This is a genomic window from Paenibacillus montanisoli, assembly GCF_003268025.1.
GTDB lineage: Bacteria > Bacillota > Bacilli > Paenibacillales > Paenibacillaceae > Paenibacillus_Z > Paenibacillus_Z montanisoli.
Window position 1 is genome coordinate 863581 of sequence record NZ_QLUW01000002.1, and the last position, 55738, is coordinate 919318.

The window sequence follows — 55738 nt, forward strand, 5'->3', positions numbered from 1 at the left end:
CTGCGCGCGCGGAACAAGAGCGACTTGACGGAGCTGACCGTCTGGCCGAGAATGCTGGCGATCTCCTGATAGTCCAGCTGATCGTATTCTCGCAAGATCAGCGCCGAGCGTTGCTTCTCCGGCAGGCTGTTGATCGCTTCGCGCACCATGGTCATCCGTTCGCTCTGCAGCAAGCGCTGCTCCGGAACGGCATCCGGCGGAGCGATCGGAATAAACCCGACTTCGTCGAAGGATACGCTGCCTGCTTTCTGCTTGCGCAGCTCGCTAAGTACCGTATTTCGTGCAATGGTATACAGCCATGTAGAGAAGGAAGCATCCACTTCCCGGAATGAGTGCAGACTTCGATACGCTTTGTAGAACGTCTCCGAACATAAATCCTCTGCCAGAAGCTCGAGCTTGGCGCTCTTTAACATATGGTAGATGAAGGCAAGGATTTTCCGTTGGTAACGCCGCATCAATTCCGAATATAGCTGTATATTTCCGTCTTTAATTTCGCGTATTAGCTGGGAATCCGTCATCGCGGGCGACCCTCCTTGGCCTTAGGAGTTCTCCCGGTTCGGTACTACATTGTACCTGTGCGAGAGTGAAAAGTTGCGCGATCATAAATAAAAAATCTTAGCATATATGTATCAACACTAAATTCGAGGTATGAAACCAAATTCCTGCTTCTTTCGACATGTTTTACAACCCACTTTTTTACAAGCATTACTGCAATTGTAACATGTAGGCATCCCGTTGTATTTAAAGGTTTTTCAAATTCCATCCTGCCCCGTGCCTGCTCCATTGCTACAGACGATGGAATGCCGCCTAAAGTTACAGATAAGCAAAAAAAAAAAGACCGCCCTATGAGGCGGCCTCGCAAAATATGCGATGGATTGGATAGGAGTGGAGAGAAACCATACTGTACCCTTATTATATGTATACGTTTTCATTCTGTCAATAAGCGTTTTCATTTAGGCTGGACGACTTTAAAAATGAACCGAATAACCGATCTGCCCCAGCTTCTCGACAGCACGGTCCAAGTCCTCTTGCTTGCGGAAACTAAGTCTCAGCACGCCCGGGACGTCTTCTCTGCTCTCGATGATCTGGATGTTGCTCAGGTTGATATTGCTGTTGCCGAGCTCCGTAGCGACATGTCCGATGACGCCTGGATGATCGGGCACGTCGATGTAGCATTCATAGACAGAATGAATCATGCCTTTGCGCCGTTCCGGCAGCTTGCTGCGGAATTGGCCGGATTGCGTGAACGCCCGCTCGATACCCGCGCCGTCTTCGTTCTCCAGCATCTCGATGAAGGCGTTTGTCCCGCCCTGCCATTTGCGCAATAGCTTCAATAGCACTTCGCGGTTATTGACGAGAATGTCGCGCCATACGACCGGGTCGCTGGAGCCGATCCGCGTAATGTCGCGGAAGCCGCCTGCTGCCAGGACGCTGTAAAGCGAGTTGCTATTGTTATAACCGCGGACTAAGTTAACGAGCGCTACCGCAATGATGTGCGGAAGATGGCTGATCGCGCCGACAATTTCGTCATGCTCGTCCGGCCGTACATGCACGATGTGGGCTCTCGTATACGCAAGCAGCTCGGTCAGCCTGTCGATAGCTTCCTTAGGCGTCGATTCATCCGGCGTCAATACATAGAACGCGTTCTCGAATAAATAGAAGGATGCCGCTTCCACGCCCGATCTTTCCGAGCCAGCCATCGGATGACCGCCGATGAACACGGCTTCGCCCAGTTGCACGCGTTTAGCCGATGCTGCTACGGAAGCCTTCGTGCTGCCAACATCCGTGATGATACAGCCCGGCTTCAAGTCGAGCTGGCTGAGATCGTATACATACTGCTCGAGCGACCCGACGGGTACGCATAGAAAAATAAAATCCGCGCCTTCCGCCGCCTCGCGCATAGACGTCGTCGCATGATCGACGACGCCTCTCTCGAGGTACTTGGCTGCGGATGATTCGCGTACGGAATGGCCGACGACCGTGATGCCCGGCTTGCCCTTGAAGCAGAGCGCGAGCGAGCCGCCGATTAGTCCGACGCCGAATATCGCGATTTTTGTCATGAGATTACCCCAATACGGCCGCTTCAGCGAGTACTTCTTCGAGCGCCCGAATGAACGCTTCGTTCTGCTCTCTGCTGCCGACCGTAATCCGAATATGATTCGGGTAGTACGACCAGCGTGCGCGGGAGATAATGCCTTTGCGCAGCAATCCATCGAACACCTGCTGCGAAGGCAGTTTTACATCCACCATGACGAAATTGCCGTGCGCTTCGAAATAGCTTAGTCCGAGGCGGTCGAATTGCTCGCACATGTAAATGATGCCTTCCGCGTTTCGCTCTTTGCAGCTGTTCAAGAATTCAAGGTCCGCAAGCGACGCTTTCGCAGCGGCTTGACCGAAACGGGACGTGTTGAACGGTTCGCGAACCTGATTGATCGTCCGAATGACATCTTCGTGGCCGACGCCATACCCGATGCGAAGAGAAGCGAGTCCGTAAATTTTGGAGAATGTACGGAGCACGATGACATTCTTGAATTCCGGGAGCAGCGTAATGCCATCCGGGTAATCTGCATCCGTGACATACTCGAAGTAAGCCTCGTCGAGAACGACGATGACATTCGAAGGAACTTGACGAATGAATGCTTCCAGCTCTTTTTTGCGAACGATCGTGCCCGTCGGGTTATTCGGGTTGCACACCCAAATGATCTTCGTACGGTCCGTTACTTTAGCCAGCATCGCGGTCAGATCATGCGTGCCGTTGTTCAGCGGCACTTCGATGATCTTAGCGCCTTCGATTTCGCAGTTATGCTTGTACTGCGGGAAGGTTTCGTCCGCCATAATCGTTTCGTCGCCTGGCGTTAAGTAAGCGCGAGCCAGCATGAGAATAACTTCATCGGAACCTGCGCCAAAAATAATTTGTTTCGGCGTCACGCCGAGATATGCGGCTAAGGCGTTCGTCAATTCGACGCTTCCGCCGTCCGGATAAATGCTAATGTTGGCAAGCTCGTTCTGAATCGCCGTCTTCGCTTGCTCGGAGCTGCCGAACGGATTCTCATTGGATGCGAGTTTAATCACTTCTTTCAGGCCAAGCTCTCTCTTCACTTCTTCAATCGGCTTGCCCGGCTGGTACACAGGCAAATGAACGATACTTTGTTTAGGTTGCATGGACAATCACCTCGTAATAGTGGCGTATAGTTTACAATTGCTATTCCAACATTGTCTCACAAGTCGCAGCCATTTAAAAGGCTTTTGCGCGATTTTTCTTTCGCGCTTCTACGCTTTTATGTGTAGAAGCGCATAAAAAATGCAAAAAGCCCTTCGAGCTGCCGGGGCAGCTGAAGGGCTCGTTTTGCAACCGGAACGGTTAGCCTCTGAGCTCCTGCACGAATGCGCGGATTTGATCCAAGCCCTGGCGCTTGGTCTCTGCCGCTTGAAGCAGCTGTACAACCTCTTCGATCTTGCGTACGATCGCGCTTCCGACGATGACGCCGTCCGCTTGCTTGCCGAAGCGTTCGACCTGCTCGCGGCTCGAAATGCCGAAGCCGACCGCGATCGGCGTCGATGTCGCGCCGCGTACCGTGGAGAGAAACTCATCGATCCCTGCATGGAAGTCGGAGCGTACGCCGGTTACGCCGAGCGACGACACGCAGTACACGAACCCGCGGGCTTTGGAAGCGATGCGCTTGACACGGTCGTTGGATGTAGGCGCGACAAGCGGGATCAGGTGAATATCCACTGCTTCCGCCATCGCGCGCAGCTCCACATCCTCTTCAATCGGCAAATCCGGGATAATGAGGCCGCTGATGCCTTTCGCCGTTACAAGCTCGAAGAACCGGTCAAGTCCGTATTGCAAAATCGGATTATAGTAAGAGAACAGAATGAAAGGCAGCTTAACCCCGGCTTGGCGGGCATTTTCCGCCACATGGACAACATCGGCAAGCGTTACCCGGCCGTTGCTCAAGGCGCGCTCGGATGCGCGCTGAATAACGGGACCGTCCGCTAGCGGGTCGGAATACGGTACGCCAAGCTCGACCATGTCCGCGCCTGCCTCTTCCAAAGTTTTAATTATGTCCACCGAAGTATCAAGATCAGGGTCGCCGATCGTCAAGAACGGAATGAGCGCGGTGCGGCCTTCCTCGCGGAGCCGCTGAAACGCTGCATCGATTGCATTAATGGCCATGGTTGCCCTCGCCTCCCAAATACCCCATAATCGCTTGCACGTCTTTGTCGCCGCGTCCCGACAAGCTGACCACGATAATTTGATCGCGGCTGAGCGTCGGAGCGAGCTTCATCACTTGCGCTATGGCATGCGCCGATTCCAGGGCCGGGATGATCCCTTCCGTGCGGGACAGCAGCTGCAGCCCTTCGAGCGCTTCCGCATCCGTAATCGGAACGTAGTCGGCGCGTCCCGAATCCTTCAAGTACGCATGCTCCGGTCCGATGCCCGGATAATCGAGTCCCGCCGAGATCGAATGTGCCGGCTGGACTTGGCCATGCTCGTCCTGCAGCACATAGCTGAGCGAGCCTTGGAATACGCCATGGCGGCCCTTCGTCATCGTCGCTGCGTGCTCCTCCGTATGCACGCCGCGGCCAGCAGCTTCAACGCCGAGCAGCTTCACGCCGTCATCGCCGATGAACGGGTAGAACATGCCGATCGCGTTGCTGCCGCCGCCTACCGCTGCGACCACATAATCCGGCAGCCTGCCGGCATCCTTCAGGATTTGCTCTCTCGATTCATCGCCGATGATGCGCTGGAAGTCGCGGACCATCATCGGATACGGGTGCGGTCCTGTAACGGAACCTAGAATATAGTACGTATCGTCCACGTGGCTCACCCAGTAACGGAGCGTCTCGTTGCAAGCATCCTTCAGCGTTCGCGTTCCCGAAGTAACGGGGACGACCTCCGCGCCGAGCAGCTTCATCCGGAATACGTTCAGCTCCTGGCGCTTCGTGTCCTCCTCGCCCATGAACACTTTGCACTCCATGCCGAGCAGCGCCGCGACCGTAGCCGAAGCGACGCCGTGCTGGCCCGCTCCCGTTTCCGCGATGATCTTCGTCTTGCCCATACGCTTGGCGAGCACGCCTTGGCCGATCGTGTTGTTGATCTTATGTGCGCCGGTATGGTTTAAATCTTCGCGTTTCAAATAGATTTGTGCGCCGCCGAGATGCTCGGACAAACGCTGAGCATGATACAGCGAAGTCGGGCGTCCCGAGTATTTGTTCAATAAATAACGGACTTCCGCAATGAAATCCGGATCCTTCGAGTAATGCTGATAGGCTTCCTCCAGCTCTAGCAGCGCGTTCATGAGCGTCTCAGGCACATAACGTCCGCCGAATTTGCCGAAGCGTCCATTCTGGTCTGGAACTTGATTCATACGCTTCTCACCCTTTCAATAAACAATCGAATTTTGCCGATATCCTTCACGCCGCCGATTTCTACGCCGCTCGACACATCTACGCCGTCCGGCGAATACCGGCCCAGCAGATCCTGCACATTATCCGGGTGCAAGCCGCCTGCGACATACAGCGGAACGCCGATGTCCGCGGCCGCATTCGCGTAATCGTCAATGAGATGCCAGGCGAACGTTTTTCCCGTGCCGCCGCCAGCTGTATCGATGAGAAAACCGTCGACGACGCCTTTATAAGCAGCGAGCCGCTCAGGGCCTTCGGCATGTCCGGGTAAGCCGCCAGCCGGGCCGGATACGGAAAACACTTTCCAAACCCGGACGCCATGGGCTTCTCGTGCATCCGCGCACACTTGCGGCGATTCATCGCCATGCAGCTGTACGACATCCAGAGGTGCAGCCTTCAGCACGGCTTTCAGCTCGTCGCTCGCCGGGTTGACGAAGACGCCAACCGTTTGCGGCCGTGCCGCGCCCTCTTGCGCATCGAGCTTCCGCACTTCCGCGATCAGCGTGCCGGCAAGCTCCGGCGACACCTGCCGCTTGCTTGGCGCGAACACGAAGCCGATCTCATCGAAGGCCAGCCCGTTCATCTGCCGAATCGTCTCGGCATCCCGCAGGCCGCAAATTTTGATTCGGGTTGCCATTACGCTTTCACCGGCCCCATCAAATCGCGCACCGCTTCGCCGACATCCGGCTGGCGCATGAAATGCTCGCCGATCAGGACACCCTTGGCGCCTGCTTGCTTCACGTAGGCTATATCTTCGCGGGAGGCAAGCGCGCTTTCGCTGATGACCGTAACGCCCTCAGGCGCCAAGCCGATCAAACGCTCCGTCGTCCCGATATCGGTGACGAACGTATGCAGGTTCCGGTTGTTGATGCCTACTAGCGTTGCCTTGCCAAGACCGAGCACCGACTCCATCTCTTCTTGATCATGCACTTCGACAAGCACGTCAAGTCCGATCGACTTTGCGATATCATAAAACTCCGACAACTGGGTCGGGCGAAGAATCGCGGCAATGAGCAGGATCGCATCCGCCCCGATGAGGCGGGCCTCATAAATTTGGCGGTAATCCACCGTAAAATCCTTACGCAGCAGCGGTACGTTTACTGCCGCCGATACTGCGGTTAAGTATTCGTTCTTCCCTTGAAAATAATCCTCGTCCGTCAAGACGGATATACAATCCGCGCCGGCTTCTTCATAGATGCGGGCCAACGATACCGGGTCGAAATCCGGCCGGATCAACCCCTTCGATGGCGAAGCCTTCTTCACCTCGGCGATGAGGCCGAGCTCCCGGTTCGGGCTAGTCGCAAGCTTGCGCTCAAAGCCGCGGCATGCCGGCAATTCGGCGATTTGGCGCTCTGCCGCCGCCAATGAGAAGTGTTCCGCAAGATCGTCGGCTTCCTTGCGTTTAGTAGCTATGATTTTATCTAGAAACATGAGTCAACTCTCCTGTCGTTTCGATCAGCTGGCGCAATTTGTTGGCCGCTTTGCCGGAATCGATAATTGCTCTTGCCGTTTCGACGCCATCCTGCAGCGTATCGGCTGCCCCGCCGACGAAGATGCATGCGCCGGCGTTGGCAAGCACGATATCCCGGTATGCGCCGTAGTCTTCGCCATGAAAGATCGACCGGATAATGCGCGCGTTCTCAGCCGCGTCTCCGCCGATGACCTCCGACAGCGAACGAGTCGTCAATCCGAGCTCTTCCGGCGTAATCGTATACGTACGCACGATGCCTCCCTGCAGCTCCGAAACCTGCGTCAGAGACGAGATGCTGATCTCATCCAAGCCGTCATGGCTGCTTACCACCATCGCACGCTTCAAGCCAAGTTCTCCAAGCACAGAGGCGATCGTTTCCGTCTTGTTGCGGTCATAAATCCCGAGCAGCTGGCGATCCGCGCCGGCCGGATTCGTCAACGGACCAAGCATGTTGAAAATGGTCCGGATGCCGATCTCCTTACGCGGGGCTGCCGCATGCTTGAGCGACGGATGATACAGCTGCGCGAACATGAAGCAGATGCCGATTTCATCCAGGCTGCGTGCCGCTTGCTCCGGCGTAAGCGTAATATTCACGCCAAGCGCCTCCAGCGTGTCTGCGCTGCCGGACTTGCCGGACATCGCGCGATTGCCGTGCTTCGCTACGCGAACGCCCGCCGCTGCGGCGATAATGGCCGAAGCCGTCGAAATATTGAATTTATGAATGCCGGAACCGCCTGTGCCGCATGTATCCATCAGGCCGTTGCGCTCGGTATGCACATGGTTGGAGTATGCGCGCATCGCTTCCGCAAAGCCCGTAATTTCATCCTTGGTCTCGCCTTTGATCCGAAGCGCGGTGATGACCGAACCGATTTGGGCGCCGGTAGCTTCGCCGCTCATTATAATTTCCATCACGCCGCGCGCTTCTTCGCGCGTCAAGCTATTCCCGCCGATCAACGTATTCAACGCCCGTGGCATTGTCATGATTTCATTAATAACCGCCATGCCCCTGCTCACCCTTTCGCATCCGCATAGTAATCCATGTTAATCATGCTGTTCCCGCGTTCCGGAGCTGCGAAGATCGCCTCGGCCGCCCGAACGGCTTTAAGCATTGCCATCGCCTTGTTCACGGTTTCCATGTACTCGTTTTCCGGGATGGAATCCCATACGACGCCCGCTCCAGCCTGGACATAGGCTTTGCCGTTCTTGAAGATCAGCGTGCGGATGGTGATGCACGTATTCAGGCTTCCGCCGAAGCCCAAGTAGCCGATTGCGCCGGCGTAGGCCCCGCGCGCTTCGTTCTCAAGCTCCGCGATAATTTCCATCGCGCGCAGCTTCGGCGCGCCGGATACGGTACCTGCTGGCATGCAAGAGACGAATGCATCGAAAAAGTCTTTATCTTCGCGCAATTTGCCCGATACGTTGGACACAATATGCATCACGTGGGAGTAACGCTCGATTTCCATATACGCATCGCAGCGAACGGTGCCGAATTCGGACACGCGCCCGATGTCATTGCGGCCAAGGTCGACTAGCATCAAATGCTCGGCGCGTTCTTTCTCGTCGGCCAGAAGCTCCTTCTCGAGCGCCAAGTCCTGCTCCGGCGTCTTGCCGCGAGGACGGGTTCCGGCGATCGGCCTTGTTTCGACGCGTTCGCCGTCGACCTTCACCAGCGCTTCAGGAGAAGTACCAACGATAACTTCGTCATCCATTTTCAAATAATACATATACGGCGAAGGATTCATCGTACGCAGTACGCGGTATACATGAAGCGGATCGACGTCCGTCTCGATATTGAAGCGCTGTGACAGCACCACTTGGAAAATATCGCCTGAGCGGATGTATTCCTTCGCTTTCTCCACGTTCCCGATAAACTGCTCCTTCGTCAAGTTGGAGGAGACTTCGCCGAGATCCGGATCTGCCGGAATGCTTCCGGCCGCCATCAAAGTGGATGGCAGCGGCTGCTGAAGTCGCTCGATCGTCGCTTCGATCTTCGCAACCGTACGCTCATATGCCGCTTGAATTTGGCTGTCCGTCGCCGCCTTCGGAATATGCACATTGCCGATGACTTGAACTTGCTGCTTGAAGTGGTCGAATACGATGACTTGATCGCAGAACATGAATTGGAGGTCGTTCATGTTCAGATCGTCGATCCGGTGAGCCGGGAGCTTCTCATAATATTGAAGCAGGTCGTAGCCGAAAAATCCGATCGCGCCTCCTGTAAACGGCGGCAGCTCCGGAATCGCCGGACTGCGGAAAGAGCGCAGATGCGCCTTCAGCAGCTCGATCGGCTTCTCGCGCAGCACCTCTTCCCTGCCGTTCTTCTCGATGACCATCTCACCGTTCTTGCCGCGGATCAGCATGAAAGGATCGGTGCCGATGAACGAGTAGCGCGCCCATTTCACGCCGCCCTCCACGCTCTCAAGCAAGAATGCGCGGCGCTCTTGATAGAAATGCTGGAATATACGTATAGGCGTTTCGGTATCCGCCATCACATGTCTAACGATTGGAATAAGATTATAAGTGTCCGCTAGCCGAATCACGTTGTGCAGCTCTTGATTCTTCATCACTGATCTCTCCTCGTCCGATAAAAATAAAAAACTCCTGCCGCAGCAGGAGTGATCAGTCAGAAGATGGAAAATGAGCGTTAATCCGAGGAATGCAAGATTGACCAAGTTGTTTATGGCAAAGCAAGCACCTATTGCGATCCCGTAAGATCCAAAGGTACGGCAAATAAACAACTAATCGTCTACTCTTCTCTCGTCTCAACTTGCAACTAAACTCAGCTCAGCTCTACTCATCTCTTCTAACTACACTAACTACTCGGCTCTGCTATGCTCATCCTTCAAGATATGAAATCACTATACACCAGCGTAAACGAATCCGTCAATCCTTAAATTATGAGCTTATAAAATAATGATGGCTATGCTTTCGACAAGTCCGGACGCAGCGCTTTTGCGCCGCCTAAATAAACATGCTCGATTTCCTTCTGCGACTTGTCCGTGTTTACGGATACCAAGAGACGGATGCACATAGCCAAACTGCCCTTCACGGGCACCTCAACCGCGCACATAAGTGGAACTAACTCCCAGCCTGGCATCACGCGAATGGCCCTTGCCGGGAACGTAGCGTCCAAATCGCCGGTTACGGTAATAAACACGCTGGCAATGTCTTCCGGCTCGATGCCGTTCGACGCAACAATCGTATGAAGCAACTCCCTCGTAGCGCTCAAAATCGGCTGTTCTTCATTGACATCCACCGTAATGGCACCGCGTATGCCTCTTACACTCATCCTATGACGGCCTCCTGTTTCAATTGTTCCACGATCTCCCGAATGAGAGAAGAGGAAACCGATTTATTGATTTCCACGGCGCCGATCGCCGTCGGAACGATAAATACCATCGTGCCTTCCTGGAACTTCTTGTCGTGCATCATCGCGCGCATGATGTCATCCGTATTCAAATGCTCCGGCAGTCGAACCGGCAAGCCGACACGGGACAGCACGCGCTTCGTCACTTGATAGACCTCTTCCGGTGCGCCCAGTCGAACCGCAAGTTTGGCGGCCCCTACCATGCCGATCGAAATCGCTTCGCCATGCAGCAGCTCGCCATAACCGGCAACCGCTTCAAGCGCATGTCCGATCGTATGGCCAAGGTTCAGGATAGCGCGCAGATCGTTCTCGCGCTCATCCTTCGAAACGACGGCAGCCTTCACGCTGCAGCCTTTATAGAGCGCGTATCCGAGCGTATCGGGTTCAAGCGCAGTAAGCTTCTCGGCATTGTCGTCGCACCACTGGACGAAGTCCGCATCCCAGATGAGTCCGTGCTTCACGACCTCGGACAGTCCGGCCTTTACTTCCCGCTCGGGCAGCGTTTGCAGCGTTTTCAAATCGTAAAGCACAAGCTCGGGCTGGTGGAAAGCGCCGATAATGTTCTTGGCAAGCGGGTGGTTGACCGCGACCTTGCCACCGACGCTGCTGTCGTGGGCAAGTATCGTCGTCGGCACCTGCACGAATTTCACGCCGCGCATAAAAGAGGCCGCAACGAAGCCGGCAAGATCGCCGACAACGCCGCCTCCAAGCGCAACGATAGCGGACTTTCGGTCAAGCCCATGCTCAAGCGCAATCCCGATCAGCCGTTCCAGCTCAGCCAGCGATTTGGAGTTTTCCCCTGCCGGCACGATCGCCGTTACGACCGTAAATCCTTCTTCGGTCAGCACCGATGCCAGGCGGTCCAAATGCCGCCGTGCGACATTGGCATCCGTTACAATCATAAGCGGCGATTTTTTGCTGATGCCGCGCTGCGCGAATAGCTTGCCTGCTTCATCCAGCAGGCCTTCTCCGATATAGATCGGATAAGTGCGTTCGCCAAGCTCGACCGTCAGCTCACGATGCCCGCTCATTAGTAGCTCCTCAGCTGATCCAAGTAATTGTTATAGTTCGCTTTAATCTCTTCCATGGAATCGCCGCCGAATTTCTCGAGGAACGCTTTAGCCACTTCCCATGCAACGACGTGCTCCATCACGACGCTCGCAGCAGGTACTGCGCAGCTGTCGGAACGTTCGACTTGCGCGGTGAACGGCTCCTTCGTATCGATATCCACGCTTTGCAGCGGCTTGTACAGCGTTGGAATAGGCTTCATCACGCCGCGGACGACGATTTGCTCGCCATTGGTCATGCCGCCTTCGAAACCGCCAAGGCGGTTCGTCGCTCTATAGTAGCCGCGCTCTTCCGAGTACATGATCTCGTCGTGAACCTGAGAGCCGCGGATTGTGCCTGCTTCGAAACCGATGCCGATTTCACAGCCCTTGAAGGCATTGATCGACATGACGGATTGCGCGATGCGCCCGTCAAGCTTGCGGTCGTACTGTACGTGGCTGCCGAGACCGATTGGCACGCCTTCCACGATACATTCCACGATCCCGCCGATGGAGTCGCCTTCCGCTTTGATTTGATCGATGTATGCGCACATCTTCTCTTCCGTTTCTTTATCGACGACGCGAACCGGCGATTCTTCCGTCAAGCGGATCAGTTCATCGAGCGAAAAGTTATGCTTCGGCGCTTCGATTTCGCCGATGCGGATGACTTGTCCGCCTACCTTGATGCCGAATGCGGCAAGGAACTGGCGGGCTACCGCGCCAACCGCTACGCGTGCCGCGGTTTCTCGGGCGCTGGAGCGCTCAAGCACGTTGCGCAAATCCTTCAGGTTGTATTTCAGGCCGCCGTTCAAATCCGCATGCCCTGGGCGCGGACGGTGAACGCGGCGCTTCTCTTCGTCACTGCCTTCGATCGGCTCGATGTTCATGACTGTCGTCCAGTGCTTCCAGTCGTTATTCTCGACCACGAGCGCAACGGGTGCGCCGGTCGTTTTGCCATGGCGAACTCCTCCGACTATGTTCGCCGTATCTTTCTCGATCTGCATTCTGCGGCCGCGGCCATGACCCTTCTGCCTGCGGTGCAATTGGAAATTCAATTCCTGGAAATCAAGCTGCAAATTGCTTGGCAGCCCTTCAATAATTGCCGTCAACTGTGGACCATGCGTTTCTCCTGCTGTCAAATAACGTAAACTCACAGTAAAGCCCTCCCTCATCCCTTAACACCGCAAACGATAGAACCGTTTATGTATGCCAAAATATCTTTTGCTCATTATAGTACAGCGTTGCCGGTTTGACAAGAAAATGAACGCCTCGGCTCAAGCTGGTAACCAAAGCAAAAAAACTGCCCGAACCTCTCTACAATAGAGGCCCTAAGGCAGTTTCCATGCTTGCGTTCAGTATCCGTTGACGGATTGCTGCCCTCGAAGCCGCTGCGGCTCCGAGTTCAAATGCGGATCATTCATGAGACCGTTCATTTGCCTCGTGTCGATGCCGAGAATTTGGGCGCATTCCTGGACCGTGATAAATCCACGCTTATATGCCGCGATTACTTTCCGTTTGTCCATGCTGCACCTCCTATGCCAACCAAAAAATAGCAATAGCAATAGTATTGGAGAAGATGGACAACGATATACCCGCTAGGCGCGCTTGCGGTAAAAGAATGTTTCGACCGAGTCGAGATCATACTGGCCAGGCGAAAAAATTTGTTCCGTGCTGCCTACGAACAGCAGGCCGCCCGGCCTTAGCGCTTTTGAAAATTTATGGTACAGCGTATGCTTCGCTTCTTCCGTGAAGTAAATCATGACATTGCGGCAGACGATGACGTCGAAGCCGCTTTCGAATCGATCGTGAAGCAAATTGTGCTGCCTAAAGGCAATGTTGCGTTTAAGCTGACTTGCCACGGCAAAATAATCGCCGTCTTGCTTCGTGAAATATTTATTCTTATAAGTGCGGGGCACGTCGCGGACCGAACGGTCCTGATAGACGCCTTGCATGGCCTTCTGCAGTACGATGCTGTCCAAATCGGTGGCCAAGATCGACGTTCGTTCCAGGGCCCCTAGTTCCGAGATGATCATCGACAGCGTATACGGCTCCTCGCCAGTAGAGCAAGCCGCGCTCCATATTTTGACGCGTGCGTTTGTCTTGACGAGCTCCGGCAGAAACTTCTTCTCCATCGCTTCCCATCGGCTCGGATTGCGCCAGAACTCGGACACGTTAATCGTCATCCGGTCAAGAAACTCGTTCATGAGCGTCTTGTCCTTCTCCAGCGCGATCCAATAAGCCGCGAAATTACCGTACCCGTATTTCTCCCTAAGCGTGGTTAAGCGCCGCTTCATCTGAGCTTCTTTGTACTGGGAAAGATCGATTGCCGTTCTATCCTTGACCTTCTGAATGAATAGCGAAAAATCCCTGTCCTCCGTCATGGTTTCCCCCGATGTCGCTGTCAAGTAGCCCTGAGGCAGTCAGGCGAACGTTAAATCCACTGCTGAATCGTTTGATTATAGTCCACCAGTTCGTGCGGAGCGAAGAAAATGCCGATCTCTCTAGCCGCGCTCTCCGGCGAATCCGATCCATGAATAAGGTTGAAATTCGTATGCACCGCGAAATCGGAGCGAATCGTCCCCGGCGCCGCTTCCAGCGCATTGGTCTTGCCGATCATCGCGCGCGTCAGGCCGATGACGTTATCCCCCTGCCAAACCATCGCAAATACCGGACCGGACGTCACAAAGGCTACAAGCGGCGGATAAAAGGGCTTTCCGACGTGCTCCGCGTAGTGACGCTCCGCCAACTCCGGCGTGATCATCATGAATTTCGCTGCAACTAGCTTCAGTCCCTTGCGCTCAAAGCGCGATACGATTTCGCCGATCAAGCCGCGCTGCACGCCATCCGGCTTTACCATTAGAAATGTTCTTTCCATCGTATTCCCTCCTAGACGCTGTTAGTAGTTTCGTTTCCCAACGAAATGCGCAATATCGGTCAAGTTTTTCCTGGCCGGAATGTTGGGCAAGCCGCTGAGCGCTTCGATTGCTTTGTTGATATATCTGGTCGCCAGGGCATCCGCGGTATGAATGCCTGCGCTCTTACGTATGATGTTCAACGCCTTCTTCGTATCCCCTGCACCGTTCGTCTCGCGAATGTGAATGATTTCGGCGAGCAGCGCATCCTTGATGGCCGGCTCCTGCAGGGCGAGCAGCACAGGCAGCGTCATATTGCCTTGCTTGATATCGGAGCCCGGCGGCTTGCCGATTTGCTTCTCCGTGCCGAGCAGGTCCAGCAGGTCGTCGCGGATTTGGAATGCCATCCCGACATTGTAGCCGAACCGGTACAGTCGGTTTGCCGTTTGCCGGTCCGCTCTCGCGGCGAGCGCGCCAAGCTGGCAGCTGATCGCGATCAATAGCGCGGTCTTGCGCCTGATGCGCAGCAGATAATTGCGCACGGTCTGTTCCGTATTGAAGAAATCGCGGATTTGCTCCATCTCGCCGATGCACATTTGCACCATGGCTTTGGACAGAATTTGATGAATTTGCGGGTTTTCCAGCTCGGTTACGATCGTAAGCGCTTTGCCGTATATGTAATCGCCGGTATACATGGCAATCCGGTTATCCCACTTGGATTTGACCGTCAGCTGCCCGCGGCGCGTTTCAGCGTTATCGATGACGTCGTCATGAACGAGTGAAGCCATATGTATGAGTTCGAGCGGCACTGCGACTTTCTCCAGCACATCAAGCGAATACGTGCCGAACTTTCCTGCAAGCAGCACAAAAACAGGACGGATCCGCTTCCCGCCTGCTTTGAGGAGATGCGTCGATGCATCGGTGAGCAGCGCGTGTTCGGAGGTTACGCTGCGCGCCAGCTGGCCTTCAATCGCATCTAAATCGCTTTTCATTTTGGCATAAATATCGAGTAGTTTCATTTGTTCACCTTAAGGGCGGCATGGTCTGTGAAAAATTGCATTTGAACCTCGTGCGGCAATAAGCCCAATTGATGCGCGTAGTCGAAATACAACGTCAAACCCGCCTGCTCGTCCGTTCCGAAATTATAGTGAAGCTCCTTGAAATACCGGCTCCAATAAGCGGCGTCCCCGCCAAGCAGGGCGCAAGCTTTATCGACAAGCGGCTGCAGGTTGCTGAGACTTCTTTCCTTGCTCTCCGTCAAGGCATGGAGGACGGTCGAAACCGCCTCAGGGTCGGCTGCGGCAATTTCCTTGCGGACCGCCACCAACGCGAACGTCATGCCGTAACCCGTCCAATTGCGCCATAACTCGCCTAAATCGATGACCGTGAGTCCGCGTTCCTTGTTGGCCCAGGAAGCATGGATCGCCGTATCTCCGATAAGGAGCGCGGCATCCGCTTCCGCCAGCATCTCATCCAGATTCGGCTCCATCGTGACATAAGACGGCTCCGAATTATAGTAGAGCTTCATTAATATTTTGAGCAAATTAACCGAGGTTGCGGACGTTGCCGTCATCGCAATGCGGCCTTTAAGCACCTCTTCGAGCGGCTTCTTCAAAAAAAGCAGGATCGAATTGACGCGCCCCTTTGCGCTTACCGACAAGTTCGGCAGCAGCAAGTAATCGCTCGCATTTTCCGCGTAAGCATACGAGGACATCGACGTGATATCGACCTCGCCTTGGCGGAGCGCTTTATTGAGCGCGGCAGGCACCCGCTTCTCGATTCGGAATCGTTCCTGCGGAAGCTGCTGCTCGGCATAATGAAAAATCGGCCAAACGTTCGCATAATCAATGCGACCGACTGTAATCGGGCGATTTAACCCCATGCTGTTCATCTCCCCATCTTCTGTACAGATCATGATCCAGCGGAAGCTGATCAAGCACTTTCCCGACTAGAAAATTAACCATATCGTCTATCGTTTGCGGCCCGTAATAGAATGCCGGCATCGCCGGGATCAGCTTCACGCCAAGCTTGGCCAATGTCAGCATGTTCTCCAAATGGATCGCGTGAAGCGGCGTTTCCCGCGGCACGATGATGAGCTTGCGGCCTTCCTTCAGCATAACATCCGCGGCACGCGTCATCAAATCGTCCGAGATGCCGTGCGCAATCGACGCAAGCGTACCCATCGAGCAAGGCATGATGATCATGCCTTCCACCCGGTAGGAGCCGCTGGCGATCGAGGCGCCGATGTCCGCATTCGGATGCAGCGTCAGCCTGCCGGCATCCATCGCCTCCGAAAACACGGCAGCAAGCGCGAGCGGGCGTCTCGTCGTGTCCCAGCCAAGCTCTTCTTTCAACACGCGCCAGCCTGCCTCCGTCACGACAAGATGAACATCCATGCCGCCGCCTAAGAGACATTCGATCAGCCGAATGCCGTAGATGGCGCCGCTGGCACCGGTAATACCGACAACCATGCGCTTACGCACTGCTTCTTGTACGTTTCCTACCATTGGCGAAGCACCACCAAATCCAGCAGCGTTGCGGCGAATAAAACAACGCTAAGCGAGCCGTTCATCGTAAAGAATGCGGTTTGCACGCGGCTCATATCATGCGGCTTGACAAGGATGTGCTCATAGCAGAGCATGCCGACCGAGATGACCGCTCCGAGCAAATACAGCCAGCTGAGCGGCGTTAACCAATATAATGAGATGAATCCGATTGCGGTCAGCACATGAAATCCTCTGGATAGCTGCAGCGCTCCTTCTAATCCGAACCGCGAAGGGATCGAATAGACGCCTTCCTTGCGGTCGAATTCGAAATCCTGGCACGCATAAATGATATCGAAGCCGGCAAGCCAGCATGCAACGGCGGCATAGAGCACCCAAGCGGACAGTCCGAATTCGCCGGTAATCGCGACCCAGCCGCCGAGCGGGGCAAGACCGATCGTTAGCCCCAGTACGACGTGGCAGAGCCATGTAAACCGTTTTGTGTACGAGTAAAGCACGAGCATGAAGACGGCGATCGGCATCAGCTTCATGCAGATCGGATCCAATTGAGACGCCGCTACGAACAGCAGGACAAAGGATACCGCGATAAACAAGACGACCTCGCCTGCCCGCAGCAAGCCTGCAGGGATCGCCCGTTTCGCCGTCCGCGGGTTTTTGGCGTCGATGACGCGGTCGATCAGCCGGTTCAAGCCCATCGCCGCGCTTCGGGCGCCGACCATGGCGAGAATAATCCAGCCGATCTCGCTCCACTCCGGCAGCCGCTTCTCCATGATGACTGCTCCTAGCAGTGCGCCCATGAAAGCAAACGGCAGCGCGAAAATGGTGTGTTCGAACTTAATCATTTCCAAAATAATGCCGACTTTGCGAATCATGCTTGGCCCGTTCCCTTCGTCCCCATGTGTAAGGCCGCGACGCCGCCTGCCAGCGGATAGACGCGAACTTGCTGAAGGCCGATTTCACGGTATTTATCCGCCAGCTGCTTCGAGTCCGGGAATGCTTTAAGCGACTCCGGGAGCCACTTGTACTGCTCGTAACGCTTGGCTACGAGCTTGCCGATCGCAGGCATGACGCGCTCAAAATAGAAATAATAAATCGCTTTGAACGGCTGCCACGTAGGCTTGGACATTTCCAGGCAAACGACTTGCCCGCCCGGCTTCACGACCCGCATCATCTCGCGCAGCACCTGTTCCAAATCCGGCACATTGCGCAGGCCGAATCCGATCGTCGCAAAGTCAAACCGGTTATCCTCGAACGGAAGCGACATCGCATTGCCTTGTACGAGCGAAATTTGACGGTCCAGACCCTCCGCCTGCACTTTCTTCTTCCCGACGTCTAACATGCCTTGGCTAAAATCAAGACCGACAACCTCGCCCGTTCCGCTAGCTTTGGCCAGCGCGATTGTCCAGTCACAGGTGCCGCAGCACAGGTCAATAGCGGTCTGCCCCTGCTTGACATCCATCTTGCGCATCGTAAACTTTCGCCATGCCTTGTGACGGCGAAAGCTGATCAAATCGTTCATTAAATCGTACTTCGGTGCGATGCTCTCGAAGACCGCATGTACATGCTGTTCTTTTGACTTGGATTGCAATGTAGTCACCTTACCTTCTCTCGCCATGAGCCGATGCCGCCGGCACAAACGGTCTCGTGAAAGTCTCTAGAATACCGGACAATTCGCGGACGAGCTTGTCCGAATCCAGCCGCGCTACGGCCGCTTGAACAAGCGAAGCCGATTGCTTCAGCAGATCGGCCAGCTGCAGCCGAATATCGTATTTTGCAATGAGCGCCTGGGCAAACGACGGCTCGGTTTTCTGATCGGATAATTTGCGTTTCTCATCTTCGGTGCCGCTGCTTAATACGTGCCAGTAACCCCAGCTTCCGTCGAACCGGTCCGGCTGCTCGGCGCGGTGCAGCTCGTCCAGCACGACTTCGCACCGGCCGAAGCCTTGAAGCAGGTCGGTCCAGACGCGGACCATTTTCTCATCGAGGCTGTCCGTAAAGGCATGGAACAGTTCCGTCTTTAACTGCACGCACTGGCTGATATACTCCTCGGCCGTCAGCTTCAGCTGCTTCATGCGGAGATACAAGTTTACCTTGAGCCGATTGACCTCGCAGACACCGCCGCTGATCCGGCGAATCATATCGACCTGACCGGCTTGCGAAAGCAGCTGGTAGAAGCGGCTGCTGTAATAGTCGCCCGCCAGCACCTTCAGTTGGCGCGAACGCATCTCGCGCTCCTGCACGCGCGAAGTTTCGGAATCGATGAGGTCATGCGTATCCATGCCCAGCTGCACGAGCGAGACAACCAGCGCATAGAGCTCGCTGTGCAGAAGCGGCGTGCGTTGATTAGCTAAAAAAGCGAAGAGCAGCCTGACTCTCGAATCGGGAAAGTCCGGCAGCTCGGTATGTGCCCCAATCATATCGTATTCAATGTACTTCTTTGCGAGTTCGGGAATTCTATATGGTTTCATGTGGCCTGGCCTCCGGACAGTACAGCGAACGAGTTGCTGCCTAATAATCTAAATAATTATAGCACTATGCGTAGCGTTTCGCTACAACTGGGACACTGACAAACGCAGGCGCTGCCTCCATTTTTCGTCGATAAACGGCTCTGCGGCGCTTAAGTTTGACAGTTCTGTGGACAGCCATGGATCGCTTCGCCGGATATCCACCGCGGCAAGCAGCCTGTTCACCGGCCGCTCTTCCCCGTTCTTAAGCTCGACCGGAGTAACGAACCTGACCAAAACCCGGGTCACATTGTCCGTATGTACGAACGCGAATTCGAGCAGACGCTGCAAATCGGTCATCCATTCCTCTACAGCATTCCCATATTTCGCTGTAGATAAATCGACGGACAACACGGATCCTTTCCATACTACCCGTTTCACGTCCAATTGAAGCTGCAGGCCCAGCATCGAATCGACAATGACGTCTGAGGTAAGGCGTTTGACCGGGACAGGATGAAATACCGAGACGTCGCCTTTCTGCTTCATCCGCGCATCCGTAAGCGGAAGCACGGACAGCAGCACGGCTACAACCAACGTTACTGCACAAGCGTAGAGCAGCCTTCTTCTTTGCGACATCTACCATCCGCCCTTTGCACACAGAATGTCCTTCTATTCTAGTGTACAAACTAAAAAAGCAGGCTATGCCTGCTTTTCGCTGTTAGTCCTCCGTATCGACGGTGCCGTACTTGGTCAGCACGGTCGCTTTGCCGCGAATCTTGATCGCGGACGTATGGTCCGTGAATTGACAGATGAGAATTTCGCCTCGATCCAGCTTCTCGGTATGATGGAATTTCGTATCCTGCCCCCGTGTCAGCCCGATTACCTGAACGCCTTGAGCCTTCGCCTTAATGACGATGTATTCGCCATTCAAGTCTTCCATGTTCGCTCTACCTCCTAATCCGCCGCTTTATCTTTCTTAGATTTTAAAAAACTGCCTCCCGAACCTCGCTCAGGACAGCAGCTCACGTGTGCTATGAAAGTAAATGGTCGGGTGTACCGGATTTGAACTGGCGACCTCTACCACCCCAAGGTAGCGCTCTACCAAGCTGAGCTAACACCCGACAACACCCCGCTTCCCTCATAAACCAAGGGAACTGCAAGAAAAAGTCTACTGGAATTATATGCCCTTGTCAATAGAGACGAGAGCCGGGTAAAGACGAAAAACGTCCGGATGCGGCTAGCACCCGGACGCCATCAACAGCGCTCCGCTGTTTCTTATTTGGAGACAAGATCTTTCAGGGATTTACCTGCTTTGAAAGACGGGATTTTGCTCGCAGGGATGTCGATCTCTTCACCTGTTTGCGGGTTGCGGCCTTTGCGCGCTTCGCGGCTCTTCACCTCGAAGTTGCCGAAGCCTACCAATTGTACTTTATCCCCGCCTTGAAGCGTGTCGGAGATCACATCGAAAACGGCATCAACCGCTTTGGAAGCATCCTTCTTGGAAAGGTCAGTCAATTCGGCTACTTTCGCAATCAGTTCCGTTTTGTTCATTTCTTTCACCTCCCCTGACGGCAGTTCATAAGCACATCATTATCATTCTGTTTTACCGAAACCTGAGAAATTATACCTGCAGGCTCTGGTGCAAAGAAATTCCGATATGTGCAAATCCTGCATACTGATCCATGAACAGATTTATAGTAATACAGGTCGACCTAGAATTTCAAGAGGGCATGCAAGTTTTTCCTAGGTTTGCTCTAGGTTTTTCGTGCTTTATGCTCATAAAACGCCCGGTAAGGAGCAAAAAAAGAGACACGCTGCTTGCGCGTGTCTCTTTTCCGGTTTACAGAATGATAGCGATCAGGCCGCCGGAGCCTTCGTTGATGATCCGGCCAAGCGTCTCCTGCAGCTTGTAGCGGGCGTTGTCCGGCATCATGGCGATCTTGCCTTGAATGCCTTCCCTTACGATCGAGTGCAGCGAACGGCCGAAGATGTCGGACTCCCAAATCTTGATCGGATCGTTCTCGAAATCCTGCATCAGGTAGCGGACGAGCTCCTCGCTTTGCTTCTCCGTGCCGATGATCGGCGCGAATTCGGACTCGACGTCGACCCTGATCATATGGATGGACGGAGCGGTCGCCTTCAGGCGGACGCCGAACCGCGAGCCTTGACGGATGAGCTCCGGTTCGTCGAGCGCCATCTCGGCAAGCGTTGGTGCCGCAATGCCGTAGCCCGTCGTTTTGACCATTTCGAGCGCTTCTGCGAATCGGTCGTATTCCCGCTTCGCGTGCGCGAACTCCTGCATGAGCTGAAGCAGATGGTCTTTGCCGCGAATCTCTACGCCGACGACTTCCATCAAGATTTGATCGTACAATTCATCCGGCGCATAAAGGTCGATTTCCGCTACCCCTTGCCCCATATTCATGCCGCTTAAGCCGGCGCGAGCGATGAATTCGTATTCCATAAACTGCGAGACGACGCGGTCGACGTCGCGCAGACGACGGATATCCTTCACCGTATCGCGTACCGAATTTTCGTAATTGTTGCGCAGCCAGTGATTGTCGTTCAGCACCATGACCCAGCTCGGAAGGTTGACGTTGACTTCGTGCACGGGGAACTCGTAGAGCACCTCGCGCAGAACCGACATCACTTCTTCTTCGCCCATGGTCGCTACGCTGAGCGTAATTACCGGTATATCATACTTGGCCTGAAGCTCGCTGCGAAGCTGAAGGGCCTCGTCGCTCTTCGGCCGTGTGGAGTTCACAATCAGGACGAACGGCTTGCCGACCTCTTTCAGCTCGTTCACAACCCGCTCTTCAGCTTCGATATACGAGCTGCGCGGAATTTCAGCGATTGTACCGTCTGTCGTCACGACGACGCCGAGCGTGGAATGCTCCTGAATGACTTTACGGGTGCCGATTTCGGCCGCTTCCTGGAACGGAATCGGCTCTTCGAACCATGGCGTCGTAATCATCCGCGGACCGTTCTCATCCTCGTAGCCTTTTGCGCCTACGACGGCGTAGCCGACGCAGTCGACGAGTCTGACGTTAACATCAAGCCCTTCGGCCACGCGAAGCTGAACCGCCTGGTTCGGCACGAATTTCGGCTCCGTCGTCATAATCGTTTTTCCCGCTGCGCTCTGCGGCAGTTCGTCGATAGCCCTCACCCGATCGGCATCGTTCGTGATGTTCGGCAGCACAACCGTCTCCATGAACCGCTTGATGAAGGTTGATTTGCCTGTGCGGACCGCACCAACGACGCCGAGGTAAATATCCCCGCCGGTTCGTTCGGCAATGTCCTTGAAAATGTCCACTTTCTCCACTGAATATCCCCTCCCAATCGTATTTCGCCTGTACATGGACGTACCGTTACTGCTGCTTCCCTCCTGCTGTTCGTCGTCAGGGTTCGCCGCTATCCGCCTGCTGACTTGCAAGCAAGCGACGCAACTCGTACATGATTTTGGACTAGTAATAGCTTATTGCGTCTTATACCCGATTATGACGACCTCAGCCATGAAATCTTTCGATTTCGCTCGAGCTTCTCCGCTCCCGGCCTTCCAAGATTGAGATATATGAGAGAAAGACGAAACCTATGCCTGAACGACAAAAAAACTCCTGCCGGCGTTCGGCAGGAGCTTCTTTCTTATGGATGCTGCCCATTAGTTTTGAACGGCTTGCGGTTCGCCGTTCACAAGACGGTATACAGGCGATTTGACTGGGACAAAGTCCGAGGAATCAACAAGCAACGTGCGCAAATCCGTTGATTCGCCGGGCTTTTTGCCGCTTTCCAGCTTGGAAAGCGCCTGCATGATATCCGGGCCGTAATCGATGTACACATGGCCCATGGAATCGATCATCGGCGTTAAGGTGCCGCCGGAGAACACGCTGCGAAGCGTCGGCTCCTTTATGTCCAGCGAGCCGAAATCGATCGCCTTGAACGACGGATAAAGCGAGGCGCCTTCCGGAAGCTTGCCGTCATGCCCATCGGCATAGTTCTTTACGGCGGCTTGAACATCGTTCATTTGTTGATAGAGAACGAGATTCATAAGCTTGACGGTAGGGTCGGTATCTTCGTTAATAACGAGATAATAGTAGCTTCCGCCCTGCTCATAGGCCGTTTCCGGAATCGTGCTCAAATAATTCATCCGCTTCAATTTATCGAAATCCACTTTGAACTTCTCATACAGCGGCGTCGTTTCCGTACTGTTCTGAATCGGCAGCAGCCCCGTATCCTTCTGGAACTGGTCGATGACAGCTTGTACATTCATAATCGCATCTTTCGGCGGCTTCTGATTTTGCCCCAATTGATCCTCGGGATACAGACAGCCGGACAGCAAAGCAGCCATAAGTGCGAGCACTATGGCTGCTGCCGCTTTTTTCAAGCCTTTCATGACACTAACTTCCCCCTACCATAATTCATCGTCTTCCGCTTGGCGCATCATTTGTCTTCTTACCGCTGCGCGAAACGGATCTTCCGGAACTTCGACGACGGCACGGCCGAATACTCTCGCCTGACAAGCGAGCCTGGTCCCTGATCGGTCAAGACCGGCCAGCTTATAGCGCTCATTGTCGTTCAGCGGCGATAGTCCAGGCGAGCTGTGCGGTGTGGTTACTTTGCACATAAGACATGCGGCTTTCCCGTCACACCGTGTACGAATCGGCACACCGGCGCGCCTGGCAGCATCTAGAACTGTCGTGCCGGCACGTACCGTTACACTGCGTCCGGAAGGGAGGAATGTAATTTGCACATTCATGGGGATTCTCCTCGCTTCCTGCTTCCTGCGTTCTATGATTCAATCAGATGCTGTACATATTGCTTCGTCTTCGCCGTCAAGCTGTTTCTGGAAGCGATGATGCGCGCGGCTTCCATGTGCAGTTTAGGCTCTTTACGAATTTGCGAGGCAATCAACCGCGTACGGTCCTCCCGCTCCCGCAGCACATTGAACCATAGCTCATGCGCCAACGGGACGATGCCGACCAGGCAATCGCCGATCGTCATCGGCAGCTGCAGCGGAGATAAAACCTCCGCGACTTCAACTTCATATCGGTCGCCGCCGGCGGACACGATAAACCCGCCGACCAGTTCGACCTGAATGCCTTCGATCAGGTAATGGCTGAGCACCGACCGATAGATCGGGCTCACGCTTTCGTGCTGCTCGTCAACAGCGTAAGGAAGCAGCGCTTTATGAAGCACCGCTGCGTCCGCTTCATCCGCGTAAAGATCCAGGTCACGGGGCGGTCTGCCAAGTTCCAGCCCTCGCAGCAGCAGCCCTGCACTGCCGCCGATCAGCCAGCGTGCCCCTGTAGGGCCCGCCGCGTTAGCAATTCGTTCAAGCGCACGGAAGATCGGTTCGGTTTGATCCATGAGCTCACGTCTTTCCATCAGAAATACGGCCGGTTGACCGCTTTTATCGTTGCAGCGCCTGCGCCTTTCTTGATGACAGCTTGGCAGCCCAAACGGTAGCCTTGTTCCAGCTCGCTCTGCTCCAGACGGTCCCACTCCGCGTCCGTCGCTTCCTCCAGAAATTCCATGCCTTCTTCAACAAGGCAACGGCATCTGGCGCACGTTCCCCTCGAACAGGAGAACGCCCAGTCGATTTCATGCTTCATCGCCATATCCAGCAGCGACATGCCCGACAGCGGATAGACGGTAATGCTTTTCGAACGGCCTTTCAATTCCAGCATCTAATGTTACTTCCTTTCCACTCCACGCCCGGGTTCGTATTATAGGTATAGTTAAGCAATGGAAATCAGGCCGAGGAAGCCGCCGATAACCAGAAACAGAAATGCCGTCATCGACAGAAGCAGACGAAGCACTCCTTTTGTTTTAAATCTCGCCAGCGAAATAAGCACGGCCGCCAGCGCCATTAATCCGATTCCTACGAATGAAACCCACATCTTCATCATTGGATCCATTTTTGAACTCCAACCACCTTGTACACCAATTATTCGTTCTATTATACCACTTGTCACGATTAGTCAGCTACTTTTGCCACGATTCAGCCACAATTGGTGTACGTTTGGGGAAGCGGCTTGAGCAGTATCAAGCGAAAACGTTTGGCGCAAAAAAGAAAAGGACCTCCGCAAAAACGCCGCCGGCCCTTCAGGCCGCAATGCCGGACGCTTTTTGCTTCAGTCCTAACTGTTACTACTTGAGCATCAGCTTCATCAGCATTTCCAGGTTATTGATATTCATGCCGCTTTTCTTGACGGCGCCGACGATGTCATTGATCGTTTTCTCGGATACGGGCACCTTCGCCATGGAAGAGACTTGCAGTATCAGCTTGCGCAGCTCATCCTCGTCCTGCATCGTACCCTCGGTAACGCCGCTGGCAAGCTTCTTGACCGCACCTTCCGTAATCGGCTTGCCCGTCTTTTTATTGACAGCGTTCAGGACTTCTTTCGAAAGATCCTTCTTCCCGCTCAAATGTTTCCCTCCTTCAAGTTTTTACGGAGTAAAAACTCGTTTTGCACGCAACAACGCAGTTGCTGCTAGCATCATATGAAGGAAGGACGGGATTGGTGTAGGCTATGCAACTTCCCCGTTAAATGCCCGCCAGGTCTTCTGTCTCGTGTGTCCGGCCGCGGCCCATCAGCGACTCCACCGCATTGCGCGGCGATTGGCTCTGGAACAGGACCGCAAAGAGCTGCTCGGTAATCGGCATCTCTACCCCGTACAGGCGCGCGAGCTCGCGCGCCGCGCTTGTCGTGCGCACGCCCTCAACGACCATGCCCATCCGGCTCAGCACCTCGTCCAGGGCGATGCCTTCCGCGAGCATGGAGCCTGCGCGCCAGTTGCGGCTGTGCTTGCTCGTGCAAGTCACGACCAAGTCTCCGACACCGGCCAGACCGGCGAACGTGAGCGGATTAGCTCCCATCGCGTTGCCTAGACGGCTAATCTCGGCTAAACCGCGCGTAAGCAGGGCAGCCTTCGCGTTATCGCCGAAGCCCAGGCCGTCCGATAGTCCCGCGCCAAGCGCGATAATGTTTTTAATGGCGCCGGCAACCTCAACGCCGACGACATCCTTATTCGTATATACGCGGAAATATGGCGTAATGAACGAGTCCTGCGCTTGCTCCGCCGCTTCGACGCTTGCCGAAGCGACAACGACGGTTGTCGGAAGCTTGCGGACGACCTCTTCGGCATGGCTTGGACCGGAGAGGACGACCAGCCGCTCCGGCGCGATTTGCAACTCCTCCAGCAGCACCGTCGACATCCGCTTATAGGTAACGGATTCGAAACCCTTCGTCGCATGAATGCATAGCGCATTCGCGCCGATATGAGGCGCCGCCAACCGGGCTACGTCTCTCATCGCGGAGGACGGCGCAACGAAGAGGACAATTTCGGCCCCTGCTACCGCTTGTCCGATATCGGTCGTCGCGGTTAAGTTATGCGGCAATACGGCATCCTTCAGGAAACGGCTGTTTGTATGCCGGGCATTGATTTCCTCGACTTGCTCTTCATTGCGAGCCCATAAAGATACTTCAAATTTGTTGTCGGCAAGTACCGCCGCAAGCGCCGTTCCCCAGCTTCCGGCTACGAGTACCGCTGCTTTCCTTTTCGTCATGTGCGCGCCTCCTACCCTTTTCTGGCTCCAAGCTTGTTCTCTTTTCCTTGAAGCAGTTTTACGATATTGGTCCGGTGACGAACAAAGGCCAGCACGCAAACGACCAGGCTTGCCCATACGTACGTGAATGGCTTATCGCCGATATTCCAAATGAAGATCGGCATTAGCACTGCGAAAATAAGCGATCCCAGCGAGACGAAACGCGTAATCGCGATCGATATGATCGCCACTGCGCCGGCAATCAAAGCCGGCACAAACGCAAGCGTCGCCATGACGCCTACTGTCGTGGCAATGCCTTTCCCGCCTTTAAATCCGAACCATACCGGCCAGTTGTGTCCGGCAATAGCCGCCAAGCCGCACAGCACCGGCCCCCAGTCGCCGCCCGCCACATAAAGGCCCAAGACTACGGCAATGACGCCTTTTGCGATATCGAGCAAGAACACGGCAATGCCCGGCCCTTTGCCCAGCACGCGAAGCGTATTCGTCGCGCCGGCGTTCCCGCTGCCGTAATTGCGGATATCGATGCCTTTTACCCACTTGGCAATCAAGATGCTGAACGATAACGATCCTAGTAAATAGCTGATAAGTACTGCAAGAATGGTCAACACAATCATTTCGCCTCTTTCCACGGATAAAGGAAACTGGTGTCCCGATAAAGAGACACCAGAATCGAACTTCGGGCAGCAGCCATTAGTCTTCGTCGGATTTCTTTCTGGTGAAGATTCGCACAGGCGTTCCTTCGAATTGGAAGGCGGCTCTGATTTTGTTCTCGAGATACCGCTCGTACGAGAAATGCATCAAGTCCGGATCGTTGGCAAACAGGACGATCGTCGGCGGCTTTACCGCAACCTGCGTCACGTAGTTAATCCGCAGACGTCTGCCCTTATCGGACGGCGGGGGATTGATCGCAACGGCATCGGACACCACGTCATTGAGCAGGTGGGTCTGGATGCGCAGCGCGTGCTGCTCCGACACGTGGCAAACGACCGGAAGCAGCTTATGAAGCCTTTGCTTGGTCTTCGCGGAGAGGAAAACGATCGGCGCATAAGTCATAAACAGGAAATGGTCCCTGATCTTCGTTTCGAATTGATGCATCGTCTTATCGTCCTTCTCGACGACATCCCACTTGTTCACGACGAAGATCGAAGCTTTGCCGGCTTCATGCGCATAGCCTGCGATATGCTTGTCTTGTTCGATGATGCCTTCTTCGCCGTTGATAAGCACAAGAACGACATCCGCGCGCTCAATCGCTTTAAGTGCTCGCATAACGCTGTACTTCTCGGTCGATTCGTACACTTTGCCCCGCTTGCGCATGCCTGCGGTATCGATGAGCACATATTTCTGCCCGTCGCGCTCGAACGGCGTATCGATGGCATCGCGGGTCGTGCCCGCTACATTGCTCACGATTACGCGCTCTTCGCCAAGCAGCGCATTGACGAGCGAGGACTTGCCCACGTTCGGACGCCCGATCAGCGCCACGCGGATGACGTCGTCATCATAATGCTCTTCTTCGATTTCCGGGAGCTTCTCAATGGCCGCATCCAGCAAATCGCCGATGCCCATCCCGTGAGCGCCCGAAATCGCGATCGGGTCGCCGAAGCCAAGATTATAAAATTCATAAATATCATCGCGCCGATTTAAATTATCGACTTTATTTACAGCGACGACAATCGGCTTGCGCGAACGCAGCAGCATCTGCGCAACCTCGTCGTCGGCATGGGTCAGCCCGGATTTGGCATCCACCATGAAAATGATGACGTCGGCTTCTTCAACCGCCAGCTCCGCTTGCATGCGGACCGACTTCATGATTTCGTCTTCGCCGTCAATTTCAATGCCTCCGGTATCTACGATACTGAAAGCACGACCATTCCACTCGCCCGAACCGTACAAACGGTCACGGGTCACACCAGGCTTGTCCTCTACAATCGCTAACCGATCCCCGATGATGCGGTTAAAAATCGTAGACTTCCCCACATTAGGCCGCCCTACGATGGCAATAATGGGTTTAGACACATCTTTCACTCCTCAATAATGAACCGGCTGCCTTTGCCGCACATCGTCGCAGCCCCGCGAGATGTGCCGAAAGAACCGACGCAAATAAATTCCATAGTCAAGTAAATAGAGGGGCATGCTCAAATACTCACGCCTTCCATCATAGCAAAAAACAACGGGAATGGCTAACATTTCATTCTTCCCGATGATTGACTAAAATAAAACATCCATTCTTCAAGTCATGCACGCTGGCGTCAAGAATCTTCTCAAGCAGGAACGCCGTCTTTTCCCGCTTTTCCGCATCCGGCTCAATTATGATCGGCGCGCCGCCCGCCACCTTCTCATGCTCCGTTGCAACAATCGCCACAATTTTAGCCATGCTGCTCTCCTTTCCCGCGGTTTACGCTGGCTTCGGTCGGCATTCTAACGGCTGATTCCAGAATCGGCACCTTGCGAACGATCGCCTTCGCCTTCTCCGCATCCTTCTCCTGCGGCAGCAGAAACACCGCCAGCCGGCCGTCCTTCATATCGAGCTTCGCCATAGGTACAAGCGCAGGCTCTCCGTCGTCGCGGTAAACGCCTAGAATCGTGGATAAATCGAACAGAATCGCTTGCCGTTGGCCCAAATTGCTCAAGGTCGCTTTCCCGTTCGGGTTATACGGCCTCAAAATAATACCGAGTCCGCGCTCGGCAATCAGCTTCTGATTCGAAGTCAGCCCCACATTCATAATATAGATATCGCCGACGAATAGATCGGGACCGTCCACCTTGACCTCGGCAATTTCGGCATCGGCAATATGGGAAACCGATTTGCCTGATTTGAGCCTATAAACGAGGAACAGCGTAAGCAGCCCCATGCCGACGCCAAATGGCAGCCCTAGTGCCAGCGATGCAAGACTGGTCAGCAAGGACGATAAAATGACTAGATAATTGCGTCCTTCGAACACCATCGCAATTCCTTCAATATAGGTCGATCCGCGGGGCACGAGCTCCATGCTGTCGATTTTCGACAAGGTTTCACGCTCCATCTTGCGCACGTCCCGAAACTGCTGCGCGGCGAGCGACAGAAACGTGATGGCGGTGAAATCCTTCTTGTACAAGGCAGGAACGGCAACCGCGCCGAGCGCTGCGGCGATCACACCGAGCGAGATATGAATGATCCGGCCATGCGGATACGTCGGGTATTGCCTGTAGTCCGTGCGGAGCATAATGAATCTCGCGCAAACGCCGAACAAGACGCCTAGCATAATTCCGATCAGCACATGATGCGGCTGACCCGCCTTCAACTGCGTCCAAAGTTGTTCCCACATGAGCTATATGCTCCCTCCTCGTTGGCCGGATCGGTCATCTATAAATCGGACCGCCTTCTGCTTCAGCCAATTTTTCGCGTTGCCCGTGATCCGTGCCGCCAACATGGCGATAATGAAGCCGTCCCACCAAGCCGCGGAGCCGATGACCATGAGCTTCGATGCCTCAAGCGGGCTAATCCATTGATTAAACTGCGCGAACACGGCGGCTAGTACGGCGATGACAAACTGGCTGCGGAACCGATCCGCGAGCAGGCCGGCGAACAGACCGGCAAGCAGCGGCCCGTCCCAAACCGGATGCAGCGCGTAGAACACCGGGTCCATGCCGTATATATACCGCACCCACATCCACATGAACCCGGTTAAGAGTGAAGAGAAAAAGACAAAAAACATACTGCCCCATTGGCCGATCAAGGCCAGCTGCAGCAGTGCTACACCGATTGCCAGCGCCGCGCTGCCTGTCAGCACGACATGCTCTCCGATCGATAGTTCAGCGACTTGCAGCAATAACGCGGCCAGCAGAAATAAGCCCAGCACCCGAAACGGAACCCCATCCGCGACCAGCTCTTTCCAGCCTGTCACATAGAGGATGAACGCCATTGACAAGAGCCAGAACGTAACAAATCCATCATTCACAGCGTATCACCTCTTATGGCCTATATTATGCGCTTAAGAGAGTGAACCTAATCCAGCCGGACCTATTAAAGGATTGCCTGCACACATAAAAAAGCCGTTATCCGCGCAGCCTGGCTGCACAAGGATAACGGCCTTGTTGATTGCTATTATTTCAATTTGCTCAGCTTGTCGCCGAAGCGCTCAGCAAGCGTAAAGCTCATGCTTTCGTTGCTCAGGCTTACGTTCGGGTTGTTCAGCTCGACTTTAGGAGCGCGAGGAGCACGCTCGCCGCGATCGCTGCGCTCTCTTTCTTGACGAGGCGCCGGCTCCGGAGCTTCTTCCGTTTCTTTGATGCTGAGGGAGACGCGCTTCTCGGCAGGGTTGAAGTCGAGAATTTTCGCTTTAACTTCTTGGCCTTCCTTCACAACTTCGTTCGGCGTTGCCACGTGACGGTGAGCAAGCTGCGAAATGTGAACAAGTCCTTCAACGCCAGGCGCGATTTCGACGAATGCGCCGAAGCTTACGATACGGCGAACCGTACCCGTCACGATGTCGCCAATTTTAAATTGGTCGCTCGACATTTCCCATGGGCCCGGTTGAGCCGCTTTAATGCTCAGGCTGATTTTGCCTGCCGCCGGATCCACTTTAAGCACTTTAACGCGAACGGATTGGCCTTCGGATACAACATCCTTCGGATGTGCAACATGCTGCCAGGAAAGCTCGGATACGTGAACCAAGCCGTCGATGCCGCCGATATCTACGAATGCGCCGAACGGAGTCAAGCGCTGTACGGTACCTTCGAGCTCTTGGCCGACTTCCAGGCTGCCCATGACCGCTTGCTTGTTCTGTTCGAACTCAGCGTCCAGCACTTCCTTCGCAGTCAAGATGACTTTGTTGTTCTCGCGGTCAATCTCTTTCACTTTCACGCGAAGCGTGCGTCCTTTGTAGTCGCTGAAATCTTCAACGAAGTGACGCTCTACCATGGAAGCCGGGATGAATCCGCGGACGCCTACGTCGGCAACGAGGCCGCCTTTTACGACGTCTGCGACGGAAACTTCAAACACTTCGCCGGAATCAAAGCGGGCTTGAAGAACGTCCCATGCGCGCTCGCTGTCAACCGATTTTTTGGAAAGGACGAGGCTTTCTTTCGCATCGTTGATGCTGACAACCTTCAGCTGTACTTCTTGACCGACTTGCACCGCGTCTTGCGCGCTGTCAAGCTGGACCGAGGAAAGCTCACGAAGGGGAATAACGCCGTCATATTTATATCCAAGGCTTACGTAGACTTGGTTATCTTCGATTTTGACGATCGTACCAGTCACGGTGTCCCCTTTTTTCAAGGACACCAAATTGTCCATCGCATCTTGGCTGATTGTTTCCGCTGCAGCGGATTCTTGTACTTTTGTTTCTTCTGACATGTGAAATAACCTCCTCAATTCATACCCCAACTTTATTTAAACGCGCCGCCCCAGATTGAAACATGGCTCTGCAGGCGCGCCGTCTAAAACATGAATAATCGATCCAAATAATTACCCTTGCTTCGCCATCGCGCGGATGTTCGTCATGATGACTTCCGTAACCTGTTCCAATACATCGGAAGAAGAATTTTGAATGAAGGCCGTCATATCAATAGGCTTGCCATACTTGATGCGCATCTTTCGGAACAGCCGATAGTTGCCGATAATCGCGACCGGAATGACGGTTGCGCCGCTGCGCAAAGCGATCATCGCCGCGCCCTTCTTGCCGGCGCTGTCCTCTCCAGCTTTTCTCGTGCCTTCCGGGAATATGCCCATTACGTTGCCTTCCTTGAGCAAGTTGATGGCCGTGCGGATCGTGTCTTTGCTGACTCCGCCCCGCTTCACCGGAAATGCGCCGAGCGTCCGGATAAATGATCCGAACAGCGGTATATCGAACAGCTCTGCTTTGGCCATGTAGTAAACCTTGCGGTTCACTTTCGTTCCCACCGTAGGCGGATCAAGCAAGCTGATATGATTGCTGCAAAGCACGACAGGACCGGTTGCCGGAATATTCTCCAGACCCGAAGCCTCGAACCGGAACAGAATCGCATAAATGATGCGCAGGAGGCCGCGGCAAATGTTGTATATCATAGTTTACTTCGCCTCCGCCGTTTTGGTTCGGCATACGTCTAGAATATGTTCGACGACTTGGTCGATCGTCAGGTCCGTGCTGTCGAGCACTTCGGCGTCCTTCGCGCGAATGAGCGGCGAAATATCTCTGCTCTCGTCGCTGCGGTCCCGCTCGGCGATCTCCTGCTCCAGCTGCTCAATCGGCACAAGCTCGCTCTCCGACAGCTCTTGATAGCGGCGCAGCGCCCGTACTTTTACGCTGGCAACGAGAAACACCTTCACTTCGGCGTCCGGCAGCACATGCGTACCGATATCGCGGCCGTCCATGACGACGCCCTTCGAAGCCGCAAGTTTCCGCTGCATCTCTACCAGACGCATGCGGACCGCTTCATGCGAGGCAATCTCCGATACCTTGAGCGTAACTTCCCGGGTCCGGATGGCAGCTGTGACGTTCTCGCCGCCCAGCCAAACCGTCTGGCCGTCAGCCCCAGGCTCAAGCGCAATGTCGATCGTCTTCACCAGCTCAGCCAGCCTGTCCGCATCGCCCGGCGAAATGCCTGCCCGATTCGCGGCCAGCGCAACCGCGCGATACATCGCACCTGTATCAATGTATATGTATCCAAGCTGTTCGGCGACTCTTCGAGCGACGGTGCTCTTGCCGGCACCTGCGGGCCCGTCTATGGCTACGTTGATGCGGCCGCCGCTGTTTCCCCCATCCATAATCAAGCGGTGTAACCCTCCTTGAGCGTCTTAAACGGCTGCTATGTTGCGTCAATCGCCATTAAAAAAGCAGGCTCTGCCTGCGATAGTGAGAATTATACCACAGCAGCGATTGAAGTGCAAAGAACGAAAGCCTTGCTAGAAGGGGGCTCCTTCCAGTCGGTCAACGCCCGTTACCCATAGTCGGACCGCCGGAATTTGCAGGGCGAGCTGGCTTAACAGCATTGCGGCAAGCAGCACCACAAGGATGAATTGCAGCACGCGCGTGACATGATCGGAAATGGACGTATAGTCCTTGGTTGATCTCTTTGCCATGGATGGAACCTCCCTGCTCCGGCATTGCTTGGATAAGGGTAGTTTTTCCACGTTGCCATTCCTTATGCACTTGATTTCTGTTCGTTCTTAACGCTTGCGGAAATCCAGCTGGCGCTCGAAGCAATAGCGGATAATCCGCTGGCGCTCGCTGTCGAGAATGCTTGAGAACTTCGCCATCACTTGATTTCGGCCGGATTCAAGCGACTTGACCCGGACAATCTCCGCTGTAAAGTGGGCATGGTCCACCGTGCCGTTCCGGTATGGAATCAGCAGCCAGCATTCCAGCTCCGTACCGGACTGCATCGGCCATTTGCCGTCTGTGATGAACGAAATGCCGCCGCCGCCAACGTCATCTGTCATCGCGATAAAACGGATTTGCGAAGCGAGCTGAATGGCCATTTCAAGCTCTGCGGGAACGCGTAGAAAATTGCGGCGCTGCACCTTCGTGATCGACTCCTGATCCGGTTTGCGGATGCGAATCATCTTGACGCCGTCTTCTTTAAAGCCCAGCACATGGGTATTGAAATAGCTTTTGACCCCTTCTTGGGTTACGAAATGCGCGGAAAGCTCGTCCCCCAGAAATAACCGCTTATACTTTCCCGTACCTTCAACGAGCGGGATATCGATCAAGAGTTCGTCGTTGTCCATGTCCGAGATTCTGGATTTGTACTCTGTCGAGGCCTCTTCATCATCGGAAGAAGCTACATGCAAATATAGAAACTGATTCACTTTAGGCAGCATCCTAGCTCCCCTCCCCTTTATGGCTCGATTATAGCACAGCATGTCGAAACTTGGGGAGTGGTGCCAATACAGGAAAAGACGTGCACCGCGTGCACGTCTTGGGCGTTTTATTCAGGTAATTGCTCGATTGCTTCCTCGATGCCGCTAACCGCGTTTATATAAATTTTATAAACGCCGCCGTTGATTTTTCCTACGAACTCATAGCAAAGCACTTCTTCGGCCAAGTCGTTCTCGATCAGCGCCATTTGTTCCCGCTGCACCTTGAAATCCGGATTGAGGGAAGCGCGCGCATTGGAGCTCATAAGCTTCGGTTTCGGCAGATTGCGTTTGTGATGCTCAAAGACAAAATCCGAAGCCTGGATCGCCACGCAATCTCCGTTATCAAGCGCGATCTTGACCGTCAGCTTATCCGGGTAGATTAGCACCCCGTTCTGCGTTGCCACGAACGTGAATACCGCCATCGAGTCATCTTTGTCATACGTTATGGCCTTCATCTTCGGAAAGCCGTGACGGGCCAAGAAATCGGCTGCCTTCTGCTTCGCATCGCTTACGCTGACGACCGGCTTGCCAATGTCGCGCGGGTTCTGGAACCAGATCAGCTTAGCGCCTTTCTGCGTATAATCGATCTCGATCGGATTGTCCGATTTGTTCGCTTTGTACGTCGCGGAATAGGAAGCGTATTCGGTGCCCTTCCCGTTCTCGACGACCCGGATATCATTCGGGTTGTCCAACTTCAGAAACTTCGCCGCTTGCTTCTTGATCTCTTCCGGCGTCGTCTTTGTGCCGCTCAGCATTTGAACGGAACGTTTCTGATACATGCTTGCTACGGATGGTCCCCAGTTTATTTCGGGATATTCGGCGACCTTCTTGTCGACGGTCTTAAACCCGTCGATGATCGTATTGTCGTGCATCGATTTCTCGGAAGCGAGCGCAACCTCGACATCCATCCAGCGCAAATTGTTCGCGATGACCTTATCCTGCACGCCAATGAGCGATTTCGAGATATATTCGGAATCCGCATATAACGTTTTTAAGGTTTTGAACTCATCCGGGCTGAGCGGCTGCTTCGACAAATCCCGCACGGACGTTTTATACGAGAAATTGGCGATTTTCGACAAAAACTCCTCTGTTTTATTGAAAGGCAGCAGCGTCAGAGGAAGCTGGTTGATCTCGTTTTGCGCTTCGCTGGTCAGACGCCAAACGTTGACGAGTCCTTTCCGGTGAAAGCCTTGCGACTTGCTGTTCACGGCTAACGTGTTCCCGAGCTCCCGATGAAGCTGCTCTACATGAAACGACAAGTCATGGAAAGCGCGTTGATACTGATTCTCGGCTTTGATCAGAATCGAGTTTTTCTCCTGATGCTCCTGGTAGCCCCAATAGATCGAGCCGACGAATAACAGCGTCATGATCGGAAACAGCACTGCGCTTAATCGACGGTACATATAGCAAAAGCTCCTTTCGTATGCAAAACCTGGTACTAGTTTGGTTTGCGGAAAGGAGCTTTATGCATGGTTTTGGTATGTTTTTGTCATTTTGTCAACTGGCTACAGAGCCAGCTCTTCGACTTCAAAATCATTGATGTTGTTGCACAGGCATTGCTTGAAGCCGGTATCGATTTTGTCTTTCTCCCTGCGTCCCCGCAGAATGAATTTCTCGCCGCAGTGATTGCAGCGAATCGTTACCTTTACGCGAGCCGAAATCATCGTATCCTCCTGAGTGAGCAGCAGCTTTTTTTCCTATTATTGACGGAAATGTTAAAGCTTAATCTCTTCCTCATGGCCCAGCATACGGAATGGCGATCTGGCGTTTGCGCGGTTCATCTTGCGCACGCCCTTGATCCACAGATAGCCCATGAGAGGTACGATAAACCAAACCCAGTACGTCGAGCCGGAGCCCATGATCCAGTCATATACCCCGTGCTCAATGAGCGGAATAGCGGCGGCCAGCAGGATAAACGTACGCACCTTGCCCGGATCGGCGAATTTCGCCTTGCCCAAGTAATACCCCATCGTGACGCCGAACAAAGCGTGGCCGGAAACCGGCAGCAGCGCGCGAATAAGCAGCGAACCAACGGAAGACGGTTGAAAAACCGCATAGAGCACGTTCTCCACCGTCGCGAAACCTAGCGAGATCGCCACCGCATAGACAATGCCGTCATAGGGCTCGTCGAATTCCGTATGGTTGTAGATGATATGGTAAAGCACGAACCACTTCAGCAGCTCCTCGACTCCCGCGGATATCGTGAACGAGAACAGAATCGGACCATCTCCGAGCCATAGCAGCAAGCCGCGTTGGATGACCATGATCGGCAGCACGATCAGCACGCCGAGCAGGAATACGCGCACGACGATATGAATCGGCTCGGCATCGTAACGGTCCTTCAAGTAAAAATAGGTCAGCAGCGAAATGCCGGGAGCAACCGCAGCGGTCAATATAGAAAACAGCAGCATTGTTGAAGTCACCTTCCGAAGGCGAGCCTCCCCGCCGGACAGCAGCCGTGCGGATAAATCTCGCTTGATCGGCAGCCGGCTACACCCACCCCCTCAGGCGGACAGCCTCTGCCACTTTGCGGACGCCCACCATATAGGCGGCGAGCCGCATATCCACTTTTTTTAGCTTATGCAGCTCATATACGCTATTAAAGCCGCGGATCATCATGTCGCGCAGCTTGGTATCTATCTCAGCTTCAGACCAATAGTAGCCCTGATTGTTCTGGACCCACTCGAAATACGAAACAATAACGCCGCCCGCGCTTGCCAGCACGTCAGGCACGAGCAAGATGCCGCGTTCCGTTACGATTTTCGTCGCTTCCAGCGTCGTCGGGCCGTTAGCGGCCTCTACAATGATTTTAGCACGAATTTGATCCGCGTTGCTTGCCGTTATTTGGTTTTCGATGGCGGCCGGCACCAGCACGTCGCAATCGAGCTTGAGAAGATCCTCGTTCGTAATGGTATTCTTGAACAAATTCGTTACGGTACCGAACGAATCGCGGCGGTCCATCAAATCCTCGATGTCCAGTCCCTGCTCATTATACAACGCGGCGTGCACGTCGGAAATACCTATCACCTTCGCGCCGGCCTCATACATGAATTTGGCAAGGTAACTTCCCGCATTGCCGAAGCCTTGAATGACGACGCGGGCTCCCTTCAGCGGGATGCCTTTCATTGCCATGGCTTGATCGATCATGATCGCGACGCCTCTGGCCGTCGCGCTTTCGCGGCCGAGCGAGCCTCCCAGCACTAGCGGCTTGCCGGTAATAAATCCGGGCGAATCAAACTCCCGGATACGGCTGTATTCATCCATCATCCAGGCCATGATTTGCGAGTTGGTCATGACGTCCGGCGCAGGAATGTCCTTCGTCGGGCCGACAATTTGGCTAATCGCCCGGACATATCCGCGGCTCAGCCGCTCCAGCTCGCGGAAGGACATTTTTCTGGGATCGCAAATAATGCCGCCTTTCCCGCCGCCATATGGCAAATCGGCTATGCCGCATTTAATGCTCATCCAAATAGACAGCGCCTTCACTTCGGTTTCATTCACGTCCGGATGGAACCGGACGCCGCCCTTCGTCGGCCCGACGGCGTCGCTGTGCTGCGCGCGGAAGCCGACGAACACGCGAGTTTTGCCATCATCCATCCTCACCGGAATCCGAACCGTCAGAAGCCGCATCGGCTCCTTGAGCAGTGAGATCATATCCTCGCCGTAGCCCAGCTTTTTGAGCGCCTCTTCGATTACGGTTTGAGTCGACGTCAATACATTGCTGCTTTCCATTCCATTCAAAGGAATGTTCACCACCTTTTCCTTTGTAATATGAGCGGGATGATGGCCGGCTATGCGGTAATCCTGCTGCCGCCTTTCGCGTCCAAAAGGAAAACAAACAAAAAGCATCAGACCTACGGAAATGGCCGTAAGCTGATGCTTCACTTGAATGCGTGAGATTAAAAATGAGTGCAAATTTCAATAACCGCTTTGGCGGGTACAATCACTTTGCCATATTCTTCGAGAACGGCTGTCGTAATGGAGGTCGCTTCGCCATACTCGGCAAGCAGCGCGATTATCGCGTGATATCGCGGCAGCTCGATGCCAACGGGCTCGAAAGCCAGCATATATTTGCCGTTGTAGGCGTATAAACGCCCATCCTCGATCAGCTCGGCGCTGTGCAGCTGCTTACAAACCGAGATGACGTCCTCGATGTCGCGAAACGCGTAAAGCACGATGTCGCTTTGCTCGAGCGTCACTTCCATTTCGTAAACGTCTTCGTCGCTCTCGTCATCTTGGATGTGATCATCGGATTTTCCGTTCACTTTGCCGCGTGTCACGATGACGACCATGCCTTGGGCAGGGAGCGCAAACACTTCTACGGCCAGAGGACCGCTGGCGTCAAAGCCGAGTTCGCTGTAGGCTTGATCCATCATTTCACTGAAAAGCTCGTGTACCTTCGGAATTTCGCGCCACATGTCTTCCTTCTGGATCCCCCGTTCCAGCAAATCGTCGAACGTCAGGAATATGCGTATTTTATCTTGATTGAGCCGTTCGATTTTCATGATAGGATCCTCCTTTTCGAGTAGCATCTGCTTCGTATACTCGGAGCAAAAACCGTCTTCGAAAGCACACTGAACGCGGATAGTATCTGTTATACATAGCGTATGAAGCAGCGATGGAATTGTGATAAATTTGTGTTTATGTAACTATGTTAGCATGTCTGTTGGTGGAATGCACTAGAGGAAACAAAAAAAGAATCGCCTGCCGTTATTCGTTACTACGTAACAAAACGGCAAAACGATTCTAAAAGTTGCGGATTTAATGCGGATTTTAATGAGGCTTTGCCTCCGCTTTAATTTGATCTACCTGCTCCTTGACGCCGGGGTCGCTGTTAAGCAGCACTTCAATTTGTCCCCATGCGTCTCCGGACTCTTTTGCGGAAGCGCCTGAACGCTTTGGGGCGGCATGGTGCACCGCTTCCCTATCGAACTTCCTGCTGATGACCGCTCCCATCGCCCTTCTCGTCATGCCATTCACGGCATTGCCCGCGGCGCTGCTCGCCCATGCGAACATGCCCGGCCTTCTCTTCGCCACATATGCCGCCGCTGCCATCCCGGCAAGGCTCCCAATTAGAAATCCCGACCATTTCATCGGCAATCCTCCTATGCTAAATGCTACTTCCGGTTCGCATTTAGCTTTACCTTGGCAGGCGGAGGTCAATCCATCACAAATTTAGGAAGTAGTAAAGTTCGGTTCATTTTGGAAATATGATAAAATAAGTGCATTCTGCCTTGGCATTACCAACATGAAGGCAACAGGAGGTTGACAGCATGCCGCTTCGCAAAAAGCATTCCCTCTCCATTATTTTATTGGCAGCCGCGCTGCTTGCAGCAGGGTGCGGCGAATCGTCAAACCGCACGAATAACGCTACGGCGCCGGATGCTGCCAATCAGCCTTCAGCGAATGTGACGGAGCCTGCCCCGGCAAACGGCAATACGGCCGCGAACGCAAACGAAGGAACGTCCGGCGATACTCCAGTCAATCAGCCCGCGAACAACGGGACAAATAATACGCCAGAGGCGAATGCGCCTGCTGCGGAAGAGCCGTCCCCGGAGCCCGCACCGGAGCCGGAGCCGCAGCCCGTAACGAAGCTGTATAAGATGAATAAAGTGTACAGCTTCGTTCCGATTGACAAGGCGGCAACGAGCAACAAGGTCGTGCTGCTCACCTTCGATGACGGCCCTAAAGAAGACGAAATGCTCAGCTCGATGCTCGATACGCTTGATAAGCATAAAGCGAAAGCGATCTTCTTCGTTAACGGATACCGCGTCAAGGAGCACCCTGAGCTGCTTAAAAAAATTGCCGATCGCGGGCAAACGATCGGCAACCATTCCTGGGATCACATCAATTTGAAAAAAGAATCGCAAGCCTCTGTCCAGAAACAGGTCGGCGACGTCCAGAAGATCGTCAAAGACGTCGTTGGCACAGAGCCGGTTTTCTTCCGTCCGCCGTTTGGGCTCGGCAGCGATTATGTGAAGAAACTTGTCCGCGAGCATGGCATGCTCTATATGACCTGGTCCAACGGCTCCCTGGATTGGGACAGCAGCACGAAGAACAAACCGGACAAAGTCATCGCCAACGTGCTGGATCAGCTTCACCCGGGGGTAAACATTCTCATGCACGAGCTGCCTTGGACGGCCGAAGCGCTGGATGAGCTGCTCACGAAGCTGGAAAGCAAAGGTTACGGGTTCATAGACCCGGCTACGATCGATCTTGGTCTCGACGAGAAGCCGCAGAAGACCGCAAAGTAATGCGGTGAAATTGAGCCGGCGCTCCCAAGCGGATCGGCAATCTGGATGTACCGAAACCATTGCTGACGAACAGCCGGGGCCCTTTGGCTCCGGCTTTTTCGCGCGGCGGGCAATCGAACCATCCGCTTGAGTAGCCGGAATAGTTCGTTCCGCGCCACACAGGCCCGATAATCGGCAGCTTAATTTGGCCGCCGTGCGTATGGCCGGACAGGATGAGATCTACCTCCTGTTTTTGACCGTCATTCATCCGCTTCGCAAGTATCGGATCATGGGCCAGCAAGATGGTGAATGGTTTGCCATCGCCGCCTAATTCCTCGGTTTCGCTGAGAGCCAAATCCAGCCGGTCCTTCTCGGTACGCGGATCATCGACGCCGGCGAGCCGGATTCGGCTCCCGTCCCGCTGCTCCAGGATGACCGATTCATTCACGAGGAGCCCGACTCTCTCTTCCCGCAGCATAACTTCAAAAGGCCTCATGTCTTCGTCGTAATCGTGATTGCCGAACACCATGTAAATCGGCGCGATCCGAGCCAGCTGCTTGATATTGCCCCGGGATCTGGCAAGCGGAACTCTTCTTTCCCGCAAATCCCCGCCGATCAGCACCAAGTCGGCGCCTCCGGCCGCTGTTATCCGTTCAATCTCCTCATCGGAAACTAACCTTCTATGTATATCCGTTATCAATAAGAGCGTCGTCCCGTCAAAAGCGGGCGGAAGCCGATCGAACGAAACCGTCTGCTCATCCAGCCGGTACCTGTAGGACGTCTTCACCATGACGCCCAGCATTGCTATCGATGCCGCAGCGGCAGTTATCAAGACCCATATCCACACGAAATCGAAGCACCTCCCCCAATGCTGCTTTCCTCATGGTTATTCGAATTGTTTCCCCCATAAAAGCAGTCCAACCATTAGCAGTAAAAAAAGAAAAATAAGTACCAGGTAAAACAAGTTTGCCATCTGCTGTTTATTAGAAGGATGCTTAAAACGGCGCGACGTCAGCGGCGCGTCTTCCGAGGCCGCCGCTGTTTCGCTGCGCGCGCGCGCAGCCTGCGCGCCGACGTATTTTCTGCTGCCAAATTTCTTTACTCTGCTCATGCTTCCCTCCGAAATCGAATCACAAGGCCCATAATCATATCAATGAGGAAATGTGCAATAATCGGGGCCCAAAGCGTGCCTGTCTTGATGTAGATCCAGCCTAGCGCGTAGCTGATCGCAAACACTAGACCCGTCGGGATCCAGTGTTTCAAATACCGGACATGGATCGTTGCAAAGATAATGCTCGTCCAGTACGGACCGATTCCATGCTGAATCGCGCCGCGAAACAGCGTCTCCTCGCAAATAGACACAATCAGCGACAGAACGACGATGTGCCAGGTCGCGCGATTTTTAAATATCCGTTCGTTTACGCCGCCGTCATCGTTCGCTTCTTCCGGCACGAAACGGGCGGTAAGAAAATCGATGGCGATGACGAGGGCCGCCAATCCGGCTCCGAAATACAGATACTTCAAACCTTCTGGAGGAGCAAATAATAAAAATGGGTTCCGCTTCTGAAAAAGCAGCCAAATAAAACCGATAACTAGAGTTATTGCTTGTGTTGCGTACAAATTGATAAGCAGCATGCGATCGTCGATCTGGTCCACGGTCACCGGTTTTATCTTCAATTTGCGGAGATCGAATTTTTTCATGTCCAGCTCCCTGCCATGGAAGGTTCATATTTCCTTTTCAAAGCTTTTACCCTATACTAGTAGGACAATTGAATCATTTGACAGAATCCGACGATTATTGACGAAATAATGGATGAAGGAGATAAACATGGAGAAACGACTGACACGCACCGAAATGCTCTTTAGTCTAGGATTTCTATTCATGCTCGTTATCGCCGTCGGAGCCTTCTTCTATGGCGTAAAGATAGGCTCGGAACAAACCGAAGCGAAGCTGGTCGAGAATACGAAGCATCTCAGCGGCAATAATCCTGGCATCGCAACCGCCTATCAGCAGCAGGATCTGGTTTCATTCTATCATACCGTATTTTTGCCCTATCGTGAATTTCAAACAAGCTGGTTCGAAACGATCCATAAACTAACCTCCCAGCAGCTGACCGATGTCAGCTCTGCGCTAAAGGAATTATCCAGCGTAGCGGAGCAAAAATATGACGAAGCCGAGCATGCCTCCGTACCGAAAAGCTCCCCGCTTTTGGAAACCGCCCAGCTGCAGCTCCTGAAGAGCCTGCGAATGTTCAGCGAAACGGCTCAGCGAGCCGCTGTTTCTGCTAAAGACATGAATACTGCCGATCTCATGAAAGCTCTAGAGAAGGATGCTTACTATACGCAAGGCGTGAAGTTTGCGGTGGCCGGCCAGCAAAGCTACTACGAGTCGATGCTGAAATGGAGCTCGTCGGTCAATCCGAACATTCCGAATCATTATGATGCTTCTGCCGTCCTGACCATCGAGCAATGGAAGCCGCTTCCGCTCACCGTCAAAAACAAGCTGATGGCCGACCAGCTCAATGCCCGCAAGGAGCTGTCGCCATTCTATCCGCAGGATCTTTCGTCCCGTGTCGATCAATTTATTTATTCAGGCCAAGCGAACAACATGAAGATGAAGTCGGTCGATGCCATCGTTGACCTGCTCATCAGCACCGAAGCGGTTCGCTCGGGCGATTTCAGCCAAAGCAAAGCCGAGCTGTACGCGAAAGAACTGCTTCCACAGCTTCCATTCTTCTTTCCGGAGACCGAATAGCGCGTCCTTAATCGTATTGAAAGCCATCCAAAGAGGATACGGCAGCCATGCCGCCAATGACATTGGCGAGGTTGCCGTATCCTTTTTCGCTTAAATAACGGCAAACCGCGACGCTTCTTACGCCGTGCGCGCAAATGACATAGACCGGCCGTTCGCGCTCGATCTCGTTTTCACGTTCTTGAAATGAAGAAAGCGGCATTAATGTACTGTTATCTAAATGATAATAATTCCATTCATCAAGTTCTCTCACGTCGATAATTTGATCGAGCGCGAGCTTCCCTTCCCGCACGAGCGCCAAAAACGGCTCCGGCTCGATATTGCTCCATCTTTCCAACAATTACGCCCCCTTTTCACGGTCGATCATAACGAAAATTTCACATTTGGGCAAGTTTTAATGATTGCATTTTCCATAATACTTGTTAAAATAGTAAACATTAATGTAGCCTGGTTCTGTTGGTCCATCCGGTACAACAATAGCTTGACGTGTGATCGTGTGAACAGACCCTCGCCTAAGAAGCCGCCCAGCGCGGTTTCTTAACGAGGGTCTTTCACTTCTACTATACATCATCATACAAACGCTCAGGAGGCAACCCAACATGTTTAAAGTATTGGTCTCAGATCCAATCAGCGATCTGGGCATTCAACAGCTAGTGGATGCGCAGGATGTCGCTGTCGACAAAAAACCGGGATTAAGCGAGGATGAGCTCGTCGCCATTATCGGCGAATACGACGCGCTTCTCGTACGGAGCCAGACACGCGTAACAGCCCGCATCATGGATGCAGGCAAATCGCTCAAGGTGATCGGCCGCGCCGGAGTCGGAGTGGACAACATCGACTTGGAAGCAGCTACGCAACGCGGAATTATTGTCATTAACGCGCCAGACGGCAATACCATCACAACCTGCGAGCATACTTTCGCCATGATGATGTCGGTTGCCCGCTTCATTCCTCAAGCTTACTTGAAAACGGTAGGCGGCGAATGGGACCGCAAATCGTTCCTAGGCGTTGAGCTTCGCAACAAAGTGCTCGGCGTACTCGGCATGGGACGCATCGGCAGCGAAGTAGCTAAGCGCGCGAAAGCGTTCGGCATGGAAATTTGGGGATACGACCCGTTCTTGACCGAGGAACGCGCAGAGAAGCTCGGTATTCGGTTGTCCTCCGTGGATGATATCGTGCGCAACGCCGACTTTATGACCGTTCATACGCCGCTCACGCCGGAAACGCGCCATATGATCTCCCGTGCGCAATTCGAAGTGATGAAAAAAGGGATGCGCATCGTGAACTGCGCGCGCGGCGGCATTATCGACGAGCATGCGCTAGTTGAAGCGATCGATCAAGGCATCGTAGCCGGAGCAGCTTTCGACGTATTCGAAGTTGAACCGCCTGCAGCCGATCACCCGTTCCTGAAGCATCCGAAAATCATCGTGACGCCTCACCTTGGCGCCTCGACCGTCGAAGCGCAAGAGAACGTGGCGATCGATGTTTCCGAGCAAGTATTGAACATTTTGCGCGATAAGCCGTTTATGAACGCGGTCAACATGCCGCCGATTCCGGCTAACGTATTGAGCAAGCTTCAACCGTACTTCAGCCTTGGCGAGAAGCTCGGCAGCTTTATCGCTCAATTGACCGAAGGCGCCGTAGAAGAAATTACGGTGAGCTACGCCGGCGACCTGGCTGAAGTCGATACGCAGCCGCTTACGCGTTATATCGTTCGCGGTGTACTCTCGCACCACCTGGGCTCGGAGCAAGTCAACGTCGTCAATTCGATGCACCTTGCGAAAGAGCGCCATGTGAACATCGTCGTTCAGAATTCGCACGAAGCGCGTGACTTCACGAACTCCATTACCGTCAAGCTGCGCTCCAAAGTAGCTACTCGCCTCGTTACAGGCACAATGCTGACCGGCTACGGTCCGCGGATCGTTCAGATCGACCGCTTCCCCGTCGACGTTGCGCCGGAAGGCAACATCATTCTGATCTCGCATAACGATAAACCGGGCATTATCGGTAATGTCGGCATGCTGCTCGGAAATAACAACGTCAACATCGCAACGATGCAAGTAGGACGCGAGCTTGTCGGCGGCTCTGCGATCATGGTGCTGACCGTGGACAAAGGCGTTTCCAAGGACGTTATTTCGGAGCTTGTGAACCTGCCTGATTTGAACAAAGCGAAGGAAATCAAACTCGTATAAACTGCAAAGCTCCGACCCTCTTCGAGGGCCGGAGCTGTTTTTTATCCGAAAACCGAATTTTTACAATGAAAATGTTTCACGACCAACAAGATTTGTCTACTTCCTTCAACAAGAACCGACTTTCGAAGGATGCCAGATGCAAACTGAGGTGATTATTGTGGAAGAGTTCCTTTCACGAATGAAGCACAAGCACGGAAGGACCATAGACGGAAGGCGACATATATGGGATGTAGAAAAACTGTGGGAGATATCCAAACACTTACCCGTTCATAAAATCAAGATAGACTCCATAAAGGAACTTGATCAGGATTGTTGGTTTGCGGATAGCCGGAGCGCACCCATTCCAACCATACGCAATGTTGCTCGTCATTGTCAGAGAATCATTAACGCAAACATGGAGTACCCCATACTATTATGTGCCGATGGGCAGTTGATTGATGGAGGCCATCGAATCGCAAAAGCACTGATCGAAGAAAAAAGTGAAATCGATGCCGTCTTTATACAATTGCCGCCAGCGGACGTCATTCTATAAAGAAAATAAGAGGGGGTCCCAAAAGGTCATGAATTGACCTGAGGGGCACCCACTTTTTTTACGCTTACTTTTATGCAGAGGGCAAAATTATTGATCCTAGATGTCATTGTTATATCTTTTACGTTTCTCTAGAATATCTCAAGATAAACTGAAAGAATTTTAAGTGTAGTGTTGTAACGAATAAGTAAAACGAAAACGAATAAAGCAAAGTCCAGCCGTGAAATTTGAAAACATTAAAAAATATGGCTAACCATTCAAGGCAAACAGCTAAAAGTGACCACACAATTACATACACCGTAAAGTAAAGTCCGTTTGGATTTAATTTGTCAAATAAATATACAGATAGTAGCGCATAAGGGGAGTACATGAAGTATGTGATTACATCTGTCAATTCATATTTCTTAAGATCGTTGATATCGTACAAATCTAAGGGAGGAGTTGCGATTGTATGATCCATGATGATAGCAACAGTAACGCTGAATAAGATAACCAGTATAGAAATTACACGAGGATATCTTTTGGGGACAAATAATAGCCAAGTGTAGCCTAAAACACAATTAAGAATGACAAACCATTCGTTCTGGTCAAATTTTACGGGTAAAGGCAACATTCAGCCCATCTCTTTTCTAAGTAATTTCCGAAACCAAATCCATGGGTAATTAATTAGCAAGAAAATAACAAACCACTCCGCAAAGGACCACCATAGTTTCCATTGATTGAAGTGATAAACATTAAGAGCATTAGCAAGATATTCGATGCCTACAAGGATCGAAATCCCCACCGGCAGCCTTGTCCATTTTTTATATGTGCTTCCTCCATCCAAGCTTTTATCTAAATACCATATGATGAGCAAGGGGATTAAAAACACTCTAATTAGTGCCATAGTCCAATACTGACTCGGATATTTTCCAAAGTCAAACATCCCCATATTTAAAGCAAAGACCGTCATGAAATTATGGTGAATAATATTAACAACCATCCAAACAAACATGATTTCGAAGAGATGGAGATTTTTCTTAGACACCGCATAGGAGATATTCATTATTACAGTTATCGAAAAGAATATTGAGAATGCCATTGATATATCCTCCATCGATGTACTTCTAACTTCAATTATCACCATAATAAAAGTAGTTAACACTCAGTGAAGTTCTGTTTTGAGAGTTCTTTGCTTTCGAGATAAGAAAGTTACACTAATACAGTAAGAGCTAAACGGACCATGACGCCACGTTTATGCTGATGAAAGAAGACCACATGCGAAACGGCCAGCTCAAGCCGGGCTACAATGTGCAGATCGGCACCGAAAATCAATTCAATGTCGGATACAGCAGTACCACAATCTGCTCAAAAAAGCCGCAGTGGACGCAAAAAAACAAGGAGTTAAGCGAAAACAGGCCGCTTAGCTCCTTGGTTTATTCCGTATGCCATCCAATTTTGTCACAGTAGCAGTTCCAAAGTTTACTTTTGGGACAGCCTCTTCATTTGCTTATTTGACGGGAAGCAGAATCGTAAAGGTTGTACCGGCCCCTACAACGCTCTCCGCTTTGATTTGCCCCCGGTGAGCGTCGATAATGCTCTTCACGATCGCGAGGCCAAGGCCGGTTCCGCCCGATGCACCCCGGGTACGCGCTTTGTCGGCTTTGTAGAACCGTTCGAAGATAAACGGCAGATCCTCCTGCGGAATGCCTTCCCCTTCATCCTTCACCCTGATCTCGACGAAAGCTTTCTGGTCTATGACGATGTTTCGTGCGCTAAGCGCGATCGAGGCATGCTTTGCCGTATGCCGGATCGCATTGTCCAGCAGGTTCGTCAGTACCTGCTCCAGCCGGTCCTCATCCGCCTGCCCGATCATGAGCGCCTCTGGCGGCAGCTCGGCGTGCAGCTGAATGTCCCGTTCCTTAGTAAGCGCCAGAAACTTGCGGTGCACGCGCTTTAGCAGCCCCGTCAAATCCGTCTCGATCAGCTTCATCTCGATATGGCCGGCTTCCATTCTTGCAAGATCGAGCAAATCCTTCACGAGGCGTCCCATGCGCAGCGATTCCTCATAGATAACCTGCGCGAGCTCTTTGCGCTCTTCCGGCGAAGCGGCGATATCGTCAAGCAGCGCTTCGCTGTAGCCTTGCAGCATCGATAGCGGCGTCCGGATCTCATGCGACACATTCGCCACGAAGTCACGGCGTAGCTTCTCCAGCTTCGTCTCCTCCGTGACATCGCGGATTACCGCCACCGCCCCGCGCACGGTGTGGTTCGACTTGAGCGGCGCCATGACAACCGACCATGCGCCGCTTTGCACGTGAACCTTGTCCGTCAAGTCTCTGCCTTCACGGAGCACCTTGCGGTAAAGCTCAAACAGAGGCTCAGGCACCTGCGTATGCGCTCCGATAAAATCATCGGTCCATTCCAGTTCTTTCCACTGTTCGATGAGCTGCTGTCCGTGCGGGTTGGCCAGAATGATCTGCCCATCCGCATTGAATGTCACTACGGCGTCCGCCATACTCCGATGAACGCTTGCCAAATGGTCCTTCTCATGGTTCAAATCGCGGATCAGCGTTTCCAGTTCGAAAGCCATGTGATTAAACGTATTGGCGAGATCGCCGATTTCGTCGTTTGAACGGATCGGAACGCGGGTACGATACTCGCCGTGGGAGATCAGATCGGCCGCTTTCTTCAGCTGGAGCAGCGGCTGCGTGATTTTGGTTGACAAGAAGAACGCAAAAAACGTAGATAGCAGAAACCCGATAATCGCGGTATAGACGAACAGCACCTTGACTCTATGCGAGTCATCGAAGGCGATGTCGATATACTGCAGCAGAAACATGCCGAGAATCAGCAAGACGACAGCCACTAACGCGATGATGGTAATCCATAGCTTGCCGACAACGCTGCGCCAGATCATCACTTACTTCGGCACCTCAAGCTTATAGCCTACGCCCCAAACCGTCGTGATCATCATCGCAGCTTCCGGGGAAACCTTATTCAGCTTCTCGCGAAGCCGTTTGACATGCGTATCCACGGTACGAAGATCTCCGAAAAATTCATAGTTCCAGACGTCTTTCAGCAGCTCTTCACGGGAAAACACTTTATCAGGCGAAATCGCCAGATAGTGAAGCAGCTCATATTCTTTCGGCGTCAAGCTGACCTCTTGCCCGCCGGCCATAACACGGTGCGCATCATGCTCAATGATGAGATGCGGGAATACGATGTTGTTGCTCGTCAGCGCTTCCTTCGTCAGGAAGGCCGTCGCCGACGAACGGCGCAAAATCGCTTTGACGCGGTAAATGACCTCGCGCGGGCTGAACGGCTTGACGACATAGTCGTCTGCGCCGACTTCGAAGCCCTGCACCCGGTTCATCTCTTCTCCTTTGGCCGTCAGCATAATCACCGGCGTCGCCTTCACTTGGCGGAGCCTGGAGCAGACCTCAACGCCATCTATCCCTGGCAGCATGACATCCAGCAGGATCAGATCGAACTCGCCGGCCGTCGCCAGGCGGAGCGCCGTCTCGCCGTCTTCCGCCTCCTCGATGAGATAGCCTTCTTTCTCTAGGTACATTTTAAGCAGTCTGCGAATCCGTTCCTCATCATCGACTACTAGAATGCGGTGAAGTTCTTCAGACATTTCCGTTGTCTCCTTTCAACTTCATGCGAATGATCTGTTAAACGCCTGCGTAGGAGTGCAAGCCGACGAGGACAAGGTTAACCCCGATCAGCGTAAACATGACGACGACAAAACCGATAACGGCCAGCCATGCGGACTTGGCGCCATGCCACCCGCGCGACAAGCGCAGATGCAGGTACGCCGTGTAGTACAGCCAAGTAATAAGCGCCCAAACTTCTTTCGGGTCCCAGCCCCAGAAACGCGACCAGGCGATATAAGCCCAGATCATCGCGAAAATCAAAGCGCCGAGCATAAAGATCGGATAGCCGATCGCGATCGCGCGGTAGCTGATCTCGTCGATATCATCCTCGTCGATACCGTCCATGAGCGGATGGATAGCGGCGCCGATGCGCTTGCGCAGCACCAGACGAAGAAGGCCGTACAGAATCGTACCGTTAATGACCGACCATGTGATCGTATTCAGCTTGCGCGCGGCGTTTACTCCCTTCATCCAATGAGGGGTTTCCATAAGCGGCTCTTTGAAGCCTAGGAAGGCATCCATCGAAACAACCTGGCTGTTATAAGGTTTGAAAATCGGCGGCAGCGAATACTCGACCGTTTCGGTTGTCGTGTTGTCGACACCGGTATCGCTGATTTCAACGTTTTCTTGCTTGAAGCTCGCCTCATAGCCCGCTCCGCGGAACGCGAAGACGCTTCCGATGAACGCGATAATGACGACGATCACATAGAGCGTAAATTCGACCCAGCGCTGCTCGCGTCTTGCGCGTTCGTCCGTTTTTTTGAAATCGACCGTACGAAGCAAATACATGAGGCCTGCCGCAAAACCGACCGCGAAGAACGCTTCGCCGGTTGCTGCCGTCGTGACGTGGATCTTCAGCCAGATCGATTGCAGCGCCGGAATGAGCGGCTGCACTTCCTGCGGGAATACGGCCGCGAAAGCGACGATGATTACCGTCAGCGGCAGCGTAAACAAACCGAGCAGCGGCTTGCGGTAGATCGCATTGACGACGACGAAAGCGAACATGATCGCCATCGCCAGGAAAGTCATGAATTCGTACATGTTGCTGGTCGGAATATGGCCTCCGCCGATCCAGCGCGTAATGAAGAACGTCACATGAGCGGCGAAGCCGAGAATCGACACCGCGTAGGCGATACGCCCCCAGCGGCGGGTATGCTCCTCCGGACTGCGGTTGCTCCACTTGCGGCCGAGCGCGGAAACGCCGTAAAACATAAATCCAAAGCAGTAAAGAAAAAACGCGGCGATAAAGGCATCGCTGCTGAAATCAAGCAAACTCACGATTTGTTCCTCCCGTTATCCAGCGACTTCGGCTCTACGACGATGCCTAAACCGCGCAGCGCGGAAGCGACCTCGGCACGCATGCCGTAATTGTTCTTGTTCGTATGTGCGCCGATCGTGACGCGGCCGCCGTCGATGCGAAGCCAAATTCTGCGGTGGTGCCAGTACGAGCCGAGCAGCAAGCCGAACATGGAAATGCCTGCGCCGACCCAAATGTACGGCATCGCGCGGTCCGATCGGATGTTGAGCGATGTGACAACGCCGGCAAACTCTACGCCTTCCATGGAAGGCACCTTGATCTCGAACCGTTTGGCCAACTCGCCGTTGATGACGTCTTGGCTGAAGCGCGCCTTGTCGTTTTGTTTCGGAAAATACATATAAGGCTCCCCGCCTTCAGCCAGATCCGGCCCCTTCAGGACAAATACGAAAGCCGGCGCGTTCGGCTCCTTGGATTTGGTCGTCGGCTTGCCTTCCGAATCGAGCGCGAAATCCATGTAGGTCTGGCGCAGTTCAAGCGTGTACGGTCCCAGCGCGTATGTCAGCTCCGGATTCCGCATCTCGAGCTTGAACGGACCGTAGGTTTTGCCGGTCTTGTGATCGATCAGCACCGGATTCACCGATTTCAGCTTCGGCGTGTCGTCGTAGCCGAATTGGTATGCTTTAATGCCTTGATAGGAGAGCGGATCGTTCACAATGATGCTGTGGCGCTTCACTTCCTTCAGCTGCGGCTGTTTGGACGGATCGTCGCAGTCCGCTTCGCATTCGTACAGCACCGCTTTCGTCTCATAGAGCTTGGCGCGCGCCGTACCTTTCAACGATTCCGGAAGCTCGTCATCCTTGTAGTAGTCGATCGTGAATTTCTCGTTCTTCACGTACAGATTCGTTTCCGGAATTTGTACGGTCTCGCCCTCCGGAACCGTGATGTAAGTATCCATCGCCCAGCCCGGCAAAGACCGGAGCAGCACCGCCAGCAGAAACACGATCAAACCGATATGATTGATATAAGGCCCCCAACGACTGAATCGGTACTTCTCCGCCAGAAGAGCGTCACCGTCTTGGTGGACGCGGTAATGTCTGCGCTTCAGCTGCTCGGCCATGGAAGCGGTCCATGCCTCCGGAGCGCCTTCAACGCTGCTTGCATAAACCGTCTTCTGCCGCGTCAGGAAGGTCAAGTGCTTGCGGATTTGCTGCTTGTTCAGCGCCCGGTAGAGCGGAAGCACGCGGTCCAGGCTGCAAATGACCAGCGATGTGCCGATCATGACCAACAAGCCGATAAACCACCAGGATTCGTACGTGTTGGATAGCCCCAGCTTGTAGTACCACTTGCCGATCCAGCCGTAGCGTTCCTCGTAATAAGTGGAGGGATCAAATGAGATAAAGGCGTTTTCCTGCGTAAAGATCGTACCGACAATTGAGGCAATCAGCGTTATGACAATGAGCCTCACGGCAACTTTAACCGAGGAAAAAAAGTTCCAAACGCGGTCAATCGGGGACGGATTCGCCTTCTGCGAGCGGCGGGCGATGCCGTCGTAACGCATCTCGAGCGGCGCTTCGCTCGCCGCTTCCTCGACGTCCAGCGGATTGCCGCAGCTTTCGCACAAGACGGTGCCGACGGGATTCTGGTGACCGCACTCGCATTTCGTGTTTTCAAACGTTAACATGCAAAAAACCTCCTTCGACTAGGACGCCAGCAGCTTCTCGATGCGCTTGTCCATGTCCGCTTCAGCCATCGGTCCGACGAAGATGTCCAGTATCGTTCCGTCCGGCTTCACGAAGAAGGTAGTGGGATACGACTTCAATCCGTACTTCCGCTGTACATCGTTGTTCTCGTTTTGCAAAATCGTATAGCTGACGTCAAACTGCTTCACAAAATTGTTGATGGTCAACTTATCTTCGCCAAGGTTGATGCCAACGACCTCAAACGGCTTATCCTTATGCTTCTCGTACTGCTTGACCAGATCCGGCGTTTCGTACACGCAGCCCGGGCAATAGGTTCCCCAGAAGTTGATGACAAGCGCCTTGCCTTTATAATCCGCCAGACGGTGCGTCTTGCCGTTCATATCGAGCAGCGCGAAATCCGGCGGCTCCGAGCCTTTGCGGGGCAAACCGTCCTTCGAGGCGAACAGCGCATTGCCGATCGCATAGCCGCCAAGAACCAGGACGCCAAGGAAGATGACCAATTGAATCAGTCTGCGGTTCGATTTCATAATTGGGGTACTCACCGCCTATTCTAATGATGCCATTAAAGCTGGAATGGGATAGTATCATTATAACGAAAATAGGGCGGCGAATGAGGCTGCCGCCTTTCATTATTTTTGAATTTTATGTGTCTTGACAGCCGCGGCGCGCAGTTCCTGCACTTCCTTCGGAGTCAAATGGCGGAACTTTCCACGCGCCAAACCGTGCAGTCCCAGCTCGCCGAAACGGACCCGGCGAAGCAGCAGCACCGGATGGTTAATGGCATCGAACATCCGTCTTACCTGCCTGTTGCGGCCTTCGTATATCGTAATCGTGATCGTCGCTTGATTCTTCTCCGTATCGACGTCATGATACTCGACCTCCGCGGGAGCCGTCATCCCGTCCTCCAGCAAAATCCCCTGCTGCAGCCTTTCAAGCGCCGTGCCGTGCGGGATGCCTTTCACCGTCGCCCAGTACGTCTTAGGTACGTGATGGCTCGGATGCGTCAGCAAATTGGCGAACTCTCCATCATTCGTAAGCAGCAGAAGCCCTTCCGTATCATAGTCCAATCGGCCGACCGGATAGACCCTCTCTTTAATGCCTGGGAGATAGTCCGATACGATCTTGCGGCCTTGCGGATCGTTCGCGCTCGTAATAACGCCTTTCGGCTTATGCAGCATCAGATAGAGCTTGCTTTCGCTCTGAATGCGGCGGCCATTCACCGTGATGACATCTACCGCCGGATCTGCTTTGACTCCTAATGTTGTTACCGTCTCATCATTGACTTGAACTTTGCCCGCCAGGATGAGTTCCTCGCATTTGCGGCGCGACGCCACGCCGGCCTGCGCCAATATTTTCTGTAAACGTTCCAATGATTTCACCTCACCCACCATCATACCCTAAATGCCAGGTGGAAAGAAAGTACAGCGCAAAGAAGCCCCCGAGGCTGACGGCCGGGTTATCGGCATGCAGCGCACGGGGGCTGTAAAGGGTTTGTTTTACGATCCGAATACTAATAAGCAAATGATGATAGCTGCAAAAAAACCGACGAAATCGGAAAACAACCCTACTTTAAGCGCATACTTGCTTCGCCTGATGCCTACAGCGCCGAAATACACCGTCAGCACGTAAAGCGTCGTGTCGGTGCTGCCTTGAATCGTCGAAGCGATCCGGCCGATCATTGAATCAGGCCCATAGGTCTTGATAAGCTCCGTCGTGAAAGCTAGCGAGCCTGCTCCGGTCAACGGCCTGAGCAAGCCGAGCGGAAGCACCTCGCTTGGAATCCCCAATCCATCGAACAGCGGACGAATGAGGGCCGCCATCATATCCATCGCGCCGGATGCCCGGAACATGCTGATCGCGACCATCATGCCGACCAGATGGGGAATGATGTTAATCGCGGTGCCGAAGCCGTCTTTCGCGCCTTCAATAAACGTTTCATAAACCGGTACGCGCTTATACGCAGCGTATAAGGGAATAAACACAATCATAAACGGAATGATCCAAGCGGAAACGGCCGTTATCCATTCATACAACGGCCTCACCCTTCCCTTGACCGTCTATGGCCGGGGGCTCGCCTCTGCTGCTGTTCGTCGCTGCCGTGTCGCGGTCCTTCCATTTTGGCGGCTTGTTCTTGTACCGACTGCGGTACCAGCGGTCGGCGGCAATTGCGGCGGCCGTCGCGATCAGCGTCGCCGCGAGCGTCGTGCCGACGATTTCCGCAGGGTGAGCGGAGCTGTAGGTCATCCGAATCGCAATCAGCGTCGTAGGTACGAGCGTGATGCTCGACGTATTGAGGGCGAGCAAGGTACACATTGCCGCGGATGCCGTCTCCTTTTCCGGATTCAGCTTTTGCAGCTCCTGCATCGCTTTAATGCCCATCGGCGTCGCCGCATTCCCTAGCCCCAGTATGTTGGCACTCATGTTGCTCATTATGTAGCCGAGGGCGGGATGGCCCTTCGGCACGTCCGGGAAGAGAAACCGTACAGCCGGCTGAAGCAGCACGGCGATTTTGCGAAGCAGTCCGGCATCTTCTCCGATGCGCATCAAGCCGAGCCAAAACACCATGACGCTGATCAAGCCGAAGCTCACCGTGACGCCGCTCTTGGCTCCTTCAAAGGCCGCTTCCGTCAAGGCTTCCATTCGGCCGTTCACGATTGCCGCAATGAAACTGACCGCAATAAAGAAGAGCCAAATGAAATTTACCATCCCCCGGCCTCCTTCCCACCAAACAAGGTCGATAATGTGACCGTCAGCGCCCTGCGAAAGGACACCGACGACAAACTGGAATAAGCGGAGCGTACCCGGTTATCGCCGATAAACCATGCCGGCTTCTCCGGCAGCTTGATCCGCTGGCTTTGGGGCTCATAGACCGGAGTAGAGCCTATCTTAGTTTCGCCTATAAACCATTCCAGGCTGCCGCGCTCGCCCAGCAAATAAGCGGTTGTTCGGGCATCCAGCAGCGT

66 protein-coding genes and 1 tRNA gene (2 of these 67 running past the window's edge) are annotated in these 55738 nt (G+C 53.6%); 4 read left to right on the forward strand and 63 right to left on the reverse strand.

Annotated elements, in window-relative coordinates; all coding sequences use genetic code 11:
• From DL346_RS13345 to DL346_RS13570, 49 genes are all read right to left on the reverse strand, one after another.
• On the reverse strand, positions 1–518 hold the 5' portion of the coding sequence (locus DL346_RS13345; RefSeq protein WP_112882593.1) for an RNA polymerase sigma factor. Its footprint begins 79 nt before the window's first position; only the first 518 of its 597 coding nucleotides appear in the window; the start codon lies at positions 516–518; its stop codon lies off the left edge, out of view.
• Positions 519–968: 450 nt separating this feature from the next.
• Positions 969–2060, reverse strand: a complete 1092-nt coding sequence (locus DL346_RS13350) for a prephenate dehydrogenase (protein WP_112882594.1) — start codon at positions 2058–2060, stop codon at positions 969–971.
• 4 nt (positions 2061–2064) lie between these two features.
• Positions 2065–3162 carry a histidinol-phosphate transaminase gene (gene hisC / locus DL346_RS13355; RefSeq protein WP_112882595.1) on the reverse strand — a complete coding sequence of 366 codons (1098 nt, stop codon included), beginning with the start codon at positions 3160–3162 and terminating at the stop codon, positions 2065–2067.
• 199 nt (positions 3163–3361) lie between these two features.
• Positions 3362–4171 carry a tryptophan synthase subunit alpha gene (trpA, locus tag DL346_RS13360; RefSeq protein WP_112883109.1) on the reverse strand — a complete coding sequence of 270 codons (810 nt, stop codon included), beginning with the start codon at positions 4169–4171 and terminating at the stop codon, positions 3362–3364.
• On the reverse strand, positions 4167–5372 hold the full coding sequence (gene trpB / locus DL346_RS13365; protein ID WP_112882596.1) for a tryptophan synthase subunit beta: 1206 nt from the start codon (positions 5370–5372) through the stop codon (positions 4167–4169). The genes trpA and trpB overlap by 5 nt, the downstream gene beginning before the upstream one ends.
• Positions 5369–6046 (reverse strand): phosphoribosylanthranilate isomerase, encoded by a 678-nt coding sequence (locus DL346_RS13370; protein WP_112882597.1) that lies wholly within the window; start codon positions 6044–6046, stop codon positions 5369–5371. The genes trpB and DL346_RS13370 overlap by 4 nt, the downstream gene beginning before the upstream one ends.
• Entirely contained in the window at positions 6046–6840 is a 795-nt protein-coding gene (gene trpC, locus DL346_RS13375) for an indole-3-glycerol phosphate synthase TrpC (RefSeq protein ID WP_112882598.1), read from the reverse strand. The genes DL346_RS13370 and trpC overlap by 1 nt, the downstream gene beginning before the upstream one ends.
• Complete coding sequence (gene trpD, locus DL346_RS13380; protein ID WP_112882599.1) at positions 6827–7882, reverse strand: anthranilate phosphoribosyltransferase; 1056 nt, start codon at positions 7880–7882, stop codon at positions 6827–6829. Before trpD ends, trpC begins: the two co-directional genes overlap by 14 nt.
• An 8-nt stretch (positions 7883–7890) precedes the next feature.
• Entirely contained in the window at positions 7891–9444 is a 1554-nt protein-coding gene (gene trpE, locus DL346_RS13385; RefSeq protein WP_112882600.1) for an anthranilate synthase component I, read from the reverse strand.
• 356 nt (positions 9445–9800) lie between these two features.
• Positions 9801–10169, reverse strand: coding sequence for a chorismate mutase (gene aroH / locus DL346_RS13390; RefSeq protein WP_112882601.1), 369 nt, complete (start codon positions 10167–10169; stop codon positions 9801–9803).
• A complete protein-coding gene (gene aroB / locus DL346_RS13395) occupies positions 10166–11278 on the reverse strand; it encodes a 3-dehydroquinate synthase (RefSeq protein WP_112882602.1) in 1113 nt (370 codons plus the stop codon). Before aroB ends, aroH begins: the two co-directional genes overlap by 4 nt.
• A complete protein-coding gene (gene aroC, locus DL346_RS13400; protein ID WP_112882603.1) occupies positions 11278–12447 on the reverse strand; it encodes a chorismate synthase in 1170 nt (389 codons plus the stop codon). Before aroC ends, aroB begins: the two co-directional genes overlap by 1 nt.
• Positions 12448–12645: 198 nt before the next feature.
• Positions 12646–12816, reverse strand: a complete 171-nt coding sequence (locus DL346_RS29060; protein WP_165822500.1) for a hypothetical protein — start codon at positions 12814–12816, stop codon at positions 12646–12648.
• Positions 12817–12888: 72 nt separating this feature from the next.
• The gene (locus DL346_RS13405) at positions 12889–13674 is read right to left on the reverse strand and encodes a CheR family methyltransferase (protein WP_112882604.1); all 786 of its coding nucleotides are present in this window, start codon (positions 13672–13674) and stop codon (positions 12889–12891) included.
• Between the two features lie 50 nt (positions 13675–13724).
• The gene (gene ndk / locus DL346_RS13410) at positions 13725–14168 is read right to left on the reverse strand and encodes a nucleoside-diphosphate kinase (RefSeq protein ID WP_112882605.1); all 444 of its coding nucleotides are present in this window, start codon (positions 14166–14168) and stop codon (positions 13725–13727) included.
• A gap of 21 nt (positions 14169–14189) precedes the next feature.
• Complete coding sequence (hepT, locus tag DL346_RS13415) at positions 14190–15164, reverse strand: heptaprenyl diphosphate synthase component II (RefSeq protein ID WP_112882606.1); 975 nt, start codon at positions 15162–15164, stop codon at positions 14190–14192.
• Positions 15161–16027 (reverse strand): menaquinone biosynthesis protein, encoded by an 867-nt coding sequence (locus tag DL346_RS13420; protein ID WP_112882607.1) that lies wholly within the window; start codon positions 16025–16027, stop codon positions 15161–15163. The genes hepT and DL346_RS13420 overlap by 4 nt, the downstream gene beginning before the upstream one ends.
• Positions 15990–16652: a UbiX family flavin prenyltransferase gene (locus tag DL346_RS13425; RefSeq protein ID WP_112882608.1), complete on the reverse strand. Its 663-nt coding sequence runs from the start codon at positions 16650–16652 to the stop codon at positions 15990–15992. Before DL346_RS13425 ends, DL346_RS13420 begins: the two co-directional genes overlap by 38 nt.
• On the reverse strand, positions 16646–17521 hold the full coding sequence (locus DL346_RS13430; protein ID WP_112882609.1) for a UbiA-like polyprenyltransferase: 876 nt from the start codon (positions 17519–17521) through the stop codon (positions 16646–16648). Before DL346_RS13430 ends, DL346_RS13425 begins: the two co-directional genes overlap by 7 nt.
• Entirely contained in the window at positions 17518–18264 is a 747-nt protein-coding gene (locus tag DL346_RS13435) for a demethylmenaquinone methyltransferase (RefSeq protein ID WP_165822501.1), read from the reverse strand. Before DL346_RS13435 ends, DL346_RS13430 begins: the two co-directional genes overlap by 4 nt.
• On the reverse strand, positions 18248–19117 hold the full coding sequence (locus DL346_RS13440; RefSeq protein ID WP_112882611.1) for a heptaprenyl diphosphate synthase component 1: 870 nt from the start codon (positions 19115–19117) through the stop codon (positions 18248–18250). The genes DL346_RS13435 and DL346_RS13440 overlap by 17 nt, the downstream gene beginning before the upstream one ends.
• Before the next feature lie 81 nt (positions 19118–19198).
• Complete coding sequence (locus tag DL346_RS13445; protein WP_112882612.1) at positions 19199–19729, reverse strand: hypothetical protein; 531 nt, start codon at positions 19727–19729, stop codon at positions 19199–19201.
• An 82-nt stretch (positions 19730–19811) separates the two neighbouring features.
• Positions 19812–20033, reverse strand: a complete 222-nt coding sequence (gene mtrB / locus DL346_RS13450) for a trp RNA-binding attenuation protein MtrB (RefSeq protein ID WP_112882613.1) — start codon at positions 20031–20033, stop codon at positions 19812–19814.
• Positions 20034–20137: 104 nt separating this feature from the next.
• A tRNA-Pro gene (locus DL346_RS13455) sits at positions 20138–20214 on the reverse strand.
• Positions 20215–20368: 154 nt separating this feature from the next.
• Positions 20369–20644: an HU family DNA-binding protein gene (locus DL346_RS13460; RefSeq protein ID WP_112882614.1), complete on the reverse strand. Its 276-nt coding sequence runs from the start codon at positions 20642–20644 to the stop codon at positions 20369–20371.
• Between the two features lie 289 nt (positions 20645–20933).
• Positions 20934–22412 carry a stage IV sporulation protein A gene (gene spoIVA, locus DL346_RS13465; RefSeq protein ID WP_112882615.1) on the reverse strand — a complete coding sequence of 493 codons (1479 nt, stop codon included), beginning with the start codon at positions 22410–22412 and terminating at the stop codon, positions 20934–20936.
• A gap of 336 nt (positions 22413–22748) precedes the next feature.
• Entirely contained in the window at positions 22749–23480 is a 732-nt protein-coding gene (locus DL346_RS13470) for a hypothetical protein (protein WP_112882616.1), read from the reverse strand.
• 15 nt (positions 23481–23495) lie between these two features.
• Complete coding sequence (locus DL346_RS13475; RefSeq protein WP_112882617.1) at positions 23496–23843, reverse strand: 2Fe-2S iron-sulfur cluster-binding protein; 348 nt, start codon at positions 23841–23843, stop codon at positions 23496–23498.
• A gap of 32 nt (positions 23844–23875) precedes the next feature.
• The gene (locus DL346_RS13480) at positions 23876–24454 is read right to left on the reverse strand and encodes a hypothetical protein (protein ID WP_112882618.1); all 579 of its coding nucleotides are present in this window, start codon (positions 24452–24454) and stop codon (positions 23876–23878) included.
• A gap of 17 nt (positions 24455–24471) precedes the next feature.
• Complete coding sequence (locus DL346_RS13485; protein ID WP_112882619.1) at positions 24472–24774, reverse strand: 2Fe-2S iron-sulfur cluster-binding protein; 303 nt, start codon at positions 24772–24774, stop codon at positions 24472–24474.
• 51 nt (positions 24775–24825) lie between these two features.
• Positions 24826–25005: a DUF2768 family protein gene (locus DL346_RS13490; protein WP_112882620.1), complete on the reverse strand. Its 180-nt coding sequence runs from the start codon at positions 25003–25005 to the stop codon at positions 24826–24828.
• A gap of 232 nt (positions 25006–25237) precedes the next feature.
• On the reverse strand, positions 25238–25516 hold the full coding sequence (locus tag DL346_RS13495) for a stage VI sporulation protein F (protein WP_112882621.1): 279 nt from the start codon (positions 25514–25516) through the stop codon (positions 25238–25240).
• A 118-nt stretch (positions 25517–25634) separates the two neighbouring features.
• Positions 25635–26657 carry an NAD(P)H-dependent glycerol-3-phosphate dehydrogenase gene (locus DL346_RS13500; RefSeq protein ID WP_112882622.1) on the reverse strand — a complete coding sequence of 341 codons (1023 nt, stop codon included), beginning with the start codon at positions 26655–26657 and terminating at the stop codon, positions 25635–25637.
• An 11-nt stretch (positions 26658–26668) separates the two neighbouring features.
• Entirely contained in the window at positions 26669–27268 is a 600-nt protein-coding gene (gene plsY, locus DL346_RS13505; RefSeq protein ID WP_112883110.1) for a glycerol-3-phosphate 1-O-acyltransferase PlsY, read from the reverse strand.
• Positions 27269–27347: 79 nt separating this feature from the next.
• A complete protein-coding gene (der, locus tag DL346_RS13510) occupies positions 27348–28670 on the reverse strand; it encodes a ribosome biogenesis GTPase Der (protein WP_112882623.1) in 1323 nt (440 codons plus the stop codon).
• A gap of 172 nt (positions 28671–28842) precedes the next feature.
• Positions 28843–29028: a capping complex subunit for YIEGIA gene (locus DL346_RS13515; protein ID WP_112882624.1), complete on the reverse strand. Its 186-nt coding sequence runs from the start codon at positions 29026–29028 to the stop codon at positions 28843–28845.
• Positions 29021–29959, reverse strand: a complete 939-nt coding sequence (locus DL346_RS13520) for a YIEGIA family protein (RefSeq protein WP_112882625.1) — start codon at positions 29957–29959, stop codon at positions 29021–29023. Before DL346_RS13520 ends, DL346_RS13515 begins: the two co-directional genes overlap by 8 nt.
• A 3-nt stretch (positions 29960–29962) precedes the next feature.
• A complete protein-coding gene (locus tag DL346_RS13525; protein WP_112882626.1) occupies positions 29963–30592 on the reverse strand; it encodes a YphA family membrane protein in 630 nt (209 codons plus the stop codon).
• Positions 30593–30738: 146 nt separating this feature from the next.
• On the reverse strand, positions 30739–31989 hold the full coding sequence (rpsA, locus tag DL346_RS13530) for a 30S ribosomal protein S1 (RefSeq protein ID WP_112882627.1): 1251 nt from the start codon (positions 31987–31989) through the stop codon (positions 30739–30741).
• A gap of 111 nt (positions 31990–32100) precedes the next feature.
• Positions 32101–32679, reverse strand: coding sequence for a lysophospholipid acyltransferase family protein (locus DL346_RS13535; protein ID WP_112882628.1), 579 nt, complete (start codon positions 32677–32679; stop codon positions 32101–32103).
• A 3-nt stretch (positions 32680–32682) separates the two neighbouring features.
• The gene (gene cmk, locus DL346_RS13540) at positions 32683–33378 is read right to left on the reverse strand and encodes a (d)CMP kinase (protein WP_112883111.1); all 696 of its coding nucleotides are present in this window, start codon (positions 33376–33378) and stop codon (positions 32683–32685) included.
• A gap of 138 nt (positions 33379–33516) precedes the next feature.
• Complete coding sequence (locus tag DL346_RS29065; RefSeq protein WP_165822502.1) at positions 33517–33693, reverse strand: hypothetical protein; 177 nt, start codon at positions 33691–33693, stop codon at positions 33517–33519.
• Between the two features lie 87 nt (positions 33694–33780).
• A complete protein-coding gene (locus DL346_RS13545; RefSeq protein WP_112882629.1) occupies positions 33781–34434 on the reverse strand; it encodes a flagellar brake protein in 654 nt (217 codons plus the stop codon).
• A gap of 107 nt (positions 34435–34541) precedes the next feature.
• Entirely contained in the window at positions 34542–35876 is a 1335-nt protein-coding gene (gene ypeB, locus DL346_RS13550) for a germination protein YpeB (RefSeq protein ID WP_112882630.1), read from the reverse strand.
• A gap of 102 nt (positions 35877–35978) precedes the next feature.
• The gene (locus DL346_RS29070) at positions 35979–36137 is read right to left on the reverse strand and encodes a hypothetical protein (protein WP_165822503.1); all 159 of its coding nucleotides are present in this window, start codon (positions 36135–36137) and stop codon (positions 35979–35981) included.
• 51 nt (positions 36138–36188) lie between these two features.
• Positions 36189–36884, reverse strand: coding sequence for a glutamic-type intramembrane protease PrsW (gene prsW / locus DL346_RS13555; protein ID WP_112882631.1), 696 nt, complete (start codon positions 36882–36884; stop codon positions 36189–36191).
• Between the two features lie 79 nt (positions 36885–36963).
• Positions 36964–38205, reverse strand: coding sequence for a Glu/Leu/Phe/Val family dehydrogenase (locus DL346_RS13560; RefSeq protein WP_133257535.1), 1242 nt, complete (start codon positions 38203–38205; stop codon positions 36964–36966).
• Between the two features lie 167 nt (positions 38206–38372).
• A complete protein-coding gene (locus DL346_RS13565; RefSeq protein ID WP_112882633.1) occupies positions 38373–38978 on the reverse strand; it encodes a genetic competence negative regulator in 606 nt (201 codons plus the stop codon).
• Positions 38979–39246: 268 nt separating this feature from the next.
• Positions 39247–39567 (reverse strand): hypothetical protein, encoded by a 321-nt coding sequence (locus DL346_RS13570; RefSeq protein WP_112882634.1) that lies wholly within the window; start codon positions 39565–39567, stop codon positions 39247–39249.
• A 179-nt stretch (positions 39568–39746) separates the two neighbouring features.
• Between DL346_RS13570 and DL346_RS13575 the strand changes: the two genes are divergently transcribed.
• The gene (locus DL346_RS13575; RefSeq protein WP_112882635.1) at positions 39747–40727 is read left to right on the forward strand and encodes a polysaccharide deacetylase family protein; all 981 of its coding nucleotides are present in this window, start codon (positions 39747–39749) and stop codon (positions 40725–40727) included.
• Here DL346_RS13575 and DL346_RS13580 read toward each other — a convergent pair.
• Genes DL346_RS13580 through DL346_RS13590 form a run of 3 tightly spaced genes read right to left on the reverse strand, consistent with a single transcriptional unit; the run spans position 40678 to position 42407 of the window.
• Positions 40678–41553, reverse strand: coding sequence for a metallophosphoesterase (locus DL346_RS13580; protein WP_112882636.1), 876 nt, complete (start codon positions 41551–41553; stop codon positions 40678–40680). The two genes, DL346_RS13575 and DL346_RS13580, sit on opposite strands and share 50 nt — an antisense overlap.
• A 39-nt stretch (positions 41554–41592) precedes the next feature.
• Positions 41593–41817, reverse strand: a complete 225-nt coding sequence (locus DL346_RS13585) for a hypothetical protein (RefSeq protein ID WP_112882637.1) — start codon at positions 41815–41817, stop codon at positions 41593–41595.
• A complete protein-coding gene (locus tag DL346_RS13590; protein WP_112882638.1) occupies positions 41814–42407 on the reverse strand; it encodes a CPBP family intramembrane glutamic endopeptidase in 594 nt (197 codons plus the stop codon). The genes DL346_RS13585 and DL346_RS13590 overlap by 4 nt, the downstream gene beginning before the upstream one ends.
• 127 nt (positions 42408–42534) lie before the next feature.
• Here DL346_RS13590 and DL346_RS13595 point away from each other — a divergent pair, with 127 nt between their 5' ends.
• Complete coding sequence (locus DL346_RS13595) at positions 42535–43461, forward strand: hypothetical protein (RefSeq protein ID WP_112882639.1); 927 nt, start codon at positions 42535–42537, stop codon at positions 43459–43461.
• A gap of 7 nt (positions 43462–43468) precedes the next feature.
• Here the strand turns inward: DL346_RS13595 and DL346_RS13600 are convergent, their stop codons facing one another.
• Entirely contained in the window at positions 43469–43795 is a 327-nt protein-coding gene (locus tag DL346_RS13600; RefSeq protein ID WP_112882640.1) for a rhodanese-like domain-containing protein, read from the reverse strand.
• 262 nt (positions 43796–44057) lie between these two features.
• Between DL346_RS13600 and serA the strand changes: the two genes are divergently transcribed.
• Positions 44058–45650: a phosphoglycerate dehydrogenase gene (gene serA, locus DL346_RS13605; protein WP_112882641.1), complete on the forward strand. Its 1593-nt coding sequence runs from the start codon at positions 44058–44060 to the stop codon at positions 45648–45650.
• A 136-nt stretch (positions 45651–45786) separates the two neighbouring features.
• Positions 45787–46182, forward strand: a complete 396-nt coding sequence (locus DL346_RS13610; RefSeq protein ID WP_112882642.1) for a chromosome partitioning protein ParB — start codon at positions 45787–45789, stop codon at positions 46180–46182.
• A 610-nt stretch (positions 46183–46792) separates the two neighbouring features.
• Here DL346_RS13610 and DL346_RS13620 read toward each other — a convergent pair.
• From DL346_RS13620 to DL346_RS13670, 10 genes are all read right to left on the reverse strand, one after another.
• Positions 46793–47260 carry a hypothetical protein gene (locus DL346_RS13620; protein ID WP_112882644.1) on the reverse strand — a complete coding sequence of 156 codons (468 nt, stop codon included), beginning with the start codon at positions 47258–47260 and terminating at the stop codon, positions 46793–46795.
• A 408-nt stretch (positions 47261–47668) separates the two neighbouring features.
• The gene (locus DL346_RS13630; protein ID WP_112882646.1) at positions 47669–49081 is read right to left on the reverse strand and encodes a HAMP domain-containing sensor histidine kinase; all 1413 of its coding nucleotides are present in this window, start codon (positions 49079–49081) and stop codon (positions 47669–47671) included.
• Positions 49082–49798, reverse strand: coding sequence for a response regulator transcription factor (locus tag DL346_RS13635; protein ID WP_090976783.1), 717 nt, complete (start codon positions 49796–49798; stop codon positions 49082–49084). It abuts the gene before it with no gap.
• Positions 49799–49835: 37 nt separating this feature from the next.
• On the reverse strand, positions 49836–51095 hold the full coding sequence (gene ccsA, locus DL346_RS13640; protein ID WP_112882647.1) for a cytochrome c biogenesis protein CcsA: 1260 nt from the start codon (positions 51093–51095) through the stop codon (positions 49836–49838).
• Positions 51092–52756 (reverse strand): cytochrome c biogenesis protein ResB, encoded by a 1665-nt coding sequence (resB, locus tag DL346_RS13645; protein ID WP_112882648.1) that lies wholly within the window; start codon positions 52754–52756, stop codon positions 51092–51094. The genes ccsA and resB overlap by 4 nt, the downstream gene beginning before the upstream one ends.
• Positions 52757–52774: 18 nt before the next feature.
• Positions 52775–53302: a redoxin domain-containing protein gene (locus tag DL346_RS13650; RefSeq protein ID WP_112882649.1), complete on the reverse strand. Its 528-nt coding sequence runs from the start codon at positions 53300–53302 to the stop codon at positions 52775–52777.
• 102 nt (positions 53303–53404) lie between these two features.
• Positions 53405–54145 (reverse strand): pseudouridine synthase, encoded by a 741-nt coding sequence (locus DL346_RS13655; RefSeq protein ID WP_112882650.1) that lies wholly within the window; start codon positions 54143–54145, stop codon positions 53405–53407.
• Positions 54146–54271: 126 nt separating this feature from the next.
• Positions 54272–54763: a spore maturation protein gene (locus DL346_RS13660; protein ID WP_206098535.1), complete on the reverse strand. Its 492-nt coding sequence runs from the start codon at positions 54761–54763 to the stop codon at positions 54272–54274.
• Between the two features lie 37 nt (positions 54764–54800).
• Positions 54801–55481, reverse strand: coding sequence for a nucleoside recognition domain-containing protein (locus tag DL346_RS13665; RefSeq protein WP_112882652.1), 681 nt, complete (start codon positions 55479–55481; stop codon positions 54801–54803).
• Positions 55475–55738, reverse strand: the final stretch of a protein-coding gene (locus DL346_RS13670; RefSeq protein ID WP_112882653.1) for a D-alanyl-D-alanine carboxypeptidase family protein. 981 nt of this gene lie beyond the right edge of the window; 264 of the gene's 1245 nt are visible here — the last part of the coding sequence; its start codon lies off the right edge, out of view; its stop codon occupies positions 55475–55477. The genes DL346_RS13665 and DL346_RS13670 overlap by 7 nt, the downstream gene beginning before the upstream one ends.

What these genes read in the sequence shown, in the direction of transcription:
- DL346_RS13350 (WP_112882594.1), bottom strand. Translation starts at nt 2,060, where the DNA reads ATGACAAAAATCGCGATATTCGGCGTCGGACTAATCGGCGGCTCGCTC.
- hisC (WP_112882595.1), bottom strand. Translation starts at nt 3,162, where the DNA reads ATGCAACCTAAACAAAGTATCGTTCATTTGCCTGTGTACCAGCCGGGC.
- trpB (WP_112882596.1), bottom strand. Translation starts at nt 5,372, where the DNA reads ATGAATCAAGTTCCAGACCAGAATGGACGCTTCGGCAAATTCGGCGGA.
- DL346_RS13370 (WP_112882597.1), bottom strand. Translation starts at nt 6,046, where the DNA reads ATGGCAACCCGAATCAAAATTTGCGGCCTGCGGGATGCCGAGACGATT.
- trpC (WP_112882598.1), bottom strand. Translation starts at nt 6,840, where the DNA reads ATGTTTCTAGATAAAATCATAGCTACTAAACGCAAGGAAGCCGACGAT.
- trpD (WP_112882599.1), bottom strand. Translation starts at nt 7,882, where the DNA reads ATGGCGGTTATTAATGAAATCATGACAATGCCACGGGCGTTGAATACG.
- trpE (WP_112882600.1), bottom strand. Translation starts at nt 9,444, where the DNA reads ATGAAGAATCAAGAGCTGCACAACGTGATTCGGCTAGCGGACACTTAT.
- aroH (WP_112882601.1), bottom strand. Translation starts at nt 10,169, where the DNA reads ATGAGTGTAAGAGGCATACGCGGTGCCATTACGGTGGATGTCAATGAA.
- aroB (WP_112882602.1), bottom strand. Translation starts at nt 11,278, where the DNA reads ATGAGCGGGCATCGTGAGCTGACGGTCGAGCTTGGCGAACGCACTTAT.
- DL346_RS29060 (WP_165822500.1), bottom strand. Translation starts at nt 12,816, where the DNA reads ATGGACAAACGGAAAGTAATCGCGGCATATAAGCGTGGATTTATCACG.
- DL346_RS13405 (WP_112882604.1), bottom strand. Translation starts at nt 13,674, where the DNA reads ATGACGGAGGACAGGGATTTTTCGCTATTCATTCAGAAGGTCAAGGAT.
- ndk (WP_112882605.1), bottom strand. Translation starts at nt 14,168, where the DNA reads ATGGAAAGAACATTTCTAATGGTAAAGCCGGATGGCGTGCAGCGCGGC.
- hepT (WP_112882606.1), bottom strand. Translation starts at nt 15,164, where the DNA reads ATGAAACTACTCGATATTTATGCCAAAATGAAAAGCGATTTAGATGCG.
- DL346_RS13420 (WP_112882607.1), bottom strand. Translation starts at nt 16,027, where the DNA reads ATGGGGTTAAATCGCCCGATTACAGTCGGTCGCATTGATTATGCGAAC.
- DL346_RS13425 (WP_112882608.1), bottom strand. Translation starts at nt 16,652, where the DNA reads ATGGTAGGAAACGTACAAGAAGCAGTGCGTAAGCGCATGGTTGTCGGT.
- DL346_RS13430 (WP_112882609.1), bottom strand. Translation starts at nt 17,521, where the DNA reads ATGATTCGCAAAGTCGGCATTATTTTGGAAATGATTAAGTTCGAACAC.
- DL346_RS13435 (WP_165822501.1), bottom strand. Translation starts at nt 18,264, where the DNA reads ATGGCGAGAGAAGGTAAGGTGACTACATTGCAATCCAAGTCAAAAGAA.
- DL346_RS13440 (WP_112882611.1), bottom strand. Translation starts at nt 19,117, where the DNA reads ATGAAACCATATAGAATTCCCGAACTCGCAAAGAAGTACATTGAATAC.
- DL346_RS13445 (WP_112882612.1), bottom strand. Translation starts at nt 19,729, where the DNA reads ATGTCGCAAAGAAGAAGGCTGCTCTACGCTTGTGCAGTAACGTTGGTT.
- mtrB (WP_112882613.1), bottom strand. Translation starts at nt 20,033, where the DNA reads ATGGAAGACTTGAATGGCGAATACATCGTCATTAAGGCGAAGGCTCAA.
- DL346_RS13460 (WP_112882614.1), bottom strand. Translation starts at nt 20,644, where the DNA reads ATGAACAAAACGGAACTGATTGCGAAAGTAGCCGAATTGACTGACCTT.
- DL346_RS13470 (WP_112882616.1), bottom strand. Translation starts at nt 23,480, where the DNA reads ATGAAAGGCTTGAAAAAAGCGGCAGCAGCCATAGTGCTCGCACTTATG.
- DL346_RS13475 (WP_112882617.1), bottom strand. Translation starts at nt 23,843, where the DNA reads ATGAATGTGCAAATTACATTCCTCCCTTCCGGACGCAGTGTAACGGTA.
- DL346_RS13480 (WP_112882618.1), bottom strand. Translation starts at nt 24,454, where the DNA reads ATGGATCAAACCGAACCGATCTTCCGTGCGCTTGAACGAATTGCTAAC.
- DL346_RS13485 (WP_112882619.1), bottom strand. Translation starts at nt 24,774, where the DNA reads ATGCTGGAATTGAAAGGCCGTTCGAAAAGCATTACCGTCTATCCGCTG.
- DL346_RS13490 (WP_112882620.1), bottom strand. Translation starts at nt 25,005, where the DNA reads ATGGATCCAATGATGAAGATGTGGGTTTCATTCGTAGGAATCGGATTA.
- DL346_RS13500 (WP_112882622.1), bottom strand. Translation starts at nt 26,657, where the DNA reads ATGACGAAAAGGAAAGCAGCGGTACTCGTAGCCGGAAGCTGGGGAACG.
- DL346_RS13515 (WP_112882624.1), bottom strand. Translation starts at nt 29,028, where the DNA reads ATGGCTAAAATTGTGGCGATTGTTGCAACGGAGCATGAGAAGGTGGCG.
- DL346_RS13520 (WP_112882625.1), bottom strand. Translation starts at nt 29,959, where the DNA reads ATGTGGGAACAACTTTGGACGCAGTTGAAGGCGGGTCAGCCGCATCAT.
- rpsA (WP_112882627.1), bottom strand. Translation starts at nt 31,989, where the DNA reads ATGTCAGAAGAAACAAAAGTACAAGAATCCGCTGCAGCGGAAACAATC.
- DL346_RS13535 (WP_112882628.1), bottom strand. Translation starts at nt 32,679, where the DNA reads ATGATATACAACATTTGCCGCGGCCTCCTGCGCATCATTTATGCGATT.
- cmk (WP_112883111.1), bottom strand. Translation starts at nt 33,378, where the DNA reads ATGGATGGGGGAAACAGCGGCGGCCGCATCAACGTAGCCATAGACGGG.
- DL346_RS29065 (WP_165822502.1), bottom strand. Translation starts at nt 33,693, where the DNA reads ATGGCAAAGAGATCAACCAAGGACTATACGTCCATTTCCGATCATGTC.
- DL346_RS13545 (WP_112882629.1), bottom strand. Translation starts at nt 34,434, where the DNA reads ATGCTGCCTAAAGTGAATCAGTTTCTATATTTGCATGTAGCTTCTTCC.
- ypeB (WP_112882630.1), bottom strand. Translation starts at nt 35,876, where the DNA reads ATGTACCGTCGATTAAGCGCAGTGCTGTTTCCGATCATGACGCTGTTA.
- DL346_RS29070 (WP_165822503.1), bottom strand. Translation starts at nt 36,137, where the DNA reads ATGATTTCGGCTCGCGTAAAGGTAACGATTCGCTGCAATCACTGCGGC.
- prsW (WP_112882631.1), bottom strand. Translation starts at nt 36,884, where the DNA reads ATGCTGCTGTTTTCTATATTGACCGCTGCGGTTGCTCCCGGCATTTCG.
- DL346_RS13560 (WP_133257535.1), bottom strand. Translation starts at nt 38,205, where the DNA reads ATGGAAAGCAGCAATGTATTGACGTCGACTCAAACCGTAATCGAAGAG.
- DL346_RS13565 (WP_112882633.1), bottom strand. Translation starts at nt 38,978, where the DNA reads ATGAAAATCGAACGGCTCAATCAAGATAAAATACGCATATTCCTGACG.
- DL346_RS13570 (WP_112882634.1), bottom strand. Translation starts at nt 39,567, where the DNA reads ATGAAATGGTCGGGATTTCTAATTGGGAGCCTTGCCGGGATGGCAGCG.
- DL346_RS13575 (WP_112882635.1), top strand. Translation starts at nt 39,747, where the DNA reads ATGCCGCTTCGCAAAAAGCATTCCCTCTCCATTATTTTATTGGCAGCC.
- DL346_RS13585 (WP_112882637.1), bottom strand. Translation starts at nt 41,817, where the DNA reads ATGAGCAGAGTAAAGAAATTTGGCAGCAGAAAATACGTCGGCGCGCAG.
- DL346_RS13590 (WP_112882638.1), bottom strand. Translation starts at nt 42,407, where the DNA reads ATGAAAAAATTCGATCTCCGCAAATTGAAGATAAAACCGGTGACCGTG.
- DL346_RS13595 (WP_112882639.1), top strand. Translation starts at nt 42,535, where the DNA reads ATGGAGAAACGACTGACACGCACCGAAATGCTCTTTAGTCTAGGATTT.
- serA (WP_112882641.1), top strand. Translation starts at nt 44,058, where the DNA reads ATGTTTAAAGTATTGGTCTCAGATCCAATCAGCGATCTGGGCATTCAA.
- DL346_RS13610 (WP_112882642.1), top strand. Translation starts at nt 45,787, where the DNA reads ATGCAAACTGAGGTGATTATTGTGGAAGAGTTCCTTTCACGAATGAAG.
- DL346_RS13620 (WP_112882644.1), bottom strand. Translation starts at nt 47,260, where the DNA reads ATGGCATTCTCAATATTCTTTTCGATAACTGTAATAATGAATATCTCC.
- DL346_RS13635 (WP_090976783.1), bottom strand. Translation starts at nt 49,798, where the DNA reads ATGTCTGAAGAACTTCACCGCATTCTAGTAGTCGATGATGAGGAACGG.
- resB (WP_112882648.1), bottom strand. Translation starts at nt 52,756, where the DNA reads ATGTTAACGTTTGAAAACACGAAATGCGAGTGCGGTCACCAGAATCCC.
- DL346_RS13650 (WP_112882649.1), bottom strand. Translation starts at nt 53,302, where the DNA reads ATGAAATCGAACCGCAGACTGATTCAATTGGTCATCTTCCTTGGCGTC.
- DL346_RS13660 (WP_206098535.1), bottom strand. Translation starts at nt 54,763, where the DNA reads ATGATTGTGTTTATTCCCTTATACGCTGCGTATAAGCGCGTACCGGTT.
- DL346_RS13665 (WP_112882652.1), bottom strand. Translation starts at nt 55,481, where the DNA reads ATGGTAAATTTCATTTGGCTCTTCTTTATTGCGGTCAGTTTCATTGCG.